Raw genomic sequence first — 57,671 nt, 5'->3', positions numbered from 1 at the left:
GCTTCGGGCACTGGCGCGGTGTGGGCGAGGAGGGTTCCGCCGAGGAAGGCGACGGCTGGCCATCCGGCAACGAGGATGCGCAGCCAGTCCGGTACGTCGGCCAGGTCGAGCAACCCGGCGGTGGCGACGTTCGCCCCGAGCGACGCGGCCAGGGCGACAACGAACCAGCACCATCCCGCCGCCTTGGACGCCCCCGACCGGAGCCGCTTCCAGGCAGCCACAAGCAACAGGTCGACGGAGACCGGGTAGGCCCACGCCTTCCACCCGTCCTGTCCGGCTGCCGAGGCCAGGTCATGCAGGTGGGCGAAGGACAACGCGGCCGCGATGACCGCTTGCACGAGCACCGCGTCAACCCGCGCCAGGTAAGCGCGCATGGGTGGGAACTCCTTCCGGTCCAGTCAGCCGTCTGCGGTGAGTTCGTCGGCACGGGCGCGAGCAGCGGCGGCGACCTCAGCGGCCTCAACGTCATCGGGCTGGGCAGCGGCGATGCGCTCCAACAGTTCCGCTTTGCGGTTCATCAGCTCGGCCCTGCTCCCGGCGCCGCGTGTGCGGAAGTCGGCCAAGTCGGCGAGGAGCGCGGAGACTTCGGAGATGGTGGGACGGGACACAGGGACTGCCTCTCGGTTTCAGGCATGGCGGGGGTAGGGACACGGCGCGATGCGGTCGCGCCAGCCGTCAGACGGGGTGGATTACTCGGCAGCCGGAAGCGGCTTGAGCAGGGACGCCGGAGCGCTCACCGGTACGGCCGGCACGTCCGGCCGGAACGGCTCCAGCGCGGGCAGGTCCGGCACGAGATAGGCATGGTCGCGGCAGATGGCCGCAGCATCGGCGAGCGAAAGATGGGGCGGACGGATGCGGGACCAGCCGCCGGACGTGTCCCCCGCGACCGCAAGACCGGGCCGTTCCGGGGCGATGGCGCAGGCAGCGCCGACCGCTTCGGGGGCGATGTCGCCCAGCGCCATCTTGGCGGAGGCTTCATCGTTCACGCGGTGGCAGACCCGGCCGGTCAGCTGAGCCCGCAGCATCGTGGCGCCCTTGCCCAGCTCGGCGCCGAACCGCTGCCCGCACACCTCCAGGTAGATGCCCGCTGCGCGGCCGAGTTGGGCGAGCCGGATGAGCTGGGTGACCATCTCGTCCCGCCGTTCCTCGTCCTTCCGCGTGGCGACGAGGAACAGTTCGGCCACCTCGTCCACGAGCAGCACCACCGGCACCGGCCGCTCATTCTCCGGAAGCCCCCAGACATCAGAAGTGATCTCCTCATCCGGGGTACTGGGAGCGATGCCCTGCCGGGCCTTGATCAGGTCGTACCGGTCCTCCATCAACCCGACCAGCACAGGCAGCAGCTCCGCCGCCTGCACAGGATCAGTCGCCAGGGCCGAGAGCCGTGAAGCGAACGGTGCCAGCTCCACACCCCGCTTGCAGTCGATCCCCACCAGCGCTACCCGTTGCCGGGCGAGCCCGGCGATGAGGTGCCGCAGGAACATCGACTTGCCCGACAGCGTGGCGCCCAGGGTGAGCTGGTGCGGGATGGCCCGGTAGTCCCGGACGAACGGCGTCGCGTCCTCCCGCAGCGCCACCGGCACCTTCAGGAAGCCGCCACCGGTCTTGCGCGGCATCCGCACCTTCCGAAGCACGTCGAAGCCGATCAGCCGCAGCTCGACCACACCCGGCTTGACCTCCTCCACATACGCGCCGTGAACGCCCCAGGCATGCCGCAGCCGCTCAGCCGAGGCCGCCACATCCGCCGGTTCCTGCCCTGGCGCCAGCCGCAGCCGAACCCGCAGCCCAGTCGACGTCGGACGAATCAGCCCCCGACGCGGAGGCACCGGCCGGACCTCCCGATGGGTGAGCGTCTGGACCGCCCAGGCCCGCAGCCGCGATGGCGGCACCGTCAGCCCGCACGCGTCCATCACCGACCCGTACGACCCCAGCAGCCGGGCCGTCGAGATGGGCATCCCGATCGTGGACCAGTAGGCGGCCGGGTGCCGGGCCCGGAGGTAGGCGGCCCCGCCAACCGTCGCGGCGACCGGACCACCCACCTCCATCAGCGTCATCACGTCAGCCATCAGGCTCAGGCCCCCGCACCGACCGATATGGCGGCCGGGGCGATGGCCTCGGCCCGGAAGGCGATCCCGTGACGCTGCTGCCCGTTGAACACGGTGTCCCAGGGCCGGGCGATCAGCCCGATCAGCGTGACTGGGGAACCGAGGGCCAACCCCTCCGTCACGCCGCTCTCCGGCACGGTGACCTGAAGCAGCGAGGACTCCCCGCCGTCGATGTAGACGACGCCGAGCCGCATCAGCGTCTCGCCGCTCTGCGCGTCCTTGGCGATCTCGCCGGTCTGCCGGTCCTTCACCTTCGGCTCCGGCGCCTCGGTCAGCAGGACCGTGGCACCGGAGGTCTCAACTCGGATGGAACGCAACTACTTCTCCTCATCTCGCATTCAACCCACCTACTTATGTAGATGAGTTGCGACCCTCGAACCCGAACGGGCGGGAACGGGGACCACCATGCCACACAGCTTGCCCACTCGTCTATACGAGTATGCGTCTTCGTGCGTACGAGGCAGAAGAAGCAGCCCGGGGCCACCATGCCCCTGCCATGCATCAGTTGGCAGGAAGCTGGTAAGCGAGGACGTACGCGTCGGCGGCCATCACGGTGTCACAAACCTCCACCGCCCGCCCCTCGCTGTCGTAGGCAGTCCGGACCAGGTGGATCACTGGCACCCCGGAGGCGAGCTGAAGCGTGCGCACCTCGGCAGGCGAGGGCATCCGGGCCCGGATCTCCTCATCGAAGTGATCCAGGCGGTGCCCCATCTCCTCCAGCCGGGCATAGATGCCACCGGGGCCGGGGTTGGGCTGCGCGATCGGAGTGTTCCGCGCCAGGTCCAACGGCAGATACGAGGTGGCGAACTCCACCGGCCGCCCATCCAACAGATACCGCCGCCGCCGGGCCAGCACCTTACGAGGCGAGCCCAGTCGGGCCGAGATGTCCTGCGACGGCCGCTCCTCCTTCACCTCCAGGCTGTCCACCTCCGGACGACTCCCCGCCGCCTCGGCCTCCACGGTGAAGGCAGCCTTCCCCTGATCCCGATGCCGCCGCGCGAAGCGATCCGAAGCCAGCCGCCGCACAGGCGGCCGGGGCCGCACGAAGACCCCCTTGCCATGCTCGGACACAGCCAGCCCCTCTTGCTGGAGCAGCGACAGAGCGTTGCGCACCGTCATCCGCGAGACACCGAAGTGGTCGACCAGCTCAGTCTCGGAAGGCAGCTTGTCGCCCTCCCGGAAGCGGCCCTTGTCGATCGCTTCCCGCAGCGCATCGGCGATCTGCCGGAACACCGCCCGGTCGCTCGTCGGGTCCAATACACCCAGAACAGAGGTCAGAGAAGGCATTCGCACATACTCCTTTAGGTATCTAGACGAGCGGCTGACCGGGATTGCTACGGTGGAGAGCCTAGCCAGCCGAGAGGGCCGAGGAACGTGAGCACTGAGCGCCCGCACTCCGTGAGCGTCGCCGGAGTCATCGTCGACGACGCTGGCCGTGCGCTGCTGATCAAGCGACGCGATAACGGTAAGTGGGAACCGCCCGGCGGCGTGCTCGAACGCGAGGAAACCATCCCCGACGCCTTGCAACGGGAAGTCCTCGAAGAGACCGGCATCAAGATCGCGCTTCCCGCGACCCTCACCGGCGTCTACAAGAACATGACCGGCCTGATCGTCTCCTTGGTCTTCCGCTGCGAAGCGCTCGACGGCGCCCCGACCACCGGAGCGGAAACCCGCGCCCTGCGCTGGGCCACCCGCGACGAGGTCACCGAGCTGGCCGACGAGGCATACGCGATCCGCGTCCTGGACGCGCTCGACAACACCAGCCCGCCGGCCATCCGCGCCCACGACGGCGTACGACTCATCTAGCACGCACCCACGACCCATAGCCTCTACCAGCACGAAGGAACTTGTATGGACGAGTATATGAGTGCTCCGCGAGTTTGGGGCCTGATGTGCCCAGGATCCCGAGAAGAAGTCACCCGCGCCCGCCGCTGGACCCGCGACATCCTCAGCAACCACCCCTGCGCCGACGACGCCGAGCTGATCGTCAGCGAACTCGGCAGCAACGCCCTTACCCACACCGCCAGCGGCACCCCCTACGGCACCTTCCAACTCACGCTGTCGCTCTCACTCCGCACCGTCGCGATCTCCGTGACCGACGAGGGAGGCCACCCCGAAGAACCCCACTCCACGGAGGCCGATCCGGACGACACCCACGGCCGCGGATTAACCATCGTCATGGCACTCGCCCGCCGCCTGGACATCACCGGCGGCCAGTACGGCCGCACCGTCACCGCCCAGCTCGTAGCACCCGAGGCAGGAGCCACCACATGCTGAGGCCCCTACTGCGACCCGGCTACTGGTGCGAATGCTGGACCCGCTCACCAGCCACAGGCCCCCGCTCCATCCTGCTCGCCTCCATCGAAACCGACAGCCCGAGCGAAGCCACCCGATGGATCCGCGTCACCGTGCGAACCATCGCCTCAGCACTCGACCGCGAAACAGCCCACAAGGCATGGGACTGGATCACCTACGGCCACAAGGAGGCCGAAAGCGCTCTGGCCAACGGAGAAGCGGCCACGTTCGCCCTCGCCCAGCAAGACACGCACATCGAATGGAACCTCCGGCCGGTCATCTTCCTACCCCTCGCCCACCGCGAATCCCGACGCCTTCCGGCATGCGCCGAACAGTTCAGCTGCCCCACCACACACAAGATCGCCCGACACCAGGCCAACAGCTACTGAGTTACAACCTTCTCTACGGGTTCAAGGCGGCTCGCTCCGCTCACCGCGCGCGGCCCGGCCCCCGGCCGGGCCTGCGCTCCTGTCTCCGCCCCGCTCCAGCCCGGCCGCCGCCCGTGCCGCGCACACAGCGATCAGCCGCCTGATGTCAGAGAAGGGGTACGTCGTGGCTGGGGCGGTCGGCTCCACGGCTTTAGGCAGCCACTTTGGGGCGAGCCTCTAAGATCATGGCCCCAACGTCGTGCTTTAGCGGGCAGGTCCACAGACTGCCCGACGCGCCGCAAGCTTACGGGGCCATGATCACTCGCCCCAAAGCAGCTCCAGCCCAAACCCGCTCCGCCGACCTCACTCCTACTCGCAGACCAGCGTCAGCCGTGCCAGCTTCCCCTGGTTACCACCCGTCAATCAGAGCATGCTTCTGCAAGACTCGAGACGCAGGCGCTCATCGTCTGCGAAAATGCTTCCTCACTCTGGCTGCACGTAGCACATGGGGGCGGGGACCGGTGTCTCGCACTAGCAAGTGGCTGATCATCATCAGCGTGGCCGTAGGCGTCCTAGCAGTATGTGTAGGTGCTGCATACCTGTTTCTCCCTGGAGAAGCGTCAGACCGGATTGCCATAGGTACCGCAGTCGGAAGCGTTGTCGGGGGCCTTATCGGCGCCTGGGCCCCGTCAGTGGTCGATCAATCATCCAGAACAGACGACCCCTCCGATGACGCACGGAACGCTGACACTGGTGGATCCACACAACAGAGCGTTGGAGGTTCCGGTTTCAATTTCTCAGCAGGAAATGGCGGAGTCAATTTCCAGGGAGCTACATTCACTTTCGGCCCTCCAGGAAGTTCATCCTCGCAGAACATGGAACCCAATAATGAGACGGGGGCGATGCCCCCAAAAGTAATCAGGCTGGGAGAGATTCCGCGTGAACCTCCTGGTTATCAACAGCGAACCAACCTACTGCAGAATCTTCGACAAGTAGCCATCAAAAACTCGCCAACCGCCGTACATGCCTTGACCGGCCTGCGCGGAGTTGGCAAAACTCATCTAGCTGCCGCATACGCCCGTGAATGCATTAACGACGAATGGCCAGTGGTGGCGTGGCTGAACGGTGAGAATCCTGAACAGCTAGTTTCCAGTCTTGCGAGTCTAGCCGAACTGCTCGGCGTCCGCTCTCCGAATCAGGACTCCACTGCGGCGGCACGCGCAGCCCGGAATTTCCTGGAGACCACCACCGAGCGTGCGCTTGTCGTTATTGATAATGCCGAGAATCCGGAGAAAATTCTTGCATGGATTCCGGCAACTGGTGGAACACACGTCGTAATCACTACGAGCCATCACGCTTTCTATAACGCGGCGCAGACCATTGACGTGTCAGTCTACACACCTGAACAGGCTAAAGACTATCTTGTTTCACGCACAAACCTTGATGACCCAAACGGTGCTGCCCAGGTAGCAGAGGAGCTTGGATATCTTCCTCTCGCTCTAGCACAAGCTGCGTGGCTAATTACTATCCGCGGCTACACGTACCGCGAATACCTGAATCAGGTGCGGTCAGCACCAATTTTTCACACCTTGAGCGCGGCACGCGGAGATTCCTACCCTCTCAGCACGGCACAAACCATTCTTTTGTCTGTTGAACAGGCTGAAAGCAGCGAGTCAATCGAGGCAATTCACTCCGTTCTCCAGGTTCTCTCCTTCCTATCCTCCGCTGGCGTCCAAAGGCCCCTCTTGCGGAAACTTCTTGATGACATCACTCCCGTTGACTTGGATAGGGCCCTCGGAAGTCTCGCCGAAGCATCCCTGATCACATATAGCGTGGATCACGGCAGTGTAATGATGCACCGACTCGTGCAGCGAGTCCTACGGGACAGGGAGGAAGAAAAAGAGACAATTGACGAGACCATCGCTCGACTTGTCTCACGATTGCGGGGATGCACTTTTCCCGGCGGCAACGCCTGGCAGCGACGGGGCAGTGGCCTACACCTCTGCGAGCAGGTTATCGCGCTGACTGCCCACTCAGCGCGCCAAGACGGGGAAATAAGATCGTGGGAAGTTGACCTGCTTCACGTCCGCTCATGGGTTCATAAGTTCCTCGCGGACGTCCTAGAGAATGCTCGGTCTATCTCCATAGCGGCGGCTTTGGCAATCGATAGCGAACGAATCCTTGGTCGCGACGATCCGTTCACCCTCTCAGCTCTTCACAACACTGCACATGCTTTGAGCGCAGCTGGTCAACTCGATGAAGCGCTAGAGTTACACCGAATGGTTCTATCTGAACATGAGCGAGTTTACGGCACAGACGATTTGCGAACCCTAACGAATCGGAATTGCCTCGCCAACATATACAACCGCGTGGGGCGTACGACGGAAGCGCTGGCGATTCACGAATCTGTTTTAGTTGATCGCGAACGCATTTTGGGTCCAGACCACCCAAGTGCACTCACCTCGCGCCACAACCTCGCACACGCCTACGAATCCTCGGGGCACCACGCAAAGGCGATTGATCTTCATCGAGCTGTCCTTTCAGATCGCCAGAGGCTATTTGGCCCAAGTGATCCCCGGACATTGGAGGCCCGCCATTGCCTGGCATCGGCTTACGAGGCGTCGAAGCGACTCGACGAGGCGATTGCTCTATACAAAGAAGTTAGCGCTGACCGCGAGCGTGTACTAGGCGTTGACGATCCGAAGACCCTCCAAACTCGCCAGGAACTTGCCTCGGCATACGAGGCGTCAGGGCGTCTAGAAGAGGCGATTGAAATCCACCAGGCCCTGGTGCGCCAACGTGAGCGGCTTCTCGGCAGTGAGCACTCCGGCACTCTGGTCCTGCGGCATAGTCTGGCTCGTGCTTATACGGCAGCCGGGCGTCATAGCGAGGCAGTGTCTGTCCTGGAATCGATCTTGGCAGCAGCAGAACGCTCTACAGGCCCTGATCACCGCTCCGCCATAGACTTTCGCCACAGTTTGGCCCACGCATACCAGGAAGCAGGTCGAATCCATGACTCTCTACCTCTTCACCAAGCCGTCCTAGCGGATCGCGAAAAATATCTAGGGGGGGATCACCCACAAACATTGACTGCTCGGCAATGCCTTGCTCGCGCATACTCTAAGGCGACGCGCAAAGAAGACGCATTGCCTCTCTATGAGGCCGTTCTGGAGGGCCGTATGCGTGTCCTGGGCCCGGATGACCAACACACCTTGGCAGCTCGCCATGGCCTCGCTCACGCTTATGAGGACGCTGGCCGCATCGATGAATCTTTGAGATTTCACCAGGAAGTTTTGGATGACCGGAATCGAGTCTTTGGGCCTGACCACCCCGCCACGTTAGAATCACGCACTTGCTTGGCGCGAGCCTATCGCGCAGCCAATCGGTTCGACGACGCCATCACCCTCCACCAAGCCGTCGCAGCCGACCGCGAACGCATCCTCGGCCCCAACCACCCCGACACCCTCAGCAGCCGATACAGCCTGGCCATCACCTATCGCGCAGCCGATCGGCTCGACGACGCCATCACCCTCCACCAAGCCGTCGCAGCCGACCGCGAACGCAATCTCAGCCCCAACCACCCCGACACCCTCAGGAGCCGATACAGCCTGGCCATCACCTATCGCGCAGCCGATCGGCTCGACGACGCCATCACCCTCCACCAAGCCGTCGCAGCCGACCGCGAACGCATCCTCGGCCCCAACCACCCCGACACCCTCAGCAGCCGCCGCAGCGTCGAGGAAGCGCAGCGTGCCGCACAGCGCCAGGGCAGGAGACGTTCTTTGCCCTGGCTAGGCCATCGACAAAAGCCCTTGCGGTGAGCTGGCGGAGGGCGTCATCGCTCTGTCACTAAAACCTGGCTACCTTCCCAACCAATCGTGCGAGGCCGTTGGCCGTGCCATATGTGTGCCAGAACGGGCGGGGAACCACGGCCACCAGCGGTCACCTCAAGCCCGTCGTCCTGACAAGGCCACAGGCGTATTGCCAGGTCAGCACGCTCCTGGATGTCAACCGCCCGGTGCTTCCCAAGCTCATGGCCTGCGGAAACGGTCGGCCTCTCGCGCAAGTCCCCTCCGCCCAACGTCGCGCAATCGCTGAGGTGTCCACAGCCTCCGTGCGCGTCAGCTCCAGTCCTCAACTCCCTCCCGTTTCACCGTTCGTACATTGATCAGTCCGGTTATAGATGAAGATGTCTGGCATGACGTTCATCGATCCGGCCGCCGGTCGCAACCAGATCTCGTTGAAGGAGCTGCGGGAGCTCCCGGCTGTGTGGGACACATACGACTCCACTAAGCATGGGCCCCTGCCCATGAGCCCGTTCTATCCCGTGGTCCGGCATGAGAACTGGTGGGGGTGTGGCGTCTCGCTGTCCGATCTACGGGCCTTGGCCAGTTCGCATGGGATCCCGGTGGCTTGGGTGCCGTCGGCAGACGTGCTCCGAAGGTTGGCCACGATGAGCCACAGCCACGAGGAGAAGCTCCAAGTCCTGATCGACGCCCGCGCGGAGATCATCGCGCTGTGTCGGGAGAAGCTCGACGAGTGCACGGACGATTGGCTCGGCGACACAGCCGTAGTAGCGGAGAAGGCCCTTGCAGCCCTGGCCGACGGACACCATGAGGCGGCCGCGTGCCTCGCCCTCCTCGGCTCCGAGGATCTGATCTATGAGATGTCGCATCTGACCCGTCGGGCGAAGTACAAGGACCTGACGGACGTGGCCAAGCAAGACCCAGGGGGGCTGTTCGCACACTCCCACTATGTGCTGGCGCCTCTTGTGACGCTCTACACCGATTGGTGGGCTAAGAATGACGATCCGGTGCCCACAGCACTGTCGCGACACGCTGTGGTGCACCGCTTGCCGCTGGAGCACCTCAGCGAAGGGCACTGCCTGATCGCAGTGATGCTGTTGGTGTCGATGGTCCGGGAGGCGCAGCAACGCTACGAGCAGATCCGGGACGACATGATGGACCACAACACAGCGTGACGGGTCAACGGTCGCCGCCTCCGTGCCCCCTCGACCTCGGCATGCGTCGCTTGACGCCAGCCGTGACGCCAACGGCCGCATACGCCGACGCCAGCAGCGGACACCAGCGGACCGCCCACCCAGGCGAAGCGGGCCCAGGCAGCCACCGCACCCCGCCTGAAAAGCGGAAGGTCGCCGGTTCGACCCCGGCCCCAGCCACCGCAGCCCTCATCAGGGCAAAGCCCCCTCCCGGGTCATCCGGAGGGGGCTTCTTCGTTGCGGTGGTCGCCGCGTCGCCGTGGTTCCGCCGCGTCGCGTGTCGATCAGACGTAGGCGCAGATGACGAAGAGCTGATGCCCACGTTGTCGGTGGTGGTCTGGCGGCCCAGGCCGATCCAGCCCCTGCCGTCGTCGGTGGGGAAGCTGCCGACGAGGATGGCGTCGTTGCCGCGGGCCTCGGCGCCGCCGCCGATGGCCTTCTTGCCCTCGGGGCAGTACACGGTGCGCTGCTGCAAGTTCGGGACGTTCTCATTGGGCAGGGTGACCAGCTCGTATCCGGGCGCCCCCTCGTCGGTCCGGGGGTCTTCACGGGAGACTGACGCCTCGGGGCGGTGGGGACCGGTCGTCTGGTCGTCGCCGTCCTGTGCTGCCCACGCTGCGCCTGGCGTCAGAGCCATGGTCAGGGCGGCGGCAGCGATGACGAGCCTTCCACGCGTGTGTGTCCACGTTCCGTCGTGGGCCCCTGGACGGGACCGACACCGTGAAGAGCGTGACCAGGCGAAGCGGAACGCAAGACCGGTGAGTACGAAAATCGCACGCACGAGGGAAGCGTGAGGGGCGTACGGGTGCAGCGCGTCTGAAGGGCGGCGGGTCGCCGGTTCCCGCCCGCGTCCCGGTGAGCGGAACGTCGCCATTCCCGCCACAAGAACCAGCGGCGAACAATCCCCGAACACAACCGAGCCGCAGGTCTTGATCCCATCCGAAGCGGCCATTGGAGAGCCGATATGGCAGACGTGAAGGGCACCCCGAGCGAAGTACGCAAGGCAGCGATCGCAAGTTTGTTCGGTAGCGCATTGGAGTGGTACGACTTCTTCCTCTACGGCACGGCCGCCGCGCTCGTGTTCAACACCCTGTTCTTCCCGACCTTCAATCCGCTGGTGGGGACGATCGCCGCCTTCGGTACCAACGCGGTGGGGTTCCTCGCCCGGCCGTTGGGCGGCGTCATCTTCGGGCACTTCGGGGACCGGATCGGCCGAAAGTCGATGCTGGTGACCACCCTGGTGATCATGGGCGTCGCGACCTGTCTGATCGGCCTGCTGCCCACCTACGCCACCGTCGGGGTCTGGGCGCCGGTGCTGCTGGTGACGCTGCGGGTCGTGCAGGGCATCGCGGTCGGCGGCGAGTGGGGCGGCGGGGTGCTGATCGTCAGCGAACACGCGCCGAGCCACCGCCGCGGCTTCTACTCGGCCTGGAGCCAGACCGGCGTGGGGCTCGGGTTCGTCCTCTCCGCCGCCGCCTACGCGCTGGCCCAGGAGGTGACCACCAAGGAGTCCTTCCTCGCCTGGGGATGGCGCATCCCGTTCGTGGTCGGCATCCTGCTGACCGCCGTCGGACTGCTGATCCGGCTCCGGATCATGGAGACGCCCGCGTTCCAGGAGAAGGAGTCGGAACCGAAGAAGTCCGCCCCACCGCTTCTCGACGTCATCCGCACCCACCCCAAGTCCATCCTGATCGCCTTCGGCGCGCGGGTCGCCGAAACCGGTGCGAGTTACCTCTTCCTCACCTTCAGCCTCTCCTACGCGTCCGAGATCGGGGTGGACAAGGGCGTGGTGCTGGCCGCGCTCGTGGTGGGGATGCTGTTCGAGTCGTTCGCGATGCCCATGTTCGGGGCGCTCTCCGACCGCGTCGGACGCCGACCGGTGTATATCGGGGGCGCGATCGCGGTGATCGTCTGGGCGTATCCGTTCTTCGCGCTGTTCGACTCGCGCAATCCGGTGCTGATCTTCGTGGCGATCTTCGTGGCGGTCGTGATCGGCCACGGGGCGATGATCGGCACCCAGCCGGCGTTCTTCACCGAACTCTTCGCCAGCCGGGTGGCCTACAGCGGGCTCGCCCTGGGGCATGAGCTCGCGTCGATGATCGTCGGCGGGTTCTCCCCCATCGTCGCCACCGCGCTGCTCGCCTGGTCGGGCGCGTCCTGGCCGATCGCGCTGTTCCTCATCGGCATGGGCCTGGTCACCGTCTTCGCCGTGGCGGCCGCCCCCGAGACCAACCCGAACGTCCTCGGGGACGGCAAGGCCCGGCAGGAGGCCGAGGCGGAAGAGAAAACCAAGCCGTCCGATTCCTCGCCGATTCATTCCTGACCGGCCGCGCCCTGCCCCGCCCGCCGCCGGTGAGGCCCGCCCGCCGCCGGTGAGGTCGGTGCGGCCGGGGCGGGGCGACGGCTGGGCGGGGCGCGCCCGAAGTACGACGGTATCGGCCGTTCCGGCCGTACGCTGGGCTGATGACACGGCTGATCGTGGCGGGGGGAGGTGGCGGGGACGCCGTTGCCGCCGCGGTGATCGACCGGGCTCTGTACGGGCCCGGGACGGCCGACGACCGGGCGGTGGTCCTGACCTACGCCTGGGACCGGCTGCTCGTCGACCCCGTCCCCGGGCCCCGGGGAGCGGCCGACTTCACCGGTCTGCGGGCGCTCACGCCGAGCGTCTACGCCGTGCCCAAGGACGCGCGGCCGGTGGCGCCGGCCGGGTCCACACTGCCCCGGCTGGCCGCCGAGTTGCCGCACACCTTCGCGCTGCTCGACCCCCACCATGGGGTGGAGGGCATGGTCCGGCAGTTGGAAGAGCTGATCGAGCACCTGGCCCCGGCCTCGATCGACCTGTTGGACGTGGGCGGCGACATCCTCGCGCGAGGCGATGAGCCGACGCTGCGCAGCCCGCTCGGGGACGCGCTGTCACTTGCCGCGTGTGCGCAGGTGACCGCGGAGATCCGGCTGCTGGTCGCCGGGCCGGGGCTGGACGGCGAGATCCCGGCGGAGGTGCTGCGCGAACGGCTGGGGCCGGTGGTCCATACGCTCACCGCCGAGGACGTCGCGCCCATCGGCCCCGTCATGGAGTGGCATCCGTCGGAGGCCACCGGCATGCTCACGGCCACGGCGCGCGGGGTGCGCGGGCTGTGCGAGGTCCGGGACGCGGGGCTCACCATTCCCCTGACGGACGACGGGCCCGTGGTCCATCAGGCGGATCTCGACGCCGCGTTCCGCCGCAATGGGCTCGCCGGGGCCCTCGCCGATACGGCCGGTCTCGCCGAGGCCGAGCGGCACTGCCGGGACCTCTGCGGATACTCGGAGATCGACTACGAGCGGGAGAAGGCCGCGCGGTTCGGGGCGGCGGCCGAGGGCCCGTTCCGGCCCAGGGCCGTACTGGCCGGGGTCGCCCGCTTCGCGGAGGAGGCCGGCGCCCGCGGGGTCAGCCACACCACCTTCCGCCGCCTCACCGAGGCCCTGGGCCTGAGCGGTGTCCAACGCGCGGATCTGCGGGCCCTGCTGATCGGAACTCAGCCCGAGCGGTACGACGCCCCGCTGTGGCGGCTGTGATCGCCCGGATGGGCTATAGTTGATCTCGCAACGCCGCCCCAACGGGGCGGGAGTTGATGCGTCGGTCGTCTAAGGAAAGATACTCGTCTCCAAACGAGGGATGTAGGTGCAAGGCCTGCTCGGCGCTCCTTGGAGAAGTCCCTCCCCTGATCTTCGGGGGAGGGACTTTTTTATGCGCCCGCACCCCACCGCATCGCCCCCACTGCACCGCTCCCGCCGCACCCCCCCTCAGCACCGCGTCGGCGTCGCCCTCGGCGGCCGCCCGCCCGGGTGGCGGTGGCGCCAGGTCCAGAAGACCACGGCGGACACCACACACCAGCCGCCCAGCACCAGGAAGGGGAAGGGGTGCTGGTGGTGGGGGAAGTAGATCGCGGTGTGCTGGGCGTTGACCGAGGCACCCGGCGGGAGCCAGCGGCCGATGGTGCCCAGGAGTGAGGGGAGCAGGGGCCAGGAGACGGCGCCGCCGGAGGACGGGTTGCCGAGGATCACCATCACGCCCCAGGTGGGCAGGAGCGCCCAGCGCCCGAAGAGGACGTTGAACATGGAGAAGACCAGCCCCGAGGTGAACATCGTCAACGCCAGGATCGCCCACGACTCCGCGAAGGGGAGCCGGAGCGCCCGCAGCCCCCAGTCGACGATCGCCGCGATAGAGAAGGCGCCGAGCACGGCGTACGCGAGGTTGAAGCCGATCCGCTCGGCCGGATTGAGCCCGGCGGCGTTGACGCTGAGCTGGATGGCGCCGAGGAAGCCGATGATCGTGGCGGCCAGGGAGATGTAGAAGACCGCGAGTCCGCGCGGGTCGCCGGGCTGCAGCGGCTTCAGATCCCTGACCGTGACGGGCACCCCGGAGGCCCGGCCCACCTTGCCACCGGCCTGGCTGAGCACCTGGGCCACGGTCGCCCCCGCCGCGCCCGCGACATCCAGCTCGACGCCATGGTCGCGCGCCCGCAGGATCGCGAAGACCCGCTGCTCCTCCAGGGACCAGCGGGCCTTCGCATAGCTGGGGTAGGGGTGCAGTTTGAGGGACGCGTTCAGGGCCTTCTCCATCCCGGTGAGGAACTGGTTCCGCACGGCGGAGTCGTCATCGGTGATCACGATGGCGGTGGGGATGTTCCGGGGGTGGGATTGGCGAAGGCGAAGGTATACGAGCCCGCGAAGAGCCCCGCGCCCGCGGAGATGAGCAGCACGATGACGGTCGCGGGGAAGAAGGGGGTGTGCTTGAAACGGGCCCACGGGGAGAGCCGGTCCGCCCCGCCCTTGCCCGCGTCCGCCCTGCCCCTACCCCTCCCCGCGTCGGGCGCGCCCCTGTCCTCGCTCGCGTCGCCCTTGCCCCCGCCCTTGCCCTCATTCGCGTCGCCCCTGCCCCCGCCCGCGTCGCCCCCGCCCGCGTCTTCGCCGCTTTCGTCGTCCGCCATACACCCACGCTAGAACGGACAATCCCGGCATACCGCACGACGTGGCCCGGACAACACCCGGCGGAAATGGTTCGCCAGTCGTTTTGCCGAGGTGAGATCCTGGGATCCGTATGTCCACCACGCCTGCCCCCGCCCTGCCCGCCCTTCTGGAGCGGCTGCCCGAGCTGATGCTGCGCGACCAGCAGCGGCTGGGACGCCGGCTCGACGGTGCGCGCCGGATCCGTAAACCCGAGGCCCGAGCGGCCGTGCTCGGTGAGATCACCGAGGAGATCACGCGTGCCGAGCTGCGGGTCGCGGAGCGCCGCGCCGCCGTGCCGGCCATCACCTATCCGCAAGAGCTGCCGGTCAGCCAGAAGAAGGACGCGATCCTCGAGGCCGTCCGGGATCACCAGGTGGTGATCGTCGCAGGTGAGACCGGCTCCGGGAAGACCACCCAGATTCCGAAGATCTGTCTGGAGCTGGGGCGCGGCGTCAAGGGACTTATTGGCCATACGCAGCCGCGCCGTATCGCCGCCCGCACCGTGGCCGAGCGCATCGCCGAGGAGCTGCGGTCGCCGCTGGGCGAGTCCGTCGGCTGGAAGGTCCGCTTCACCGATCAGGTGGGCCAGGACACCCACGTCAAGCTGATGACCGACGGCATTCTGCTCGCCGAGATCCAGACCGACCGCGAGCTGCGCCAGTACGACACGATCATCATCGACGAGGCCCATGAGCGCAGCCTCAACATCGACTTCCTGCTGGGCTATCTGGCCCAGCTGCTGCCCCGCCGCCCCGACCTCAAGGTCGTGATCACCTCCGCCACCATCGACCCGGAGCGCTTTTCCCGCCATTTCGGCGACGCGCCGATCGTCGAGGTCAGCGGGCGTACGTATCCGGTCGAGGTGCGCTACCGCCCGCTGCTCGAGGAGGGCGGCGAGGACAGCGACCGCGACCAGATCACCGCGATCTGCGACGCGGTCGACGAGCTCCAGGCCGAGGGACCCGGCGACATCCTGGTCTTCCTCTCAGGTGAGCGGGAGATCCGCGACACCGCCGACGCGCTGAACAAGAAGAAGCTCCCGGTCACCGAGGTCCTTCCGCTGTACGCCCGGCTGTCGCACGCCGAGCAGCACCGGGTCTTCCAGAGACACACCGGCCGCCGGATCGTGCTGGCGACCAACGTCGCCGAGACCTCGCTGACCGTCCCCGGTATCCGCTATGTGGTCGACCCGGGCGCCGCCCGGATCTCCCGCTACAGCCATCGCACCAAGGTCCAGCGGCTGCCCATCGAGCCGATCTCCCAGGCCAGCGCCAATCAGCGCAAGGGCCGCTGCGGCCGGACCAGCGACGGCATCTGCATCCGTCTTTACTCCGAGGACGACTTCCTCACCCGTCCGGAGTTCACCGACGCCGAGATCCTCCGGACCAATCTGGCCTCCGTGATCCTCCAGATGACCGCCGCCGGCCTCGGCGACATCGAGAAGTTCCCCTTCATCGACCCGCCGGACCGCCGCAACGTCAAGGACGGCGTCCAGCTCCTGGAGGAGCTGCACGCCCTGGACAGCAAGCAGAAGGACCCGCGCAAGCGGCTCACCCAGGTCGGCCGGAAGCTGGCCCAGCTCCCGGTGGACCCGCGGCTGGCCCGGATGGTGCTGGAGGCGGATCGCAACGGCTGTGTCCGCGAGGTCATGGTGATCGCGGCGGCGCTGTCCATCCAGGACCCGCGCGAGCGCCCCTCGGACAAGCAGCAGCAGGCGGATCAGCAGCACGCCCGGTTCAAGGACGAGTCCAGCGATTTCCTGGCCTTCCTCAATCTGTGGAAGTACATCCGGGAGCGGCAGAAGGAGCTGTCCTCCTCCGCGTTCCGCCGGATGTGCCGCAATGAGTTCCTCAACTACCTGCGCATACGCGAATGGCAGGACATCTACAGCCAGCTGCGCACGGTCGCCAAGACCATGGACATCCATATGTCCGAGCAGGACGCGGCGCCCGACCATGTGCACACCTCACTGCTGGCGGGGTTGCTGTCCCATGTGGGTCTCAAAGACACCGACAAGAACGAGTACGTGGGCGCGCGCAGCGCCAAGTTCGCGGTGTTCCCCGGCTCGGCGCTGTTCAAGAAGCCGCCGCGCTGGGTGATGTCGGCGGAGCTGGTGGAGACGTCCCGGCTGTGGGCGCGGGTCAACGCGAAGATCGAGCCGGAGTGGATCGAGCCGCTCGCCCAGCACCTGGTCAAACGCACCTACAGCGAGCCGCACTGGGAGCAGAAGCAGGCCGCGGTGATGGCGTATGAGCGGGTCACGCTCTACGGGGTGCCGATCGTCGCCCAGCGGAAGGTCAACTACGGCCGGATCGACCCGGAGACCAGCCGCGATCTGTTCATCCGCAACGCCCTGGTGGAGGGCGACTGGCGCACCCACCACCAGTTCTTCCACGACAACCGCAAGTTGCTGGGCGAGGTCGAGGAGCTGGAGCACCGGGCCCGGCGCCGCGACATCCTGGTGGATGACGAGACGCTCTTCGACTTCTACGACCAGCGGATCCCCGAGCATGTGGTCTCCGGCGCCCATTTCGACTCCTGGTGGAAGCACAAGTGTCGCGAAGGAGGGGCCGCGCCGGAGCTTCTCAACTTCGAGAAGTCGATGCTCATCAACGAGCGGGCGCAAGACATCACCAAGGACGCCTATCCGGACTCCTGGCGCCAGGGGAAGCTCAAGTTCAAGGTGACCTATCAATTCGAGCCGGGGGCGGACGCGGACGGTGTGACCGTCCACATCCCGCTGCAGGTGCTCAACCAGGTCACCGCGGACGGATTCGACTGGCAGATTCCGGGGCTGCGGGAGGATTTGGTCACCGAGCTGATCCGCTCGCTGCCCAAACCGGTGCGCCGTCACTACGTCCCGGCGCCGAACTATGCCAAGCGCTTCCTGGAAAGCGCTGTCCCCCTCCAGGAGCCGCTGACCGCGGCGCTGGGGCGTGAGCTCCAGCGGATGGTGGGCGTACGGATCGAGCCGGAGGACTGGGACCTGACGAAGGTCCCCGACCACCTCAAGGTCACCTTCCGGGTGGTGGACGAGCGGCGCCGCAAGCTGGCCGAGGACAAGGACCTGGAGGTGCTGCGGCAGCGGCTGCGGCCGAAGACGCGGGCCGCGATCTCCAAGGCGTTCGAGTCCTCCAAGGAGGGCGTGGGGATCGAGCAGCGCGGCGGGCTGACCCGGTGGACGGTCGGGACGCTGCCGCGCACCTTCGAGACGCGCCGCGGCGGCCAGCCGGTCAAGGCGTATCCGGCGCTCGTCGACGAGGGCGCCTCGGTGGCCGTACGGCTCTTCGACACCGAGGCCGAGCAGCAGGAGGCGATGTGGCGGGGGACGCGCCGGCTGATCCTGCTCCAGCTCCCGTCCAGCCCCGTCAAGTTCGTCCAGGGCAAGCTCTCCAACCAGGCCAAGCTGGCGCTCTCCAGCAGCCCGCACGGCGGTGTGCAGGCGCTCTTCGAGGACTGCGTGGCCGCGGCGGCCGACCGGCTGATCGCGGCCCGTGGCGGCCCGGCCTGGGACGAGGAGTCGTTCCGCAAGCTCTTCGACGCGGTGCGCAGCGACATCACGGACGCCACGCTGGACACCGTGCGCAAGGTCCAGGAGGTGCTGGCGGCCTGGCAGGCGTGCGAGCGGCGGCTCAAGGACACCAGGAGCCCGGTGCTGCTGCCGTCCCTCACGGACATCAGGGAGCAGCTCTCGGAGCTCATCACACCGGGCTTCGTGACCGCGCACGGCGTACGGCGGCTTCCGGACCTCATGCGCTATCTGGTGGCCGTGGACCGGCGGCTGCAGCAGCTTCCGGGCAACGCCGACCGGGACCGCGCCCGGATGGCGAAGGTGCGGGAGATGCGGGACGAGTACGCCTGGCTGCTGGAGCAGTTCCCGCCGGGGCGCTCGGTGCCCCAGGAGGCGCTGGAGATCCGCTGGATGATCGAGGAGTTGCGGGTCAGCTACTTCGCGCACGCCCTCGGCACGGCCTATCCGGTGTCCGACAAGCGCATCGTGAAGGCCATCGACGCGGCCGCGCCGTAAGGGTGTCCCAGGGGCTCCGGCGGCCCGCCGGAGCCCCGCCGGGCGCGAGTTCGACCGCACCCCCTGACCTGCTGTAGAGTCTGCATCGCAGCGCACACCGGCGCGGCGCGGGGCGACGAAGTCGCAGGCGTCACTGTTGGTCCTGTGGAGCAGTTTGGAGTGCTCGCCACCCTGTCAAGGTGGAGGCCGCGGGTTCAAATCCCGTCAGGACCGCTTACCCGGAAGGCCCGGATCCGTATATGGATCCGGGCCTTCGGCGTCTTGACGGCACGCCACACCCAGAGGTACTCAAGCTAAAAGGCGCGGGGGTGCGCGGGAGGTGCGGCGTATGACGACGTCCGCGAGGCATGAGACCAGGGCGCTGCTGCGCGCCCATCTGGCGGCCGCCGCGGGCTACCGCCACTTCACCCGGCACTGCCCGATCTGCCATCGCCTGCTGCGGCTGGCGATGGAGCCCTCGGCGGCCGACGAGGCGGGTGACAGCGCCGGCGACGGGGCCGGCAAGGGAGCTGGGGACGAGGCCGGCGACGGGGTCGGACAGGAGGCGACGGCCGCCGCTCCACCGCCAACTCGGTAAGCCCTTACCGCAGTTGCCCTTTAGCGCAATCAGTGGACACAGGGCAATGGTTGGGCAGTGTGACGGGAGTCACCGAATGAGTTTCCGGAGTGAGGGAACTTACACCCCGCTCGCCATGGGTCAATTTAATATGTGCAATTGCACCGTCTGTCCGCGCCTCCCCAACGCTCCCCGAACACCCCCCGGGGGACTCCCCGAGAGCCTCCGGGAGACACCGCGGGACACCCCCGGGCAAGCCGAACGATTGCCCCTCCAGGGCCACTTGCGACCCCTCAGGAGGCACCCTCCGGAAGGCCGTTCCCGGGCATAAAAAGATCGCGCCGGACCCGGCGGAGTCCAGCGCGATCAACGACGCACCCATGTCGAGCGGTGGCGGGCCTGTTGGGGCAGGCACCCGTCGTGTGGAGCTATACAGGCGAAAACCGGGCTGGGGGCCCGGAAATGCCCGGTTATGCGGTTGTTCAGGCCTCGCTGCGCTGCTGCGGGATGCCCGCAAGAAGTGCACGGACCTCCGCTTCGCGGTAGCGCCGATGCCCTCCGAGCGTGCGGATGGACGTGAGTTTGCCTGCCTTCGCCCAGCGAGTGACCGTCTTCGGGTCCACGCGGAACATCGTGGCAACCTCAGCCGGGGTCAGCAGCGGCTCGGCATCAGGGGTGCGAGCGGTCATGAGCGGCCTCCTCGGGAGAACCGAACCATCACGGTTCTTTCCTCTAAATTCTGCACCTTGACCCACGTTGCCCGAAATGGCGGACGCGGGCCGAGTCGGTTATAGGACGAACGGCTTGTCCTCGGCACTACAACTACACCATCTGTCCAGCCCCGTCGGCCAAACCGATGGAATTGCCCTCTCAGGTGTCCAACCTCAACGGAAGCCGATGGACCATGCCATAGCGGACAGTCACACGGCCGTGACGATCAGTCACAACAGGATCAGGGGTAGCCAGATCCATCAAGGAGTGCAATACCGATGAATCCGCCCATAGTTGGGCGGAAGGAGCCCCTCCCGGACTCCTTGTCCTATTTTGACACGAGGATGGGCGATTACCGCAAGGCCCGAAGTCAGTGCTTTAGGTCACGATTGAGGCAATGGCCCGGATCGGGACCTACGTCCCCGTCTGTTCCGGACGACCGTCACCCGGCCGCCCGGCGCCGCTCCGGCCGGGCTCAGCTCGCGTTCTGCCGCCCGCGGATCACGCTCCAGCGGTCGGTCAGCCGCTCGTACGCGCTGCCCGCCCGCTCCCCGTCCCCCTCGCGCAGCGCGGCGAGGCCCTCCGCCACATCCGCGGCCGAGTGGTCCTCCTCCAGCTGCCCGGCGGGCAGCGTGTGCACCAGACCGCCGTAGTCCAGCTCGACCAACGACCGGGGGTGGAACTCCTCGAGCCACCGGCCGACGTCCACCAGCCCGTCGATCAGCGGCCCCTCGCCGAGGGACTCCTTGAGCACCTTAAGGCCACGCGCAACCCGGCGCCTGGCCTGGACCATCGGGGTGCGGTAACGGAGGATGAGTCCGTCGTCACCCTTGGTGAATTCGCGCTCCTCGTCCGCGAAGAGCACGAACCAGCGCACCGGCACATGCCAGGTGGCCGAGCGGATCCACGGCCGGGCGTCCGGGTTGCGCTCCAGCCACCGCTCGAAGTCCGCCACCGCCTGCCGGCGCACCACCGGGGGCAGCGCCGCGTCCAGAAGGGGCCCGGGAAGGCGCTCCGGCAGCTCTTCCAGGGCCAGCCAGCCCCTCAGCCGCGTACGCCACGGACAGACGCATGTGACGCCGTCCACGAGCGCCACGAAGGCGTCCGCGCTCTCGTGCACCGGAACCGCCACCGGAGGGACCGGCAGGAGGTCCGCGAGCGAGCGGCGCAGCTCGTCCTGCGCACCCGGCAGGTCGTCGCGCTTGGCATACCGCGCCCAGTGCGATCGCTCCGGCTCCGGAAACGCTGCCAGTGGCTCATAGACCCGGAGATACGCCGCGTACGGGACAATCACCGAAGACGCCAAGGTCACACGCGCTCCCTCAAGGCTGAGACCACCGCCGGGGGCTCCCTTACCCCCACCTGACGGCATCGTCCCATGCCCGGTATCCGGACTCGTCGGGGACATGGCCGATCCCCTGGGGCCCCAGGGCTTACGCTCTTGCCCACGGCCCTCCCCACCAGCCAGGAGGGCGTCTACCCCGACCTATGGGAGTCACCACCGTGACCGACGTACGTCACACCGTCAGTGCCGACGGTCCGACGGAGAGTCGCGTGCCGAACCCTCTCTCACCGCTTGCGACGCTGTTCCGGTCCGATCTCGGCGGGCATGAGCAGGTCCTGCTCTGCCAGGACCGCGAGAGCGGTCTCAAGGCCGTCATCGCCCTTCACTCGACCGCCCTGGGCCCGGCCCTCGGCGGCACCCGCTTCCACGCCTACGCCTCCGAGGAGAACCCCGAAGAAGCGGCGCTCCTCGACGCCCTCAACCTCGCCCGCGGCATGTCCTACAAGAACGCGCTCGCCGGGCTCGACCACGGTGGCGGCAAGGCCGTGATCCTCGGCGATCCCGAAGAGATCAAGACCGAAAAGCTGCTGCTCGCCTACGGCCGCTTCGTGGCCTCTCTGGGTGGCCGCTACGTCACCGCCTGCGATGTGGGCACCTATGTGTCCGACATGGACGTCGTCGCCCGCGAGTGCCCCTGGACCACCGGCCGCTCCCCCGAGAACGGCGGCGCCGGCGACTCCTCGGTGCTCACCGCCTTCGGTGTCTTCCAGGGGATGCGGGCGAGCGCCCAGGCGTCCTGGGGCGCGCCCACGCTGCGCGGCCGCCGGGTCGGCATCGCGGGCGTCGGCAAGGTGGGCCACCACCTGGTCGAGCATCTGCTGGAGGACGGCGCCGAGGTCGTGGTCACGGATGTGCGCGGTGAGTCGGTGGACCGCGTGCTGGCCCGCCACCCCCGGGTGCAGGCGGTCCGGGACACCGAGGCGCTGATCCGCGCCGACCTGGACGTCTACGCCCCGTGCGCGCTCGGTGGCGCCCTGGACGACGCCACGGTGCCCGTCCTGACCGCGAAGGTGGTGTGCGGCGCGGCCAACAACCAGCTGGCCCACCCGGGGGTCGAGAAGGACCTGGCCGGCCGCGGGATCCTCTACGCGCCGGACTACGTGGTGAACGCCGGTGGTGTCATCCAGGTGGCGGATGAGCTGCACGGGTTCGACTTCGATCGGGCCAAGGCGAAGGCGACAAAGATCTTCGATACGACTTTGGCCATATTCGATCGTGCACAGACCGACGGAATCCCGCCCGCCGCGGCCGCCGACCGGCTGGCCGAGCACCGGATGGCGGAGGGCCACGACGCCTGAGCCGTGGCCCACAGGCGCCTGAGAGCGTCTGGGCGCAGCCGCGGGCAGGCCGTGCGGGGATCTTGCCGGAGGCCGCCGGAGGGGCGACATGGGAGCCCCCTGGGAGCCATCGGCGAGACATCCCTCACGGCCTGTCGGCGGGTCGGCCCGCAAGACAGGTTAAAATCGCAGCTGACCAGCGAGGAACGGGCTCCTCGCGGGTTCTGCCTCGTGGCACGTCGTGTGGGCGACGTACCGTATGGCCACAGAAGCAGGTACCGTTGAAGCCCTACGGACCGGTCTCTCTTATGAGAGTCCGCTCCGATTTATGAACGTGAACGCGTGTCAAGACTCTGGGGCCGTCGAGCCCCGTCGTTGAGGGGGTCGAGCCATGGGGCGCGGCCGGGCCAAGGCCAAGCAGACGAAGGTCGCCCGCCAGCTGAAGTACAACAGCGGTGGGACGGATCTCTCACGCCTGGCCGAGGAGCTGGGCGCATCGACACCGAGCCAGCCGCCGAATGGCGAGCAGTTCGAGGACGATGAGCTGGACGACGACCCGTACGCACAGTACGCGGATCTGTACAACGACGATGAGGACGAGGACGACGACCAGTCCGATCCGTCCCCGCAGCGTCGCCGCGCCTGAACCACCCGTTCCAGGCGCTCGGCTTATCGCCGCACACCTCCACCGGTCCGGGGCACCCGCCTCGGACCGGCTTCTGTGCTCTCCGCGCACCCGGCGCGGTCCACTCAGTCCGCATGGTCATCAGCTCGCATGATCACCGGTCAGCGTCACCGCCTCCGCGTCCGGGGCCGTGCGCTCGGTGATCTCTCCGCTGACCCAGGCGTCGACACCGCGGTCGGCGAGCGTGGTGAGCGCCACATCGACGGAGTCGGCCGGGACGATCGCCATCATGCCGACGCCCATGTTGAGGGTCTTCTCCAGCTCGAGACGCGCGACCGATCCGGCCTGACCGACCAGCTCGAAGATCGCGCCGGGGGTCCAGGTCGAGCGGTCCACGACCGCGCGCAGCCCCTCGGGGATGACCCGCGCGAGGTTGTTGGCGAGCCCGCCGCCGGTGATGTGCGAGAAGGCGTGCACCTCGGTGGTGCGGGTGAGGGCCAGGCAGTCCAGCGAGTAGATCCGCGTGGGCTCCAGCAGCTCCTCCCCCAGCGTCCGGCCGAGCTCCGGCACCTCGCGGTCCAGCGCCCAGCCGGCCCGGTCGAAGAGCACATGGCGGACGAGTGAGTACCCGTTCGAGTGAAGTCCGGACGAAGCCATGGCGATCACCGCGTCCCCCGTTCGGATGCGATCGGCGCCCAGCACCCGATCGGCCTCGACCACGCCCGTACCGGCCCCGGCGACATCGAAGTCATCGGCGCCCAGCAGCCCCGGGTGCTCGGCGGTCTCGCCGCCCACCAGGGCGCAGCCGGCGAGGGTGCAGCCCTCGGCGATGCCCTTGACGATGGCGGCGACGCGCTCCGGGTAGACCTTGCCGACGCAGATGTAGTCGGTCATGAAGAGCGGTTCGGCACCGCAGACCACCAGGTCGTCCACGACCATGCCGACCAGGTCGCGGCCGATGGTGTCGTACACGCCCATCCGCCGGGCGATGTCCACCTTGGTGCCGACCCCGTCGGTGGCGGAGGCGAGCAGCGGACGCCGGTAGCGGGCCAGGGCGGAGGCGTCGAAGAGCCCGGCGAAACCGCCGAGGCCGCCCACGACCTCGGGCCGGCTCGCCTTCTTGACCCACTCCTTCATCAGTTCGACGGCGCGGTCACCCGCCTCGATGTCGACGCCCGCGGCGGCGTAGGTGGACCCGGACTCAGGCATGACGTAGAGATCTTTCGTATCGGGGATGACAGGCGTGCGCTCAGGGACGGCGCAGTGCGTCGGCGCCGCCGACACCAGCGGTCAGCGTCGTCACGCCGTCGGCGTCGGCGCTGTTCGGGGCCTGTGTTTCGGACTCCAGGAGGTGCTTGCCCAGCAGCCCCGGATCCGGCAGCTCCATCGGGTACTCACCGTCGAAGCAGGCGCGGCACAGATTGGGCTTGGCGATCGTGGTCGCCTCGATCATGCCGTCGGTGGAGATGTACGCCAGCGAGTCGGCGCCCAGGGACTTCCCGATCTCCTCGACCGAGAGGCCGTTGGCGATCAGCTCGGCGCGGGTGGCGAAATCTATGCCGAAGAAGCACGGCCACTTGATCGGCGGGGAGGAGATCCGGATGTGGACCTCGGCGGCGCCGGCCTCGCGGAGCATCCGCACCAGGGCGCGCTGGGTGTTGCCGCGGACGATCGAGTCGTCGACGACCACCAGGCGCTTGCCCCGGATGACCTCCTTGAGGGGGTTCAGCTTGAGCCGGATGCCGAGCTGGCGGATGGTCTGCGAGGGCTGGATGAAGGTCCGGCCCACATAGCTGTTCTTGACCAGTCCGGAGCCGTACGGAATCCCGCTGGCCTCGGCGTAGCCGACGGCGGCGGGGGTGCCGGACTCGGGCGTCGCTATGACCAGGTCGGCGTCGGCCGGGGCCTCCTTGGCCAGCCGGCGGCCCATCTCGACCCGGGAAAGGTACACATTCCGGCCCGCGATGTCGGTGTCGGGACGGGCGAGGTACACGTACTCGAAGACGCAGCCCTTGGGGCGGGCCTCGGCGAAGGTGGTGGAGCGCAGCCCGTTCTCGTCGATGGCGACCATCTCGCCGGGCTCGATCTCACGGATGAAGGACGCGCCCACGATGTCCAGGGCGGCGGTCTCGGACGCCACCACCCAGCCGCGCTCGAGGCGGCCGAGGACCAGCGGGCGAATGCCCTGGGGGTCGCGCGCCGCGTACAGCGTGTGCTCGTCCATGTAGACGAGGCTGAAAGCACCCTTGACCTTGGGCAGCACGATGGGGGCCGCCTGCTCGACGGTCAGCGGCTTGCCGTCGTCGTCCACCTGGCCCGCGAGCAGGGCGGTGACCAGGTCGGTGTCATTGGTCGCCGCGACCTGGGTGGCCCGGCCGCCGTCCCGGGGCAGGGCCGCGACCAGCTCCGCCAGCTCGGCGGTGTTGACCAGGTTCCCGTTGTGGCCGAGCGCGATCGAGCCGTGGGCGGTGGCCCGGAAGGTCGGCTGCGCGTTCTCCCACACCGAGGCTCCGGTGGTGGAGTAGCGGGCGTGACCGACCGCGATATGGCCCGTGAGAGAGCCGAGGGAGGTCTCGTCGAAGACCTGGGAAACCAGGCCCATGTCCTTGAAGACGAGGATCTGGGAGCCGTTGCTCACCGCGATGCCCGCGGACTCCTGTCCACGGTGCTGCAGTGCGTACAGCCCGAAATAGGTGAGTTTGGCGACCTCTTCACCCGGTGCCCAGACTCCGAAGACGCCACAAGCGTCCTGGGGGCCCTTCTCACCGGGGAGCAGGTCGTGGCTGAGTCGTCCGTCACCACGTGGCACGTCATCGAGTCTAGGCCAGTTCGGCGGTGCCTCCGAACGAGGGACCCGTCAGGGGGGCGTAAGTCACATTCCCCGCACCGCTCCGAGCCCCCGGAACCCGGGCCCGACCTGCGCTGGCCAGGCGCTGAATTCCGTGGCCGAGGCAAGGATCACATCTCGCGCCCCGAAAAGGATCACACTGTGTGCGCTCGGCCGAGCACGGGGAGGTGCGCGGAGAGGTCGGCGCGGTCGCCGCTCGCGGTCAGCGGTGCAGAATCCAGGGCTTCGGCCCAGGTCAGGCGGCCCGTGGCGAGGCGGATCCAGGTCAGCGGGTCGGTCTCGACGACGTTCGGCGGGGTGCCGCGGGTGTGCCGGGGGCCCTCGACGCACTGGACCACGGCGAACGGCGGGATCCGGAGCTCGACCGAGCCGCCGGGCGCCTTCGCCGCGAGGGCGTCGGCGAGCACCCGGACCGCGGTGGCCAGCGCCTGCCGGTCGTGCCGTACGGGCACGCCGGTGGCGGCCGTCAGGTCGTCGGCGTGGACCACGAGCTCCACACAGCGGGTGACCAGGTAGTCCTCCAGCCGCATCGCCCCGACGCGGGTGGCCAGCAGCCGGTCACCGGGCGCGACGGAGGCCGTCTCCGCGAACCGCGCCTCGGCGCGCTCCAGCAGCTCGCCCAGGTCCTCGCCCGCCGCCGGAGTCTCCTCGTCGACCGGACCGGCGTGCGCGGCGAGCGCCGCGGCCCAGCCGGTGACGGTGACGGTGACCTGCCGTGCGGGCGGCGCGGGCCGCTCCAGGAGCCGGACGGCGGAGGTCACGGCCATCGCCAGATGCGCGACCAGCTCCCGGACCGTCCGGCCGCCGAGCCGGGTGGGGTCGTCCAGACCCGTCGCGTCCAGCTCCCCGGCCGCCTTCCGCACCATCCTGAGCTGCGCGATCACGGCGGTCCGGGTCTTGGCGGGGTCATAGCTGCGGGCACGGGCACGGGGCGGCATGGCGGAGAGCTTACGACCCCGGACAGCGGCAGGATGGAAGGAGGAAGGGTTTTCCATCGGCATGGAAGGTGTGAGATGCCATGGGCGAACATCCCGATCGCGCCTTGGTGCGCCGCGCCTGTACGGCCTTCTCCCAGGGCGATCTGGACACGGTATCGACGCTGATGACGGCGGACGCCGTCCATCATCTGCCGGGTGAGAACGCGATGTCGGGCCACCACAAGGGCCGGGACGCCTGCATGGACCTGTACCGCTCGATGTACGAGGAGACCGGCGGCACGATGCGGGTCGACGTGGAGAGGGTGATGTGCGACGGGCGCGGACACACGATGTCCGTCCACCATCTGCGCGCCGAGCGCGGCAACCGCGGCCTGGACATGAGGACCGGAAATTTCTTCACCGTCGTCGGCGGGAAGATCACCGACATCGACCAATGCGTCGAGGACATCGACGCCTGGGACGCGTTCTGGGGCCCGTGAACCCCGGCGCGCCAGGCCTACGGCCCGCTCCCTGCCGTCAGGGAGCGGGCCGTAGGTCACCCAGGACGCGGGTCCTCAGGCCAGCAGGCCCGGGATCGTCGCCTCGTACGGCTCCCGCAGCTCGGCCAGCGGGATGGAGAACTGCCCCTGGACGTCGATAGCGTCGCCGTCGATCACACCGATACGGGCCGCCGGAAGCCCCCGCGCCCCGCACATGTCCTTGAAGCGGACCTCCTCGCTGCGCGGTACGGCGACGACCGCCCGGCCCGCGGACTCGGAGAACAGCAGCACGAACGGGTCCAGACCGTCGGGGACGACGATCCGGGCGCCCTTGCCGCCGCGCAGACACGACTCGGTGAGCGCCTGGATCAGACCGCCGTCGGACAGGTCGTGGGCGGCGTCCACCATGCCGTCGCGCGAGGCCGAGATCAGGATCTCGGCGAGCAGCCGCTCCCGCTCCAGGTCCACCTTCGGCGGCAGTCCGCCCAGATGGTCGTGGATCACCTGGGACCAGGCCGAGCCGCCCAGCTCCGCCTCGGTGTCGCCCAGCAGATAGAGGAGCTGGCCCTCCTCCGCGAAGGCGATCGGGGTGCGGCGGGCCACATCGTCGATCACGCCGAGGACGGCGACGACCGGCGTCGGGTGGATGGCCACCTCGCCGGTCTGGTTGTACAGCGACACATTGCCGCCGGTGACCGGGGTGCCCAGGGTCAGGCAGCCGTCGGCGAGACCGCGGGTGGCCTCGGCGAACTGCCACATGACCGCGGGGTCCTCCGGCGAGCCGAAGTTGAGGCAGTTGGAGATCGCGAGCGGCGTGGCGCCGGACGCGGCCACATTGCGGTACGACTCGGCGAGCGCGAGCTGCGCCCCCGCGTACGGGTCCAGCTTGGCGTAGCGGCCGTTGCCGTCGGTGGCGACGGCCACGCCCAGGCCCGTCTCCTCGTCCACGCGGACCATGCCCGAGTCCTCGGGCTGGGCGAGGACCGTGTTGCCCTGGACGAAGCGGTCGTACTGATCGGTGATCCAGGACTTGGACGCCTGGTTCGGCGAGGCGACCACCTTGAGGACCTGCTCGCGCAGCTCCTCGGCGGTGGCCGGACGCGGCAGCTTGTCCGCGTCGTCGGCCTGGAGCGCGTCCTGCCACTCGGGGCGGGCGAAGGGGCGCTCGTAGACCGGGCCCTCATGGGCGACGGTGCGCGGCGGGACGTCCACGATCTGCTCGCCGTGCCAGAAGATCTCCAGCCGCTCGCCGTCGGTGACCTCACCGATGACGGTGGCGATGACGTCCCACTTCTCGCAGATCTCCAGGAAGCGGTCGACCTTCTCGGGCTTCACGATCGCGCACATGCGCTCCTGCGACTCGCTCATCAGGATCTCCTCGGGGGAGAGCGAGGAGTCGCGCAGCGGCACGGTGTCCAGCTCGACCCGCATCCCGCCGGAGCCGGCGCTGGCGAGCTCGCTGGTGGCGCAGGACAGGCCCGCGCCGCCGAGGTCCTGAATGCCCTCGACCAGGTCCTCCTTGAAGACCTCCAGGGTGCACTCGATGAGCAGCTTCTCCTGGAAGGGGTCGCCGACCTGGACGGCGGGGCGCTTGGTGGGCTTTCCCGTGCCGGAGGCACTGTCGCCGGCAGCGTCGAAGGTCTCGGAGGCCAGCACGGAGACGCCGCCGATGCCGTCGCCGCCGGTGCGGGCACCGTAGAGGATCACCTTGTTACCGGCGCCGGACGCCTTGGCGAGGTGGATGTCCTCATGCTTCATCACGCCCACGCAGAGCGCGTTGACCAGCGGGTTGCCCTGGTAGCAGGGGTCGAAGACGACCTCGCCGCCGATATTGGGCAGGCCCAGGCAGTTGCCGTAGCCGCCGATGCCCGCGACCACACCGGGCAGCACCCGCTTGGTGTCGGGGTGGTCGGCGGCGCCGAAGCGCAGCGGGTCCATCACGGCCACCGGGCGGGCGCCCATGGCGAGGATGTCGCGGACGATGCCGCCGACGCCGGTGGCCGCGCCCTGGTAGGGCTCGATGTACGAGGGGTGGTTGTGCGACTCGACCTTGAAGGTGACCGCGTAGCCCTGGCCGACGTCGACCACACCCGCGTTCTCACCGATGCCGACGAGCAGGGCGTCGCTCTCGGGGGCCTTCTCACCGAACTGCCGCAGATGGACCTTGCTCGACTTGTACGAGCAGTGCTCGGACCACATGACGGAGTACATCGCGAGCTCGGCGCCGGTGGGGCGGCGGCCCAGGATGGCGCGGATGCGCTCGTACTCGTCCTGCTTCAGACCGAGCTCGGCCCAGGGCTGCCCGTCGTCCGGGGTCTGCGCCGCGTGCTTGGTGGTGTCCAGGGTCATGCGCTGACCAGCCTCTTGAGGATCGAGGTGAAGAATCCGAGACCGTCGGTGCGACCGGTGCCGATCAGCGGTTCGACGGCGTGCTCGGGGTGGGGCATGAGGCCGACGACATTGCCCGCCGCATTGGAGATTCCGGCGATGTCGCGGAGCGAGCCGTTGGGGTTGAGCTCCTCATAGCGGAAGACGACGCGTCCCTCGGCCTCGAGTTCATCGAGGACGCGCTCATCGGCGACATAGCGTCCGTCGATGTTCTTCAGCGGGATGTTGATCTCCTGACCCTGCTCGTATGAGCGCGTCCAGGCGGTCTCCGCGTTTTCCACTCGCAACTTCTGATCGCGGCAGATGAAGTGCAGATGGTTGTTCCGCAGCATCGCACCGGGGAGGAGATGGGTCTCGGTGAGAACCTGGAAGCCATTGCAGATGCCAAGCACCGGCATACCGGCCTTCGCCTGGTCGATCACCGACTCCATTACCGGAGAGAACCGGGAGATCGCGCCGGCCCGCAGATAGTCGCCATAGGAGAAGCCGCCCGGCAGGATCACCGCGTCGACCTGCTTGAGGTCCTTGTCGCGGTGCCACAGCGGTACGGCTTCGAGGCCGGCGGTGCGCACCGCGCGCTGGGTGTCGCGGTCGTCGAGCGTGCCGGGGAAAGTGATGACTCCGATGCGTGCGGTCACGATTCGGCCTTCACGGCGCTGGTGTCGGCACCTTCGCCGACCTCGACCTTCACGGAAAAGTCCTCGATCACGGTGTTCGCCAGGAAGGTCTCGGCGATCTCATGGATACGGGCGAGGGCGGCATCGTCGACCGGGCCCTCCACCTCGAGTTCAAAGCGCTTGCCCTGACGGACATCGGCGATCCCCTCGAAACCGAGGCGGGGCAGTGCTCGCTGCACCGCCTGGCCCTGGGGGTCGAGGATCTCCGGCTTGAGCATGACGTCGACTACGACGCGTGCCACTGGCACTCCCGGTGGTGTGGTGCTGGTGCGTAAGGCGGTGGCCCAAGCCTACCCCGGCGAAAATTCTACGCGAGTAGATATGCAAGGGTTCGGTCACGTTTAAGCATCGTCGGTGGCAACTGACGGGGAAAGGTCGGGGAAAAACGTATGGTCCCGATCGCGGCGTGACACGCGGATGGAATTACCGGGGTTCACAATGCAATGCCAGTCGCTGTACAAATGAAAAAGCATTGTTGGACACAACTGGACAGCTGACATCTTTGCACGTCAACGCATCGATGCAGCCCGAAAGGACCGATATCCGTGGCGCAGCGCGTAGTAGTCACGCTCTCCGACGACCTCGAGGGCGGCCAAGCGGAAGAGACGGTCACGTTCGGACTCGACGGCAAGTTGTACGAGATCGACCTCAACTCTGCCAATGCGTCGAAACTGCGCGACGCGCTCGCGCCGTACGTGGAGGCCGGCCGCAAGCGGGCCCGCTCCGGCAAGACGTACCGCCGCACCGATGTCGCCCCGGACCCGGCCGCGGTGCGCGCCTGGGCCAGGTCGCACGGCATGGAGGTGCCTCCGCGCGGCCGGATCCCCAAGAAGGTCTACGAAGCCTTCAACGAGTCGGCCTGACTGACCCGTTCAGCCGAGTTGCACACCACCCCGGGTGATCCGCTAAAGTCTGGAGCACGCCGAGGGGCGAGGCCGAAAGGCCGAAACCCCGAGGAAGACACCATGCGGGTGTAGCTCAGTAGTAGAGCGCCCCCTTTCCAAGGGGGAGGCGCAGTGTGCGATCCCTGTCACCCGCTCTCATCGTCTACCGCTCTCTTGCGAAGAGGATCAGGTAGAGTGATGCACGCGCCGATCGGTGAAAGCTGGTCGGAGGCATGCGGACGTGGCTCAGTTGGTAGAGCATCACCTTGCCAAGGTGAGGGTCGCGAGTTCGAATCTCGTCGTCCGCTCCAGATCTGAGGCGCCGGTCGAATCGACCGGCGCCTCAGGCGTTTTCGGCCCCGGAATCCATGGTGGGGGCCGGGGCGGAGCGAACGGCGGTGCCGCCGAGGGAAAGTGACGGCGTGCCGGGTCCGGGTGGTCCCGCCGCACGAAGGTCCCGCTGGGAGGAGCGTGTGAACGACACCGCGGCGATCCGGGTGCTGCTGGCCGACGATGAGCATCTGATCCGGGGCGCCCTGGCCGCCCTGCTGGCGCTCGAGGACGATCTGCTGGTGGTCGCGGAGGCGGCGTCCGGGCCCGAGGCGCTGGCGATGGCACGGGCGCACCGGCCCGATGTGGCGGTGCTGGACCTCCAGATGCCGGAGGCGGACGGGGTCTCGGTGGCCGCGGCGCTCCGGTCGGAGCTGCCCGACTGCCGGACGATGATCGTGACCAGCCACGGCCGGCCGGGTCACCTCAAGCGGGCCCTGGGGCAGGGGTGCGCGCGTTCGTACCGAAGACCACCTCCGCGCAGCGGCTGGCGGAGATCATCCGCACGGTGCACGGCGGGTCCCGCTACGTCGACCCCGGCCTGGCCGCCGACGCGATCAGCGCCGGGGACTCCCCGCTGACCGCACGGGAGGCGGAGCTGCTGGAGCTGGCGGCGGACGGCGCCTCCATCGCGGAGATCGCCCAGCGCGCGGCGCTCTCCCAGGGGACGGTCCGGAACTATCTGTCGGCCGCGGCGGCGAAGCTGGGGGCGGAGAACCGGCACGCGGCGGCGCGGATCGCCCAGGAGCACGGCTGGCTCTGAGCGGCTCCCGAGCGCTCCCGAGCGGGCGGCCCGAGCGGCCTCGACACCCGGGTGGTAGTTCACCGGTCGAGGGTTTGGTTATAGTAGAGGCGCGTCGAACCGGAAAAGTCCGGCGCAGGCGGACGTAGCTCAGTTGGTAGAGCGCAACCTTGCCAAGGTTGAGGTCGCGAGTTCGAGCCTCGTCGTCCGCTCCGTGCATCAAGGGTCCCGGCCGATCGGCCGGGACCCTTGGTCGTTCCGCGGCCTACTTCCAGCCGGTGCCGGTCAGCAGCTCGTAGGCCTCCGCGTACTTCGCCCGCGTCCGCTCGACGACCTCCGCCGGGAGCGGGGGCGGCGGCTGCTCACCGGCGCGGTCCCAGCCGGAGGCCGGGGAGGTCAGCCAGTCGCGGACGTACTGCTTGTCGAAGGACGGCTGCGGGCGGCCGGGCTGCCACTGGTCGGCGGGCCAGAAGCGGGAGGAGTCCGGGGTCAGCACCTCGTCGGCGAGCACCGGCTCGGCGCCCTCCGCGCCCAGGGTCGCCTCCGCGTAGCCGAACTCGAACTTCGTGTCGGCGAGGATGATCCCGCGGGCTCGGGCGATCTCCCGGGCCCGGTTGAAGATGGCGAGGGTGGCCTGGCGCAGCTGGGCGGCGGGCTCGGCGCCGATGCGGTGGGCCACCTCCTCGTACGCCACGTTCTCGTCGTGCTCGCCGACCTCGGCCTTGGTGGCCGGGGTGAAGATCGGCGAGGGCAGCTCGGAGCCGTCGGTCAGCCCCTCGGGGAGGGCGATTCCGCACACCGTACGGGTCTCGCGGTACTCGGCCAGGCCGGAGCCGGTCAGATGGCCGCGCGCGACGCATTCGACCGGGACCATCCGCAGCGACCGGCAGATCAGGGTGCGGCCCTCCCAGTCGGCGGGGGCGCCGGGGGGCAGCTCGCTGGACAGGACGTGGTTGGGGACGAGGTCGGCGAGCAGGTCGAACCACCAGAGGGAGAGCTGGGTGAGGATCTTGCCCTTCTCGGGGATCTCGGTCGGCAGGACCCAGTCGTAGGCGGAGATCCGGTCGCTGGCGACCATGACGAGCTCACCGCGCTCGTTCCGGTAGAGGTCGCGCACCTTGCCGGTGTGCAGGTGCTGAAGGCCCGGAACCTCGACCGGTTCGGGCTTCTCGACGAATCCGGACACGCTTCCTCCTGGTGTTTTTGTCCAAGCCCCGTTGATTCTGCCGCACGAAGCGGCCGTGACCGGCGGCGGGGCGCGGACCGCGGGGCCCGGCGGTTCGGGTTCCGCTTCCGGCCGGTTCGAACACCTCGCAGGAGGAACTCGTTCGGCGGGACACGCGAAGGAGGGCTCCGGATGCGCCTGGAGGCGCCCGGATGGGAGGTGTGGCATGGCCGACGCGGCGATCGTGGGCAGCGGCCCCAACGGGCTCGCGGCCGCCGTCACGCTGGCCCGCGCCGGGCTGCGGGTGGAGGTGTACGAGGCCGCCGACAGCATCGGCGGCGGGCTGCGCAGCCAGCCGCTCTTCGACGCGGACATCACCCATGACATCTGCTCCGCGGTCCACCCCATGGCGCCCGTCTCCCGCTTCTTCCGTGCGTTCGACCTGGCCGCGCGCGGGGTGGAGCTGCTGACGCCCGAGATCTCCTACGCCCAGCCGCTGGACGGCGGCCGCGCCGCGCTCGCCCACCGCGATCTGGCGGCCACCTGTGCCGGGCTCGGCCCGGACGGGGAGCGCTGGCGGCGGCTGATGGCGCCGCTGCTGCGGCACAGCGAGGGCGTGGTCGACTTCGTCCTCTCCGGACAGCGCGCACTCCCCCGCGATCCGGTGGCACCGCTGCTGCTGGCCTCGCGGATCCTCGTCCACGGCACCCGGGTCGGCGCCGCCCGCTTCACCGGTGAGGCGGCGCCCGCCCTGCTCACCGGGGTCGCCGCCCATGCCGTGGGCGAACTGCCCAGCCTGGCCGGGGGCGCGGTGGCGGCCCTCCTCGGGCATCTGGCACACGGCCCCGGCTGGCCGCTGCCGCGCGGCGGCAGCGCCCGTATCGCCGAGGCCATGACGGACGACATCACCGCGCACGGCGGCACCTTCCACACCGGGTGCGCGATCGGCGACCTCGGCGAGCTGACCGGCGGCGCTCGTGCGGTGCTGCTCGACACCGGTGTGCCGGGGCTGCTGGACATCGCCGGGCGCCGGCTGCCCGACCGCTATGTCCGGGCGCTGCGGCGGTTCCGCTACGGCCCGGCCGCCGCCAAGGCCGACTTCCTGGTCAGCGAGCCGATCCCATGGGCCGACCCCGCCGTGGGCCGCGCCGGGACCGTGCACCTGGGCGGCGGCCACGCCGAGCTGGCCCGGCAGGAAACCCTGACGGCGCGCGGGGTGCGCAGCCGGGAGCCGTTCGTCCTGCTCGTCGACCCGGCCGTCACCGACCCCGGGCGCGCCCGGCCCGGCAGGCGCCCGGTGTGGGCCTACGCCCATGTGCCGAACGGCGACGACACCGACCCGGTCGCGCTGATCCGCTCCCGGATCGAGACCTACGCCCCCGGCTTCGGCGACACCGTGCTCGCGGCGCGCGGCCTGTCCGGGCGGGACCTGGAGGCGTACGACCCCAACAATGTGGGCGGGGACATCGGCTCGGGCGCGATGACGCTATGGCAGAGCCTCGCCCGGCCGGTGCCCCGCCTCGATCCGTACCGCACCCCGCTTCCCGGGCTCTTTCTGTGCTCGTCGGCGACCCCGCCCGGGCCGGGGGTCCATGGGATGTGCGGCTATCTGGCTGCTTTGTCGGCGCTACGGCATGTCTTCGGGGTCCGGAAGGTCCCGCCCCTGGCCCCGGTGGCGTAGGCGCCCAACGGGTCTTGCCGCCTGCGGCGGGCTGTTCCCCTCCCCGCCCCTTCCCACAACCGGGGCTCCGCCCCGGACCCCGTCACGGCGCCTCCCGATGTGCGCGAGACCCGCCCGGCCATCCGCCACGCCGACGGACCGACCGCGTACAACCCACCGGCGCAGGTGCTCACGCCCTCGCCGCCCGTACCGCGGAGCCCCTGGCTCCTGCTCAGCGGCCCGCGACCCGACCACCGCGCCGCAGGCGGCGAAATTCGTCAGCCCCGCTTGCAGATCCGATCCAGCAAATTCGCCGTCGCCCGCTGAATCCGCTCATCCGTATGCCCCGGACGATCCAGCGCGGGCGACCACGCGAACGTCCCCGACGCGAACACCAGAGCACCACTCGGGGCGCGGTAGAGCGACGTCTCCTGGTGGCGGACCACCCCCTCCGTGTCCTCGTACGGCGAGTGGGCCAGCAGGATGCGGCGGAGGTGCTCGGGCAGGACCGTGCGCGGGAAGTAGCGGTCGGCCTCGCCCGCGACGAGACCGGGGAGCTCATCGCCCTCCTCCGCGCCCGTGGCCTCCCACAGCCAGTGGCCGGCGTTGCGCACGATCAGCGGGCTCGGCTCGGGCACCCGGCCCGCGTACTGGATGCCGATCAGCTGCTGTTCGGGCGCGGTCTCCCGCCACAGCGCGGAGCGGCCGGGGCCGCGGCGCTTGCGGCAGGTCAGCAGCCGGTCCGGGCCGGAGGGCGAGGCGGTGAGCTCGACCTGCCAGTACATGGTGTTGGCGGAGAGGAAGACCAGCGAGGTGCCGCTGTCGCGGGCCGATTCCACGGTGCGGCGCATCGGCGCAGACCAGTACTCGTCGTGGCCGGGGAAGACCAGCCCCCGGTAGCGGGTGGGGTCGACCCGGCCCGCGTGCAGATCGCTCATCTCGGCGTAGGCCAGGTCGTAGCCGTAGCGCTCGGCCCAGCGGATGAAGTCGTACGCGTGGCCCACATGGAGGGGCAGCCCCGCGCCCGCGTACGGCCGGTCGAAGGAGACGGTGATCGCCGCCTCGGACTCGCCCAGCAGTTTTCCCTGCTCGTCCCAGGCGTGGTAGAGGCTGGCGCCGGTCCGGCCGTCCTCCGGGTAGAGGTTGTACGCCTGCCAGGTGAGGTCGGGGAGGACGAGGAGGAGATCGGCGGGGCGGGGGTCGCGGACGGTGAACGGGATGTGGCTGCGGTAGCCGTCCACGGTGGTCAGCACCGCGACATAGGCGCCGGGCTTCCAGTACGAGGGGATCTGCAGCCGCCAGGACAGCCACCAGTGGTGGCAGGAGACGGTGCGGTCGGCGGTGAGCGGGGGCGGCTGGACGATCCCGGACAGCCGGGGGCTGGTGGTGATCTTCAGCGCGCCGGCGCCGTCGTAGTAGCCGATGCGGTAGATGTCCACGCTGAACTGCTGGGGCGGATCCACCGTGATCCGGAAGTCGATCGCCTCGCCGGGGGCCGCCGCGGAGGCGGAGGGGAAGCCCTTGATCTGCCGGTGGACATCGTCGGCGGTGCGGGGGCCGGGGATCCTGGCGGGGCCCTTCGCACGGACCCGCCCGGCCGCCCGGTCGATGGCCCCGGAGTGCTGGACATGGTCGACGTACCACGGGACCACCCGCCCGGTGTCGTCGAAGTAGTTCTCACTGTCGCGCAGCCAGGGCAGCGGGCCCTGGCCGAAAGGATCCGTCACCGCGTGCGCGAGCGCTCCTGACTCCCAGCGCCGGATCTGGTCCGTCCCCACAATTGTTCCCCTCCCCTGCGTGCCCGGCGGCGCCTCGCCTCGCTGTCCTCGCACACCGCACCGCAGCGGATCCGGCCTTGTGGGCCGGGCTGCGGGGCCGGTCTGGCGGTCCGGGCCGGTGGGCCGGAACTCGTGGGCCGGGCGGACAGCGACCGGTCCAAGCACATCACATTACGCACCTACTCCGTCACCGATAGTCGCTAATTTGCCGGAACAGACGCCGAACGCGCGACAAGGCTGGACATAGGATCGGATCCGGCGCAGTATGCGCGCCTACGCCAGCCGGACGGGCTTTTCCGGACGAACTCCCACCTCGCCGAGCCAGGCGCGCAGCGGCCCGTCGTCCCCGTCCTCCACCAGGCTGAGCACCGGATGGGCCAGATCGGCCCGCCGCCGCCCGCCGACGAGCAGCGCGGGCCCGTCGAGCCAGTCGAGGCCGGGGGCCGCGCCCGCGGTGTCCACGGCGGCGCAGCAGACCATGGCGGTGACGTGGTCGGCGAGCAGCTCGCGGCCGGTGCGCGGCGGCTGCAGCGGGAACGCCGGGGCGAAGTCGTCGATCCACGGGTCGCCGGCGGCCCCCTCCGCACCCGCCACGGGGCCCTGGCCGTACGCCCGGGTGGCGGCGGCCTCCTCGCGGGCCACCTCGACGCTGAGCCTGGCGGCGAGCCCCGGGGCGCCGCCGTCGGGGGCGTCGGCGGGGTCGGCCGCCGTGGCGGTGAGCCGGTCCATGACCCGGGCCAGGGTGGGCGGCACGGGCGCGCTCACGGGGGTCGGTGCGCGGGCGGCACCGACGAGGTCGTGGGTGTCCTCCCGCTCGTCCAGGAGCCGGTTGAGCCGGGCGGCCTCCTGCCGCCACTTGCGGTCCACGACCTCTTCCGGATACGCGCCCCAGTCGACCGGGGACCAGTCGGGGCCCGGCTCCGGCGGGCCGCCGTGGAAGAGGCGGGCGGCCAGCAGCGAGGTGGCCTCGTCGATCGCCCCGGGCTCCTCCAGGAGGTCGCAGGCCGGGCGCTCGCTCAGCCGGGAGGTGAACCCCTCGGCGAGCCGGTCGCGGCGGGAGAGCTCGGTGAGCGCCGAGACCACGCCCGCGTCCAGCCGGGAGGGCCAGCGGCCCATTCGCCAGGCGGGCAGCGCGACCCGGGTCAGCAGCCGGTCCCAGCCCGCGTAGGCGAGGCCCACCTGCTCCTGGGCGACGATCCGCAGCCCGTAGTCGACCGACTGGGCCCGCTCGGAGGCGGCCGCGGCGACCGCGCGCTCCATCTCGGCCGCATGGTCCCGGCAGCCGCGCAGCAGCAGCCGGGCGACCCAGCCGACGAAGGCGAAGGCCGGGCGGCGCACCACCGCCACCAGGGCGGGCGCGGGGCCGGACGACGGCTCACCGCCCTGGGCCGCGACGGCCACGGCGGCGTCCAGCCCGCGCACGAAGCGGCGGGCGGAGGCTATGTCGGGATGGACGGACGGGCCGGTGCCCGCCACGACCGGGGCGAGCAGCGCGCGCAGCTCGGCGACCCGCATCCACCACAGGAACGGTGAGCCGATCACCAGCACCGGCGCCTGCGGGACGCGCCGCTCGGGGCGGTCCCCGACCCGGTCAGCGCCGCTCGCGGGGGCGGGGGCGCCCCGTGCGGAGCGGGGCTCCTCGACCGCCAGGGCGCCGCGGTCCCTATGCTCCCGGCGCTGGGCGTGCGCCGGATGCGTACGGTCCTCCAGCCAGCTGTCGCAGTCGGGGGTGAGCGCTATGGCCGAGGGCGCGGGCACCTCCAGGCGCTCGGCCAGGTCGCGCACCAGCCGGTAGAGATCGGGCGCCGTCTCCTCGGCGATGGGCACCGTCGGGGTGAGCGCGGGTCTGGCCCGGACGACCACGGCGGCCACGGCCGCCGCCAGCAGCAGGACCAGCAGAGCGCCACCGGTCACCACCCAGCGCAGGGCCGTCCAGCCCTGGTCCTGGGAACCTCCGACGCTGCCGGTGGCGCTTCCGGCCAGCAGCACGACGGCGGCCGCGGCCGGGAGGAGTGCGACCGCGAGCGCCGTACTCCGGATGCGCAGTACCGCGAGGGCGCGAGCGCGCGCCGCCAGGGCACCTGCTTCGGTACCTGCCACGGTTCTCATCACCCCCTACTGTCCGGCCGATGTTTGAACAGCGGACGACGGCGGCGTTGTTTTCTCCCACCCACTGTCGCACTGGCCGCCCACTCCGCAATGCCGGTGGGCCAGTTGCCGCACCTCGCCTGAGCGGCACACTAGTTGGGGGCCGGGCGTGCGTCAGCAGGATGCGGAAGCGCTCACCCGATGGAATGGCCTTGGGTAAAACCGGGAACTTCGCGACGACGATGCCTGGCCCCGTGTGAACAGGCGGAAGCGGCCTCCGGGGCCGATCATGTGCCCGCCCGGGACACCGCTTGAGACTCTTCTTACAGCCTGACTCGCAGCCTGTCCTTACGAGGCCGCGTCGGCCGCCGCCTTCGCGGCGATGTCGGAGCGGTGGTGCGAGCCCTCCAGCCCGATCCGGCCCACCGCGCGGTAGGCCCGCTCGCGCGCCTTCGCCAGGTCGGAGCCGGTCGCGGTGATGGAGAGCACCCTGCCGCCCGCGCTCACCACCTCACCGGACGCGCCGTCCCGCTTGGTGCCCGCGTGCAGGACGTACGCCTTGGGGCCGTCCTGCTCGGCCACCGCGTCCAGCCCGGTGATCGGGTCACCGGTGCGGGGGGTGTCCGGATAGTTGTGCGAGGCGACGACCACGGTCACGGCGGCGCCGTCGCTCCAGCGCAGCGGCGGTTCGGCCTCCAGACGGCCGGTGGCGGCGGCGAGCAGCACCGCGGCCAGCGGGGTCTTCAGCCGGGCCAGGACCACCTGGGTCTCCGGGTCGCCGAAGCGGGCGTTGAACTCGATCACCCGCACCCCGCGCGAGGTGATCGCCAGGCCCGCGTACAGCAGCCCGGAGAAGGGCGTGCCGCGGCGGCGCAGCTCATCGACGGTGGGCTGGCAGATCGTGGTCACGACCTCGTCCACCAGCTCGGGGTCGGCCCAGGGCAGCGGGGAGTACGCGCCCATGCCGCCCGTGTTCGGGCCCTCGTCGCCGTCGTGGGCGCGCTTGAAGTCCTGGGCGGGCTGGAGCGGGATCACGGTCTCGCCGTCGGTGATCGCGAAGAGGGAGACCTCCGGGCCGTCCAGGAACTCCTCGATCACCACCCGGCCGCAGGCCAGCGCGTGTGCGCGGGCGGCCTCGACGTCCTCGGTCACCACGACGCCCTTGCCCGCGGCCAGGCCGTCGTCCTTGACGACGTACGGCGCGCCGAACGCGTCCAGCGCCTCGTCGATCTCGGCGGGCGTGGTGCACACATAGGCGCGGGCGGTGGGCACGCCCGCCGCCGCCATCACATCCTTGGCGAACGCCTTGGAACCCTCCAGCTGCGCCGCCTCGGCGGACGGCCCGAAGGCCGGGATCCCGCGCTCGCGCACGGCGTCGGCCACCCCCGCCACGAGCGGGGCCTCCGGCCCCACGACCACGAGGCCCACCCCCAGGGAGGCGGCGAGGTCGGCGACGGCGGCGCCGTCGAGCGCGTCGACCGCGTGCAGCTCGGCCACCTCGGCGATGCCGGCGTTGCCGGGGGCGCAGTGCAGTGCGGTGACGTCGGGGTCGAGGGAGAGAGCGCGGCACAGGGCATGTTCGCGGGCGCCGCCGCCGATGACGAGGACCTTCACGGTATGCAGCCTATTGCCTCGGGCACGGGCCGCTGTGCGGTGGGGGCTGCCACCCTGTCCGCGCCGGAGCTGCGGCCCTACTGCGCTGGGGGCCGCGGGTGGCGTCTCGCGCCTTCGGCGCATGGACGCGGCCCCCGGCCGGGCCGACCAGCCCCCCGGATCCGGTGCGCGGGCCACTCTTTTGGGTGAGGAGTGGGCGGTCCTATACCCGATGGGGCAGCTCTTACGGGCTGAAAACCCGTGATCGGGTCTTCGTGGCCAACCGTTCGGCGGTAGGAATGGTGGTCGCGCATCAGCCGCGCGCCAGGAGAAACGCCGCCGCAGAGGGAGTTGCACGGTGAGTCAGCCGGAGATGCAGCCCGAGGGGCTCCCTCGGCCGGAGGGTGCGAGAGCCCAGGGCGACCTGCTCGGTCGGCCCTTCCCGCACGGCGACTGGGGGGAGCCGGCGGAGCGGCTCGACGAGTTGTACCGGTGGGTCGAGGAGGGTGCCCTGGAGGTCGCGGGGTGGTACCTCGCCGAACGGGTGTGGAAGCGGAGGACCGCCCGGGTGCTGCGGGTGGGCGCCGCGGTGGCGGCGGTCGTGGCGGGCGTGCTGCCGCTGCTCGATCTGAACGGGACGCTGGACGGCGGCGCGGGCTGGGGCGCGCTGGCGCTGCTGCTGGCCGCCGCCTGCGTCGGCGGCGACCGGTTCTTCGGGCTGACGTCCGGCTGGATGCGGGACGTGGCCACGGCGCAGGCGGTGCACCGGCGGCTGGAGGCGCTGCAGTTCGACTGGGCGTCGGAGAGCGTGCGGGAGGTGCTGGGCCCGACCGAGGGCACCGCCAGCGAGGCCGTGGAGCGGTGTCTTTCGGTGCTGCGGCGGTTCTGCGAGGACGTGTCGGAGCTGGTACGGGCCGAGACGGCGGGCTGGATGGTGGACTTCGGGTCCGGTTCGGCCCCGCTGGTCACACAGGCGCTGATGGCCCAGGGCTCCCGTCCGGACAGCGGGAGCCCCACGAGCCGCTTTCCGCTGCCGCCGGGCCCCGCCCGGCCCAATATGCCGCGGCAGCGTCCTCCCGAGCCGCCCCGCTGAGGCCGGACAGCAACGCCTGTCGGAGCGATCAGCCAATGGAACGGTCAGCCGAAGGAGCGGTCAGCTGAAGACGATCATCGAGCCCTGGCCCAGGCTGCGCGTCGCCGCCGCGTGCAGACCCAGCCAGACATGGCGCTCCCGTGCGAAGGGGCTGTCCTCGTACGGGACCGACGCCGCCGGCTCCTCCAGGCTCGTGGGGCGAGCCGGGGGCGCGGGGGCGGCCGGGGGGTTGGACGGGTCGATGCCGAGCGCCGGGGCGACCGCCTCCAGCTCGCGCAGCAGGCCGTGGCTGGATCCCAACGGGCCGCCGCCCTCGAGGAGTTCGTCGTTGGACAGCGGGCTCTGGAAGTCGACGGGGACATACGCCCCCGCGTGGTCGTAGTGCCACACCAGATGCGACTGCTGGGCCGTGGGCTCGAACATCTCCAGCAACTGTTCGTAATCCCCGCCCAGTTCGTCCACGGGCGTCACCGCGAGTCCGCACAGTTGCAGCAGATAGGCACGGCGGAGAAAGTGCAGCGCGTCGTAGTCGAAACCGGCCACCGGGGCGACATCCCCGGACAGTCCCGGCATATAGCTGAAGACGGGTACGGGCGGCAAACCGGCATCACTGAGCGCCTTGTCGTACGCGGCGATCTCTTCGGCGAAGGGGTTGTCGGGGCTGTGGCACAGCACATCGACGAGGGGGACCAGCCAGAGGTCACATGCCACGCGATCTCACTCTCGTATCCGTACGGTCGATGGTCGGCCCAGCGTAATGCCCCGCGTACGCCTCGCGAAGAGTGCCGGAGGCCAACCCTGGCGGGCCGTTTCGCCTGCCGCCGCTCCGGCCTCCCCGGCCTCCGGTTCGGTGACCGTCCGGGGGAACCGCTGCGGGGCCGGGCGGAGTTCGAGAAGAGTTCAGGAGGAGATCAGGGGGAGTTGACCTCCGACGTCCGGTTCCGCGCGCGCGACTCCTCCTGCTCCACCAACCGCTCGATCAGCGCACGGAAATGCGCGTTGTACGCCCCTATCAACCGCTCCGAGTCATGCGGGTCCCCGCGGGTGACCGCCGCGGTGAGCTCGGAGTGCCCCGTCCAGAGCTGACCGCGCAGATCGGGGACGCGACGCAGATACGGCACCGTGAAGACCCAGGTCTGCACGCGCAGCCGCTGCAGAAAGTCCGACACATACGGATTGCCGACCAGCCCGCAGATCTCGCGCCAGAAGCGCAGGTCATAGCCGATGAGGATGTCCAGGTCACCGGAGCGGGCGGCCCGCTCGGCCTCCTCGGCCCGCCGCCTTACCGAGGCCAGCGCCTGCGGGGTCATGGTTTTCAGCGTCTGCTCGACATAGTGCCGGAAGACGCCCTCGACCACCATCGTGCGGGCGTCGACCATGTGCCGGAAGTCGTCGATGGTGAAGTCGTGGACCTTGAAGCCCCGGTGCTCCTCGACATCGAGCAGCCCTTGGGAGCACAGGTCCAGCAGTGCCTCCCGGACGGGGGTCGCGGAGACGCCGTACTGCTGGGCGATCTCCTTGACGGTGAACTGGCGCCCCGCAGGGAGCCGGCCCGCGAGCACCTCGTCACAGAGCGCGTCGGCGATCTGCTGCCGCAGGGTGTTCCGCTTGACCGGGCTGGCGCCGGGCACGGGCATCGAGGACCGTCTCCTTCCACGGCCGTCGGATCAAAAAGCGGACGGCCCTCGCATCACGATATGCGAGGGCCGTTGCGCGGAACACGCAGAGTGCGGCGGTGGTCTGCACCGGGCAGCGCTCGGGCGGCGACCGGAGGGCAAACGGGCAGAGCCCCGGTGCGCCTACGCCGTATGCGCGTCGGCCGCGCCCAGCGCCTCGTCCAGGATGGCGAGCCCCTCCTTGGCCTCGGCCTCGGTGACAGTGCACGGCGGCACCACATGGGTGCGGTTCATGTTCACGAAGGGCCACAGACCGCCGCGCTTGCAGGCCGCGGCGAAGTCGGCCATCGGCTGGTTGGCCGGTCCGCTCGCGTTGTACGGGACGAGCGGTTCGCGGGTCTCCTTGTCCTTGACCAGGTCCAGCGCCCAGAAGACGCCGAGGCCGCGCACCTCGCCGACCGAGGGGTGGCGGTCGGCGATCTCCCGCAGCCCCGGGCCGATCACGTTCTCCCCGATCGCGGCGGCGTTCTCCACGATCCCCTCCTCCGCCATCGCGTTGATCGTCGCGACGGCCGAGGCGCAGGCCAGCGGGTGGCCGGAGTAGGTGAGACCACCCGGGTAGGGGCGCTGGTCGAAGGTCGCGGCGATCTCGGCGGAGATCGCGACGCCACCGAGCGGCACATAGCCGGAGTTGACGCCCTTGGCGAAGGTCAGCAGGTCCGGGGTGACGCCGAAGTGGTCGGCCGCGAACCAGTGGCCGGTGCGGCCGAAGCCGGCCATGACCTCGTCCAGGATGAAGACGATGCCGTAGCGGTCGCAGATCTCCCGGACCCCGGCCAGATAGCCGGGCGGCGGGACCATGATCCCGGCGGTGCCGGGGATGGTCTCCAGGATGATCGCGGCGATGGTCTGCGGGCCCTCGAAGGCGATGGTGTCCTCGAGGTGGCGCAGCGCGCGCTCGGACTCCTGCGCCTCGCTGTCGGAGTGGAAGGGCGAGCGGTAGAGGAACGGCGCCCAGAAGTGCACCACACCGGCCGAGGCGCTGTCGGAGGCCCAGCGGCGGGGGTCGCCGGTGAGGTTGATCGCGGTGGCGGTGGCCCCGTGGTACGAGCGGTAGGCGGAGAGCAGCTTGGGACGGCCGGTGTGCAGCCGGGCCATCCGGACCGCGTTCTCCACGGCCTCGGCGCCGCCGTTGGTGAAGAAGATCTTGTCGAGGTCGCCGGGGGTGCGCTCGGCGACCAGCCGCGCCGCCTCGGACCGTACGTCCACGGCGAAGCCCGGGGCGATGGTGCACAGCTTGGCGGCCTGTTCCTGGATCGCGGCGACGACCTTGGGGTGCTGGTGGCCGATGTTGGTGTTCACCAGCTGGCAGGAGAAGTCGAGGTAGCGGTTGCCGTCGTAGTCCCAGAAGTACGAGCCTTCGGCGCCCGCGACGGCGAGGGGGTCGATCAGGCCCTGTGCGGACCAGGAGTGGAACACATGCGCACGGTCGGCGGCCTTGACGGCGGCGCCGGCCGCGAGGTCGGGGCTGGGCTGCACGGACACGTTCGGTACCTCGCATCGCTCGCGGGTCGGGGTGGAACCAGCGTACGGACCGTATCCCCGGGCCTGGCACCGACAGGCTGTCAGGGTTTCGGGCCGTCCACCGACACCTTGCCGGGCCACGGCGCTCTTGTCGTCACCGCCGGTGATCGGGGCGCGGCGTCCGGATTTCGCTCTCCGGCCCGGGAGTGACACAGGACGGATACGGAACCGATAACGGATGGTCCGCGTCGTCCACTTCGCTCTCAGCCGCCTTTATTCTCTCCAAGGGGCTGATCAGGGGGATTCACGGGGAAGGGGCGATCGACGCATGGAAGACCTGGGGGCCGAGGACCCTCGATGGATCGGTGAGTACCGGCTGCTCCGGCGCCTTGGCGCGGGTGGCATGGGCCGGGTGTTCCTGGCCCATTCTTCGCGCGGCCGTACGGTGGCGGTGAAGCTCGTCCAGACCGAGCTCGCCCAACAGGCCGAATTCCGGCGGCGGTTCAAACAGGAGGTGCGGGCCGCGCAGCGGGTCGGGGGCGCATGGACCGCGCCGGTGCTGGACGCCGACACCGAGGCCGCCACCCCATGGGTCGCCACCGGCTATATCGCCGGTCCCTCCCTGCACGCGATCGTCTCCGAGTCGGGCCGCCTGCCCGAGCGGACCGTCCGCATCCTGGCCCACGGCCTCACACAGGCCCTGCGCGACATCCACGACGCCGGTCTGGTCCACCGCGACCTCAAACCCTCCAACGTCCTGGTCACCATCGACGGTCCGCGCGTCATCGACTTCGGCATCGCGCGAGCGCTGGAGACCGTCACCGACGGCATCCTCACGCGCAGCGGCGCCGTCGTCGGGTCGCCCGGTTTCATGTCGCCCGAGCAGGTGCGCGGCGAGCGGGTCACCCCGGCCAGCGATGTCTTCTGCCTCGGCTCGGTGCTCGCCTACGCGGCGACCGGCCGTCAGCCGTTCGGCACGGCCAACAGCGGGGTGCACGCGGTCATGTACCGCATCGCACAGGAGGAAGCGGACCTGGAGGGGCTGCCGGAGGGGCTGCGCGAGCTGGTCACCGACTGCCTGAAGAAGGCCCCGGACGACCGGCCCTCGTTGGAGGAGCTGCTGGACCGTACGGCCGGTGCGGACGACGACGGCGAACCGTGGCTGCCGGGCGGGCTCGTCGCCCAGCTCGGACGGCATGCGGTGCAGCTCCTGGAGGTGGAGACGCCCGCGGGGCCGGGGGTGCCCGCCCTGCCGGGGATGCCCGCGCGGCCTGCCGTACCGCCCGTGGCCGGGGCGGCGGGACCCGCAACTCCCGTGGCCGGAGCGGCGGGTCCGGCCGTCCCGCCGCCGCCCTCCGCGCCGCCGTCGGCCACGTCGTACCCGTTGGCTCCGGCGGAGCCCCCCACGCCCCCGCCGCCCACTACGCCGCCACCCACCACACCGCCGCTCCCGTCGGCCGCGCCCCAGGCGGGCGCGCCCCAGGCGGGCGCGCCGCTCCCCCCGGCTCCGTCCGCGCCTCCTTCGGCGGGCGCGGGGCAGGGCGGCACGGCCCAGCCGGGCGGGCAGGCCGCCGGACCGTACGGCGCCACACCGCAGGCGGGCGGGGACCGGGGCAGCTCGGACCCGGCCGCCGGGCAGCAGGCCGCCTCGTCGTCGGCCGACGCGCCATCGGACGACGGCGCGCAAGCCGGTTCGGGCCACGGCGGGCCGGGGCAGGCTGCCGCGCACCAGGACACCCCGGGCCCGACGGCTGGGGCGGCGGGGGGATCCGCCGCGTCGCCCAGCACGCCCGGTGGTGCCGCGCCGGGCCACGACGCCCCGCACGCCGCCGCCTCCGGAGCACCCGGCCAACGGCCAGCCGCACCACAGGCAGGCGCACCACAGCCAGACCCACGGCAGGCGGACGCGTCCCCGGCCGGTGCAAGCCAGGGCTCCGCGACTGCCGGGACGCCGGGCGGGCCCCAGGAGGGCGCGCCCTCCTCCGCCGGAGCACAGGCAGGCGAAGGCCAGTGCGCACCCGGACACTCCACACCACCGCACGCCGGAACGGGCGACGCGGCAGCCGCGTCGCCCAACTCGCCCGGCGGCGCCGGACCACAGAGCGCCGCGCCGTACACGGCGCCGCAGGGAAGCGGCGCGCAGGGCACCCCCGGAAACCCCGCCCCGCCCCCCGTCGGAGCGGCTCCCGCCGCGCCCGACTCGCCCGGTTCCGCCTCCCACTACGCCGCCCCGGCGTACGGCTACCCGCCGCACGCCACACCGCCGCAGCCCGGCGCGGACGGCGAACCGCGGACGCCGCCGCATGCCTTCGGGCCGCCCGCCGTCACCTCGTTCGGGCCCGCCCCGTCCCCAGGCCAGGCGGCCGCCACGCCCTCCGTCGGCTTCGGCCCGAGCGGTCCGAACGGTCCGAACACACCGGCCGCGCCAGGCGGACCGGGCGGACCAGGCAGGCAAGGCGGCCCCGGCGGCGGCTCGCCGCAGCCGCCGCAGCCCAAGCGCCGCCGTAAGACGCTCATCGTCGTCTCGGCCGCCGTCGCCACACTGCTCATCGCCGGGATCGCCGCCCTCGCCGTGGTCAAGGGGAACGACGACAAGGGCGACAAGGCCAAGACCGACTACGACAAGATGACCCACACCCCGCCCAACAGCCCCGGTGGCGCCAACTCCAAGGCGCCCACCGGTGGTTCCGGCGCGCCCGATCCGTCCGCGACCAAGCTGGACACGACCGGCGACGTGCCCACCGAGTATCTGGGCGCCTGGGAGGGCGAGATCAAGGAGAGCGGCTCGTCCACCGGCAAGATCCGCCGGATCGTCCTCTCCCAGGGGCCGGTCGGCGCGTTCGTCGCCGAGACCCTGACCTCCGACTCGGACTCGTTCTGCCAGGACTCGGCCAAGCTCAAGTCGGCCGACAGCCTGCTCCTCATCGAGGACGACGAGGTCACCACCAGCATCCCCGAGGAGAGTTGCAGCACGGTCGGCGAGCAGACCCTGCGGATAGGCAACGACGGCACCCTCGCCTGGAGCACCACGGACGGCTCCTACGAGGCGACGCTGCGCCCCTCGAAGAGCGGCGGCAAGCCGATCCCCTCCTCGTACGAGGGCACTTGGCTGGCGAAGGACGCGTTCGGGAAGCAGGACGCCACTCTGAAGATCACCATCAAGCAGGGCGCGATCGGCACGGCGGTGGCCCAGGAAGTCGCGGACAGTAAGAAGTACCACTGCGAGGGTGACCGGGTCCTGGCCTCGGTGGCGAAGGGTCTCGTCCTCAGCCCGTCGAAGTTCACCGGGGGTACCCCCAAGAATCTCTGTGGGCCCGGCACGTCACTGACGTTCACCTCTTCCGGACATGACAAGCTGCGTGTCGAGTATGACGACCCGGACGATTACAGCGATGAGACGATGACACAGACGTTCACCCGCCTCGACTGATCGGCCGATCGGCGCAGGGACTATCGGCACAGGGACAGGAGCCACACCGCGATGGAGAACCTCGGGGCCCAGGACCCGCGGTGGATCGGCGAGTACCGGCTGCTCGGCAAGCTGGGCGAGGGCGGAATGGGCCGGGTCTATCTCGCCCGCTCCGCCCGCGGCCGCACCGTCGCAGTGAAGCTCGTACAGGCCGAACTCGCACGACAGCCCGACTTCCGCGGCCGCTTCAAGCGGGAGGTGGAGGCGGCCACACGGGTCGGCGGCCAGTGGACCGCCCCCGTGCTCGACGCCGACACCGACGCCGAGGTGCCCTGGGTGGCCACCGGCTACATCGGCGGTCCGTCCCTGCACAGCGTCGTCGCCGAGGACTTCGGGGCACTGCCCGAGCGCTCGCTGCGGATCCTGGCGAACGGACTGGCCCTCGCGCTGCGCGACATCCACGGCGCCGGGCTGGTCCACCGCGACCTCAAGCCGTCCAACATCCTCATCACCATCGACGGTCCGCGCGTCATCGACTTCGGCATCGCGCGCGCCCTGGATGCCGTGGGCTCCACCACGGGCGGCAATCTGACGATGACCGGCGCGGTCGTCGGCTCGCCCGGTTTCATGTCGCCCGAGCAGGTGCGCGGCGAGCCGGTCACCGCCGCGAGCGATGTCTTCTGCCTCGGCTCGGTGCTCGCCTTCGCCGCCACCGGACGTCAGCCCTTCGGCAACGTGGACAGCGGGATCCACGCCCTGATGTACCGAATAGCCCAGGAGGAGCCCGATCTGGTGGGGCTCCCCGAGGGGGCGCGCGGGCTGGTCACCGCGTGCCTGAACAAGGACCCGGCCCAGCGGCCGTCGGTGGACGAGCTGATCGCCGCCACCCAGCCGGTGACCGACGACGGCGAGCCCTGGCTGCCGGGCGGGCTGCTCGCCCGGCTCGGACGGGACGCGCTGCAGCTGCTGGAGGTGGAGGCCGAGAACGCTCAGCCGGACTCCATGGCGCCGCAGCAGGGCCCGTCGGCGTACGGCCACCCCCAGACCGGCCACCCCCAGGCCGGCCCGCACACCCCGCCCGGCCCCTCCGCGTATGGCTCGCCGTCGGCGTACGCGACACCTCACGCGCATGCGACCGGGGGGCCCGCGTACCAGGTGCCTCCGCCCACTCAGCCCTGGCAGGGCGGCTATCAGACGCCGGTGGGCTATCCCGCCCAGGGCACCAGGCTGAAGCCGATACGGGGTCTGGCCACCGCGTTGATGAGCATGTTCGGCATCTGGCTGGTGCTGACGCTGCTCGATATGGCGCTGAACATCGCGCTGCTCGACACGTACTTCTCGCTCGACTCCGGCACGGTCACCGACGACATGCTCTACAGCAAGAAGAGCGACGTCGAAGCGATGGACAGCGGCACGGGTGTCGCCGCGCTCGTGCTCGTCGTGCTGTGGCTGGTCTGGTTCCGGACCGCCTACATCAACTCCACGGTGCTCAACCCCGGCCGGCAGCGGTTCGGCAGCGGCTACGCGGTGGGCGCCTGGTTCATCCCGATCGCCCAGCTCTGGCTCCCCAAGCAGATCGCCAACGACGTCTGGACCTCGAGCACTCCTGCGGGGCCCGGCCGTCGCGGACGCGGGGTGCTGCACTGGTGGTGGACGTTCTTCGTGATCATGTTCCTGATGTTCCCGGTGAACGGGATCAGCGAGATCGTCGGCGACAACATCCGGGAACAGCGGCCCAGGGTCGCCGTCAGCATCGCCGACGACGTCATCGGCATCCTGACGGCGCTGCTGGCCATCGCGGTGGTGCGGCGGATCACCAAGATGCAGGAGCAGCGGGCCACGGCTCCCGTCGGTCAGGCGCAGCAGCCCGCCGGAGTGTTCGGCCCGCCCGCGGCGTAGTGACGACGACGGCCCGCCCGCGGCGTGATGACGCCGACGCGCGGGCCGCTCTCCCGTCGAGGGTCCCGTGGAGGGTCAGAGGAACGAGTTGATCTGGATGGTCTCGTCGCGGCCCGGTCCGACGCCGATCGCCGAGATCGGGGCGCCCGACATCTCCTCCAGCGCCTGGACGTACTTCTGCGCGTTCTTCGGCAGCTCGTCGAAGGTCTTGGCCTGGGTGATGTCCTCCGACCAGCCCGGCAGGGCCTCGTAGATCGGCTTGGCGTGGTGGAAGTCGGTCTGGCTGTACGGCAGCTCCTCGACCCGCTTGCCGTCGATCTCGTAGGCGACGCACACCGGGATCCGCTCCCAGCCGGTGAGCACGTCCAGCTTGGTGAGGAAGAAGTCGGTCAGGCCGTTGACCCGGGTCGCATAGCGCGCGATGACCGCGTCGAACCAGCCGCAGCGCCGGTCGCGCCCGGTGGTCACGCCACGCTCGCCGCCGATGGTGCGCAGCTTCTCGCCGTCGTCGTCGAGGAGCTCGGTGGGGAACGGACCCGCGCCGACGCGGGTGGTGTACGCCTTCAGGATGCCGATCACGCGGTTGATCTTCGTCGGGCCCACTCCGGTGCCGGTGCAGGCGCCGCCCGCGGTCGGGTTGGAGGAGGTGACGAAGGGATACGTGCCGTGGTCGACGTCGAGCAGCGTGCCCTGGCCGCCCTCGAAGAGGACCACCTGGCCCTGGTCGATGGCGTTGTTGAGGAGCAGGGTGGTGTCGGCGACATAGCCGCTGAGCGGGTCCGCGTAGCCCAGCAGCTCCTCGACGACCTGGTCGACCGCGATGGCACGGCGGTTGTAGAGCTTGGCCAGCACCTGGTTCTTGTTGTCCAGGGCCGCCTCTACCTTCTGCCGCAGGATCGACTCGTCGAAGAGGTCCTGGACCCGGATGCCCACACGGTTGATCTTGTCCGCGTAGGCCGGGCCGATGCCGCGTCCGGTGGTGCCGATCTTCCGCTTGCCGAGGAAGCGTTCCGACACCTTGTCGAGGGTCGTGTGATACGGCGTGATCAGATGGGCGTTACCGCTGATCAGCAGCTTGGATGTGTCGACGCCGCGCTCATCCAGTCCGCTCAGCTCGGAGAGCAGGACCGAAGGGTCCACGACGACACCGTTGCCGATGACCGGGGTGCACCCGGGCGACAGGATTCCGGACGGGAGGAGGTGCAGCGCGTACTTCTGGTCGCCCACCACCACGGTGTGGCCGGCGTTGTTACCGCCCTGGTAGCGCACTACATAATCCACGGAGCCGCCGAGCAGATCGGTGGCCTTTCCCTTGCCCTCGTCACCCCACTGAGCACCGAGCAGCACAAGTGCGGGCACAGGCGTACACCCCTTCCGGGCGGGGCATGTCCAACGTGCATGGTGACGTGCGCCACCACAAGAGCCGTCGAACCGGTGCCCCGGATAGACGAAGCCCCTGGCGCAACAGCGACAGGGGCTCTTGCACCGAGAGATTACCTGAGGAAGGACCGAGGTGTCGGCTCCAGATCCCCGGCCCCCTGCGCCGGACACCGTCCGGGGGCGCCCGCTGCTCATGGTCATCGACCCCAACGCCCGGCGAACGGACGGGGAGTCGGTGCGGATCGCGAAGGATGTGCTGTGTGCGGGCGCGCAGACGAAAATCTGCCTGCCGGACGGCCCGGAGGAAGTCGAGCGGGCTCTGGCCCGCCGCGGCGCCCGCCGGCCGGTGCTGGTGGGCGACGACCGCGCGCTGCTGCGGATGGTGGAGCTGTTGCACCGACGGCGGGAGCTGGCGGACGCGACGCTGTCGGTGGTCCCGGTCGGCGGCTCCGCGACGGTCGCCCTGGCCCATTCGCTCGGCGTACCGACGGACGCGGTCGCCGCGGCCCGTACGGTCCTCGACGGGACGGCGCGCCCACGTGATCTGCTGGTGGACGAGAGCGGCGGGGTGGTCCTCGGCGGCCTGCGGATCCCCTCCGGACGCGCTCCTTACGGTGCGCACGGGACGCCGGGCGGCGGATGCGGCGCGGCGGCCGGGCCGGATGGGCACGACCCGGGGCCGTTCGGCGGCGGGTCGAGGGGCCGGGACTGCCGCTGCGATCCCTGCGACCGCGACCGCCGCCGCCGGGCCGAGGAAGACGGGGAGAACGGCGGGGACGGCGGGGACGGCGGGGCCGGCGGGCACGGCGGAGGCTCGCCCGGCGACGTTCCGGACGGCGACGGCAACCGGCCGTGGTGGACCCCGGCGGCCCGCACCGCCCGCACCGCGCTGACGCTGCTCTCGCTCCCCGTGATCGGGCTGGCCGGCGGCGCCCGGCGACCGGCACATCCGCCGCCGCAGCGGCTGCGGATCGAGGCGGACGGCGTGCTGCTGACCGATCTGGACCGGCCGGTGGAGCGGGTCTCGGTCTCGACGGCCGCACCGGGCGGCGGGCTGGCCGAGGTCGTCGTCCATCCCCACGCGGCGGACGGCCCGCTGCGCACCCGGGCGCGGGCCGTCACCGTCTCCGGCCCGGACTTCCGCTATCACGCGGACGCGCTGATCCGGGGCCCGGTGCGAAGCCGCACCTGGACGGTCCTGGCGGAGGCGTGGTCTCTGATGCTGCCCCACCGCCCTTGAGCCCCACTCGCGCCACCACGGGGCGGACGGCGCGATACCCGTGCGGGGCGGAACACGAGGGCCACCGACACCGGGCCGGACACGAGGGCCACCGGCACCGGGCCGCACGCGACGGACCCCGACGCCGGGCCGTATGCGACCGCCACTGGCGCGCGGCCGAAGGGGACCGCATCCGGAGCCGGGCGGGACCGTACGGCGAACCGCCCCCGGGGCCGGCACCCCCGGCCCCGGCGGCTACGGGGCCGGAGGCACCGGGCCCGGTGCGCCGCCCCGACCGCTAGCCCGCCTCCACCTCGCGCGCTGCGCGCGCCTCGGCGGCGCGGTCCGCGGCCTGGTGGGCGCGCCAGCGCTCCAGCATCCGGGGCAGCTCCTGCTGGACGAATTCGAAGAAGTCGGCGGTCTCGGTGATCCGCAGCCCCGCCGGGGTGCCGGGGCCGAGCACCTTCGCGCCGTCCCGCATGGTGCTTTCCCAGCGGGCCAGTATCTGGTCGCGGCGGGTCAGGGTCTCGTACCAGACCTCGCTGTAGAGCCGGTATCGATCGCGGCGGGAGCCCGGCTCGCGCTCGCGCACCACCATGTCCACCTGGGACAGATACCGGACCGCGCCCGAGACCGCCGCCGGGCTGATCCGCAGCTGCTCGGCGAGCTCGGCGGAGGTGAGGGCCCCGGCGTCGGAGACGAGAAGCGCCGCGAAGACCCGCGCCGCCATGCGCTGCATACCGGCCTCGGCAAGATCGGCCGCGAACCGCTCGACGAACCTGGACACCGCCGCTTCGTCCCGCGCATCACCGGGCGCGTCCTCCGGTTCGATCGTCTCCCTCACCGCTTCATCATCTCCTCTCTTCGTCACATCATCATAAGTTTATATGGTTCCTTAACTTCACAATTTTGTGAAACTAGCGTAGCTTCGAAATCATGAAAACGGCAATCTCCGTGTCCGGCCTCCACAAGTCCTTCGGCCGGACCCACGCGTTGGACGGCCTCGACCTCGAAGTCGAGGCAGGTGAGGTCCATGGCTTCCTCGGGCCCAACGGCGCCGGGAAGTCCACCACCATCCGGGTCCTCCTCGGTCTGCTCCGCGCCGACTCCGGTGCGGTGCAGATGCTCGGCAAGGACCCCTGGCACGACGCGGTCGACCTCCACCGCCACATCGCCTACGTCCCCGGGGACGTCACCCTGTGGCGCAACCTGAGCGGCGGAGAGGTCATCGACCTGTACGGACGGCTGCGCGGCGGGCTGGACTCCGCACGCCGCGCCGAGCTCCTGGAGCGGTTCGAGCTCGACCCCACCAAGAAGGGCCGTACGTACTCCAAGGGCAATCGGCAGAAGGTCGCCCTGGTCGCCGCGTTCGCATCCGAAGTGGAGCTGCTGATCCTCGACGAGCCGACCTCCGGGCTCGACCCCCTCATGGAGGAGGTCTTCCGCGAGTGCGTCGCCGAGGAGCGCGACCGTGGTCGTACGGTGCTGCTCTCCAGCCACATCCTCAGCGAGGTCGAGGCGCTCTGCCGGAGGGTGAGCATCATCCGTAAGGGCAAGCGGGTGGAGTCCGGCTCGCTCACCGAGCTGCGCCATCTGACCCGTACGTCGGTGACCGCCGAGCTCGCCGGAGAGCCGAACGGCCTGTCCGGCCTCCCCGGTGTGCACAACGTGGACATTCAGGGCCGCCAGGTCAAGCTCCAGGTCGACACCGACAAGATGGACGCCGTGCTGCGGCAGCTCACCCAGGCCGGGGTGCGCAGCCTCATCTCCACCCCGCCCACCCTGGAAGAGCTCTTCCTGCGCCACTACCAGGACGACATCTCGCACACGGAAGCCGAGGCGATCACCCGATGACCGCCGTAGCCGACGCCCGGGTCTCCCCCCGCGCCCGCGGATCGGCCCGCGATCTGGCCGGCACGGGCACGCTGTTGCGGCTCGCCCTGCGGCGCGACCGGATCATGATGCCGGTGTGGGTGCTGTGCCTGGGGCTCACGGCCAGCAGCACCGTCGGCCGTCTGAAGAGCGCCTACGACACCCCCGCCCGGCGCGCCGATCTCGTCCAGGACATGAACGGGAACGGCTCGACCCGGGCCCTGTTCGGCGCCGCCTTCGACGACTCGCTCGGCGCGCTCACCGTGTGGCGCGTGGGTGCCTTCCTTACGGTGTTCGCCGCGATCATGAGCCTGCTCATCGTGATCCGGCACACCCGTGAGGAGGAGGAGACCGGCCGTCAGGAGGCGCTCTCCGCCGGCATGGTCGGCCGCCGCGCCGGTCTCACCTCGGCGCTGCTCGCCGTGGGCATCGCCAACGGCGCGGTGACCCTGCTCATCGCGGGCAGCCTCGCGAGCCAGGGCGGCACCGGCGCGCTCGCGCTCGGCCTCGCCGTCGGCCTGTCCGGTATGGCCTTCGGCGGTCTGGCCGCCGTCGCCGCCCAGCTCACGGAGAACGCACGGCTGGCCCGGGGCCTGAGCTCCGCCGCGGTCGGCGTCGCCTTCGTGCTGCGCATGGCGGGTGACGCCGCCGAGGACGGCACCAAGGGCTCCGGCCACGTCCTGGTCTGGCTCTCGCCGCTGGGCTGGGCCGAGTACGCCCGGCCGTACGGGGGCGAGCGCTGGTGGCCGCTGCTGCTGATCGCCGTGCTCGCCGCGGCCTCGATCAGCCTCGCGTACTCCCTCGCGGGCCGTCGCGACGTGGGCGCCAGCTTCTACGCCAGCCGTCCCGGCCCGCCGACCGCGGGCCCGCTGCTGACCGGGGTCTACGGCCTGGGCTGGCGGCTGCAGCGCGGTGCCCTGCTCGGCTGGGCCGCGGGCTTCGTCTTCGCGGGCGCCATCTTCGGATCCATCTCCGACGGTGCCGACGACTTCCTCGGCGACAGCGACCAGACCCGCGACATCATCCAGCGGATGGGCGGCGCCCAGGGTCTCAATGACGCGTTCCTGGCCGCCATGGTCGGCGTCCTCGGCACCATCCTCGCCGTCTACACCGCCAGCTCCGTGCTGCGGCTGCGCAGCGAGGAGACCGACCAGCGCGCCGAGCCCCTGCTGTCCAACGCCGTGGGCCGGCTGCGCTGGGCCGGGAGCCATCTGGTCATCGCCTACCTCGGCCCGGTCGTCATCCTCGCCATCGGCGGTCTGGCGCTCGGCCTGGGCTACGGCATCGCGGCGGGCGATCTGGCCGACCAGCTCGGCCGCTGTATGGGCGCCGCCCTCGCCCAACTCCCGGCGCTGTGGGTGCTCACCAGCGTGACGCTCTTCCTCGTGGGCGTGTTGCCGAAGTACTCGGCCGCGGCCTGGGCCTTCGTCGGCTGGGTGGTCGCCCTGGGCTGGATGGGCCCGGCGCTGGAGCTGTCCGATTCCGTCATGAACACCTCGCCCTTCAGCCATCTGCCGAAGCTGCCGGGCGACGAGGTGACGGCCGCACCCTTCCTGTGGCTGCTGCTTCTCTCGGTCGTTCTCGCCGCCGGAGGACTGGTGGGTCTGCGCCGCCGTGACATCGGCGGCTGACCCCCGTCGGCCCACCACACCCCGGCAACCGCCCCCCGTTGTCCACAGCCTGTGGACAACGGGGGGCCCTTTTGTCTGCGCACTCTGCGGGGTGCTGTGTCTGCCGGCTGTCTGCGTGTCCGCCGGCCGGCCGCCGTCGTTCGCTCAGAGCTCGACCAGCAGCTCCCGCAGCCCGCGGATCACGAAGTTCGCCTGCGGCTCCGGCTCCTTGACCAGCCGCATCCCGGGCGCCTTACGGAGCAGCGCGCCGAAGGAGGCGGCGAGCTCCAGACGGGCCAGCGGGGCGCCGAGGCAGTAGTGGATCCCGGCGCCGAAGCTGACATGGGGGTTGTCGGCGCGGGAGAGATCGAGGGTGTCGGGGCGCTCGAAGCGGGCCGGGTCGCGGTTGGCCGAGCCGAAGAGCAGGGCGACCTCGCTGCCGCGCGGGATGATCGTGCCGTCGATCTCGATGTCCTCCAGCACCCAGCGCTCGAAGAGCTGCAGCGGGGTGTCGAAGCGCAGGAGTTCGTCCACGGCGGTGGGCAGCAGCGCGTCCGGGTCGGCGCGGAGCCGGGCGAGCTGCTCGGGGTGGCGGAACAGCGCCCACCAGCCGTTGCCCGTGGTGTTGACCGTGGCCTCGTGGCCCGCGTTGAGCAGCAGCACACAGGTGGAGATCATCTCCTGCTCGGTGAGCCGGTCGCCCTCGTCGTGCGCGGCGATGAGCCCGCTGATCAGATCGTCTCCCGGGGTCTTACGGCGCGCTTCGATCAACTCGCGCAGATAGCCGGAGAATTCGAGGGACGCGCGCACCGCCCGGCGCGCCGTCTCCTCGCTCGGGCCCAGCTCGTACATCCCGCAGATGTCCGCCGACCAGGGCCGCAGCGCGGGGCGGTCGGCCCGCGGAATGCCGAGCATCTCGGCGATGACGGCCACCGGCAGCGGTTCGGCGACCGCCGCGATGAGATCGCCGCCGCCCGAGGCGACGAGGGAGTCGACGAGTTCGTCCGCGAACCGCCGGATCGTCGGCACCAGCGCCTCGACGGTCCGCGGGGTGAACGCCTTGGAGACGAGCCGCCGCAGCCGGGTGTGGTCCGGCGGTTCGAGATCGAGCATGCCGTGGTCGTTGAGGGTGTGGAACGGCTCGTGCTCGGGCGGCGGCGCGGTGCGGCCGAACTCCTCATG

The 57,671-nt window shown here is 70.1% G+C and carries 43 protein-coding genes, 4 tRNA genes and 3 pseudogenes (2 of these 50 only partly in view); 25 read left to right on the top strand and 25 right to left on the bottom strand.

Annotated elements, in window-relative coordinates:
* The 5 genes from BLV72_RS18305 to BLV72_RS18285 all read right to left on the bottom strand — a co-directional run.
* Positions 1-374, bottom strand: partial view of a DUF2637 domain-containing protein gene (locus tag BLV72_RS18305; RefSeq protein ID WP_093463512.1) — the 5' portion only. It extends 223 nt beyond the left edge of the window; only the first 374 of its 597 coding nucleotides appear in the window; the start codon lies at positions 372-374; its stop codon lies off the left edge, out of view.
* Between the two features lie 24 nt (positions 375-398).
* Positions 399-608, bottom strand: coding sequence for a hypothetical protein (locus BLV72_RS18300; RefSeq protein WP_093463511.1), 210 nt, complete (start codon positions 606-608; stop codon positions 399-401).
* Between the two features lie 81 nt (positions 609-689).
* Positions 690-2,066: an FtsK/SpoIIIE domain-containing protein gene (locus BLV72_RS18295; RefSeq protein ID WP_093463509.1), complete on the bottom strand. Its 1,377-nt coding sequence runs from the start codon at positions 2,064-2,066 to the stop codon at positions 690-692.
* Between the two features lie 5 nt (positions 2,067-2,071).
* A complete protein-coding gene (locus tag BLV72_RS18290) occupies positions 2,072-2,422 on the bottom strand; it encodes an SCO3933 family regulatory protein (protein WP_030836282.1) in 351 nt (116 codons plus the stop codon).
* 184 nt (positions 2,423-2,606) lie between these two features.
* The gene (locus BLV72_RS18285) at positions 2,607-3,392 is read right to left on the bottom strand and encodes a GntR family transcriptional regulator (protein ID WP_093463508.1); all 786 of its coding nucleotides are present in this window, start codon (positions 3,390-3,392) and stop codon (positions 2,607-2,609) included.
* A gap of 111 nt (positions 3,393-3,503) precedes the next feature.
* On the opposite strand from BLV72_RS18285, the gene BLV72_RS18280 reads away from it, so the two are divergent.
* The 5 genes from BLV72_RS18280 to BLV72_RS18250 all read left to right on the top strand — a co-directional run bounded on the left by BLV72_RS18280 (position 3,504) and on the right by BLV72_RS18250 (position 9,749).
* Entirely contained in the window at positions 3,504-3,911 is a 408-nt protein-coding gene (locus tag BLV72_RS18280) for an NUDIX hydrolase (RefSeq protein ID WP_093463506.1), read from the top strand.
* Positions 3,912-3,956: 45 nt separating this feature from the next.
* Positions 3,957-4,382 (top strand): ATP-binding protein, encoded by a 426-nt coding sequence (locus tag BLV72_RS18275; RefSeq protein ID WP_093463505.1) that lies wholly within the window; start codon positions 3,957-3,959, stop codon positions 4,380-4,382.
* The gene (locus BLV72_RS18270; protein WP_093463503.1) at positions 4,376-4,789 is read left to right on the top strand and encodes a hypothetical protein; all 414 of its coding nucleotides are present in this window, start codon (positions 4,376-4,378) and stop codon (positions 4,787-4,789) included. The genes BLV72_RS18275 and BLV72_RS18270 overlap by 7 nt, the downstream gene beginning before the upstream one ends.
* Positions 4,790-5,643: 854 nt before the next feature.
* Positions 5,644-8,589 (top strand): tetratricopeptide repeat protein, encoded by a 2,946-nt coding sequence (locus tag BLV72_RS47345; protein ID WP_167746374.1) that lies wholly within the window; start codon positions 5,644-5,646, stop codon positions 8,587-8,589.
* 377 nt (positions 8,590-8,966) lie between these two features.
* On the top strand, positions 8,967-9,749 hold the full coding sequence (locus BLV72_RS18250) for a hypothetical protein (protein ID WP_093470418.1): 783 nt from the start codon (positions 8,967-8,969) through the stop codon (positions 9,747-9,749).
* 4 nt (positions 9,750-9,753) lie between these two features.
* Here BLV72_RS18250 and BLV72_RS49950 read toward each other — a convergent pair whose 3' ends face one another.
* On the bottom strand, positions 9,754-10,404 hold the full coding sequence (locus tag BLV72_RS49950; RefSeq protein WP_244320833.1) for a hypothetical protein: 651 nt from the start codon (positions 10,402-10,404) through the stop codon (positions 9,754-9,756).
* 327 nt (positions 10,405-10,731) lie between these two features.
* On the opposite strand from BLV72_RS49950, the gene BLV72_RS18240 reads away from it, so the two are divergent.
* Positions 10,732-12,090: an MFS transporter gene (locus BLV72_RS18240; RefSeq protein ID WP_093463502.1), complete on the top strand. Its 1,359-nt coding sequence runs from the start codon at positions 10,732-10,734 to the stop codon at positions 12,088-12,090.
* A 140-nt stretch (positions 12,091-12,230) separates the two neighbouring features.
* Positions 12,231-13,322, top strand: coding sequence for a DUF1152 domain-containing protein (locus BLV72_RS18235; protein ID WP_093463500.1), 1,092 nt, complete (start codon positions 12,231-12,233; stop codon positions 13,320-13,322).
* Between the two features lie 228 nt (positions 13,323-13,550).
* Here the strand turns inward: BLV72_RS18235 and BLV72_RS18230 are convergent.
* Positions 13,551-14,737: pseudogene (locus BLV72_RS18230) on the bottom strand (ABC-2 transporter permease).
* Positions 14,738-14,847: 110 nt separating this feature from the next.
* Between BLV72_RS18230 and hrpA the strand changes: the two are divergent.
* The 3 genes from hrpA (at position 14,848) to BLV72_RS18215 (ending at position 19,360) form a co-directional block, all read left to right on the top strand.
* Complete coding sequence (hrpA, locus tag BLV72_RS18225; protein WP_093463499.1) at positions 14,848-18,783, top strand: ATP-dependent RNA helicase HrpA; 3,936 nt, start codon at positions 14,848-14,850, stop codon at positions 18,781-18,783.
* 138 nt (positions 18,784-18,921) lie between these two features.
* A tRNA-Asp gene (locus BLV72_RS18220) sits at positions 18,922-18,996 on the top strand.
* Positions 18,997-19,111: 115 nt separating this feature from the next.
* Positions 19,112-19,360, top strand: coding sequence for a DUF6274 family protein (locus BLV72_RS18215; RefSeq protein ID WP_093463497.1), 249 nt, complete (start codon positions 19,112-19,114; stop codon positions 19,358-19,360).
* A gap of 461 nt (positions 19,361-19,821) precedes the next feature.
* On the opposite strand, the gene bldC is transcribed toward BLV72_RS18215, so the two are convergent.
* Positions 19,822-20,028, bottom strand: a complete 207-nt coding sequence (gene bldC / locus BLV72_RS18210; RefSeq protein ID WP_003949541.1) for a developmental transcriptional regulator BldC — start codon at positions 20,026-20,028, stop codon at positions 19,822-19,824.
* 497 nt (positions 20,029-20,525) lie between these two features.
* Positions 20,526-21,362: a DUF8083 family protein gene (locus BLV72_RS18205; RefSeq protein ID WP_093463496.1), complete on the bottom strand. Its 837-nt coding sequence runs from the start codon at positions 21,360-21,362 to the stop codon at positions 20,526-20,528.
* Positions 21,363-21,538: 176 nt separating this feature from the next.
* Here BLV72_RS18205 and BLV72_RS18200 point away from each other — a divergent pair, with 176 nt between their 5' ends.
* A complete protein-coding gene (locus BLV72_RS18200; protein ID WP_244320832.1) occupies positions 21,539-22,693 on the top strand; it encodes a Leu/Phe/Val dehydrogenase in 1,155 nt (384 codons plus the stop codon).
* Positions 22,694-23,063: 370 nt separating this feature from the next.
* Entirely contained in the window at positions 23,064-23,318 is a 255-nt protein-coding gene (locus BLV72_RS18195; RefSeq protein ID WP_059146544.1) for a DUF3073 domain-containing protein, read from the top strand.
* Positions 23,319-23,438: 120 nt separating this feature from the next.
* On the opposite strand, the gene purM is transcribed toward BLV72_RS18195, so the two are convergent.
* The 3 genes from purM to BLV72_RS18180 all read right to left on the bottom strand — a co-directional run bounded on the left by purM (position 23,439) and on the right by BLV72_RS18180 (position 27,083).
* Positions 23,439-24,506, bottom strand: coding sequence for a phosphoribosylformylglycinamidine cyclo-ligase (gene purM / locus BLV72_RS18190; protein ID WP_093463494.1), 1,068 nt, complete (start codon positions 24,504-24,506; stop codon positions 23,439-23,441).
* 40 nt (positions 24,507-24,546) lie between these two features.
* Complete coding sequence (gene purF, locus BLV72_RS18185) at positions 24,547-26,106, bottom strand: amidophosphoribosyltransferase (RefSeq protein ID WP_093463493.1); 1,560 nt, start codon at positions 26,104-26,106, stop codon at positions 24,547-24,549.
* Between the two features lie 173 nt (positions 26,107-26,279).
* The gene (locus tag BLV72_RS18180) at positions 26,280-27,083 is read right to left on the bottom strand and encodes a sterol carrier family protein (RefSeq protein WP_093463491.1); all 804 of its coding nucleotides are present in this window, start codon (positions 27,081-27,083) and stop codon (positions 26,280-26,282) included.
* An 80-nt stretch (positions 27,084-27,163) separates the two neighbouring features.
* Between BLV72_RS18180 and BLV72_RS18175 the strand changes: the two genes are divergently transcribed.
* Entirely contained in the window at positions 27,164-27,562 is a 399-nt protein-coding gene (locus BLV72_RS18175; RefSeq protein ID WP_093463490.1) for a nuclear transport factor 2 family protein, read from the top strand.
* 75 nt (positions 27,563-27,637) lie between these two features.
* Here BLV72_RS18175 and purL read toward each other — a convergent pair whose 3' ends face one another.
* The 3 genes from purL to purS are packed head-to-tail and all read right to left on the bottom strand — an operon-like array spanning position 27,638 to position 30,869.
* Positions 27,638-29,911, bottom strand: a complete 2,274-nt coding sequence (gene purL / locus BLV72_RS18170) for a phosphoribosylformylglycinamidine synthase subunit PurL (RefSeq protein WP_093463488.1) — start codon at positions 29,909-29,911, stop codon at positions 27,638-27,640.
* A complete protein-coding gene (purQ, locus tag BLV72_RS18165) occupies positions 29,908-30,588 on the bottom strand; it encodes a phosphoribosylformylglycinamidine synthase subunit PurQ (RefSeq protein ID WP_093463487.1) in 681 nt (226 codons plus the stop codon). The genes purL and purQ overlap by 4 nt, the downstream gene beginning before the upstream one ends.
* Positions 30,585-30,869: a phosphoribosylformylglycinamidine synthase subunit PurS gene (purS, locus tag BLV72_RS18160; protein WP_093463485.1), complete on the bottom strand. Its 285-nt coding sequence runs from the start codon at positions 30,867-30,869 to the stop codon at positions 30,585-30,587. Before purS ends, purQ begins: the two co-directional genes overlap by 4 nt.
* A gap of 303 nt (positions 30,870-31,172) precedes the next feature.
* Between purS and BLV72_RS18155 the strand changes: the two genes are divergently transcribed.
* The 5 genes and pseudogenes from BLV72_RS18155 to BLV72_RS18135 all read left to right on the top strand — a co-directional run bounded on the left by BLV72_RS18155 (position 31,173) and on the right by BLV72_RS18135 (position 32,795).
* A complete protein-coding gene (locus BLV72_RS18155) occupies positions 31,173-31,490 on the top strand; it encodes a histone-like nucleoid-structuring protein Lsr2 (RefSeq protein ID WP_059146536.1) in 318 nt (105 codons plus the stop codon).
* 104 nt (positions 31,491-31,594) lie between these two features.
* Positions 31,595-31,666 (top strand) — tRNA-Gly (locus BLV72_RS18150).
* A gap of 80 nt (positions 31,667-31,746) precedes the next feature.
* Positions 31,747-31,822, top strand: a tRNA-Gly gene (locus tag BLV72_RS18145).
* 162 nt (positions 31,823-31,984) lie between these two features.
* A pseudogene (locus tag BLV72_RS18140) lies at positions 31,985-32,604 on the top strand (response regulator).
* A gap of 118 nt (positions 32,605-32,722) precedes the next feature.
* Positions 32,723-32,795, top strand: a tRNA-Gly gene (locus BLV72_RS18135).
* A 53-nt stretch (positions 32,796-32,848) separates the two neighbouring features.
* On the opposite strand, the gene BLV72_RS18130 is transcribed toward BLV72_RS18135, so the two are convergent.
* The gene (locus tag BLV72_RS18130) at positions 32,849-33,769 is read right to left on the bottom strand and encodes a phosphoribosylaminoimidazolesuccinocarboxamide synthase (protein ID WP_093463484.1); all 921 of its coding nucleotides are present in this window, start codon (positions 33,767-33,769) and stop codon (positions 32,849-32,851) included.
* A 205-nt stretch (positions 33,770-33,974) separates the two neighbouring features.
* On the opposite strand from BLV72_RS18130, the gene BLV72_RS18125 reads away from it, so the two are divergent.
* Positions 33,975-35,429 (top strand): phytoene desaturase family protein, encoded by a 1,455-nt coding sequence (locus BLV72_RS18125; protein WP_093463482.1) that lies wholly within the window; start codon positions 33,975-33,977, stop codon positions 35,427-35,429.
* Positions 35,430-35,686: 257 nt separating this feature from the next.
* Here the strand turns inward: BLV72_RS18125 and BLV72_RS18120 are convergent, their stop codons facing one another.
* From BLV72_RS18120 to purD, 3 genes are all read right to left on the bottom strand, one after another.
* Positions 35,687-37,186, bottom strand: a complete 1,500-nt coding sequence (locus BLV72_RS18120) for a N,N-dimethylformamidase beta subunit family domain-containing protein (RefSeq protein WP_093463481.1) — start codon at positions 37,184-37,186, stop codon at positions 35,687-35,689.
* 273 nt (positions 37,187-37,459) lie between these two features.
* Positions 37,460-39,295 (bottom strand): hypothetical protein, encoded by a 1,836-nt coding sequence (locus BLV72_RS18115; protein ID WP_093463479.1) that lies wholly within the window; start codon positions 39,293-39,295, stop codon positions 37,460-37,462.
* Between the two features lie 327 nt (positions 39,296-39,622).
* A complete protein-coding gene (purD, locus tag BLV72_RS18110; protein WP_093463477.1) occupies positions 39,623-40,888 on the bottom strand; it encodes a phosphoribosylamine--glycine ligase in 1,266 nt (421 codons plus the stop codon).
* Between the two features lie 337 nt (positions 40,889-41,225).
* On the opposite strand from purD, the gene BLV72_RS18105 reads away from it, so the two are divergent.
* Positions 41,226-41,960 carry an SLATT domain-containing protein gene (locus BLV72_RS18105; protein ID WP_093463476.1) on the top strand — a complete coding sequence of 245 codons (735 nt, stop codon included), beginning with the start codon at positions 41,226-41,228 and terminating at the stop codon, positions 41,958-41,960.
* A 60-nt stretch (positions 41,961-42,020) separates the two neighbouring features.
* On the opposite strand, the gene BLV72_RS18100 is transcribed toward BLV72_RS18105, so the two are convergent.
* From BLV72_RS18100 to BLV72_RS18090, 3 genes are all read right to left on the bottom strand, one after another.
* Positions 42,021-42,671, bottom strand: a complete 651-nt coding sequence (locus tag BLV72_RS18100; RefSeq protein ID WP_014053817.1) for a hypothetical protein — start codon at positions 42,669-42,671, stop codon at positions 42,021-42,023.
* A gap of 200 nt (positions 42,672-42,871) precedes the next feature.
* Positions 42,872-43,597 (bottom strand): GntR family transcriptional regulator, encoded by a 726-nt coding sequence (locus BLV72_RS18095; protein ID WP_093463474.1) that lies wholly within the window; start codon positions 43,595-43,597, stop codon positions 42,872-42,874.
* A 162-nt stretch (positions 43,598-43,759) separates the two neighbouring features.
* Positions 43,760-45,121 (bottom strand): aspartate aminotransferase family protein, encoded by a 1,362-nt coding sequence (locus BLV72_RS18090; RefSeq protein WP_093463472.1) that lies wholly within the window; start codon positions 45,119-45,121, stop codon positions 43,760-43,762.
* A 307-nt stretch (positions 45,122-45,428) separates the two neighbouring features.
* Between BLV72_RS18090 and BLV72_RS49945 the strand changes: the two are divergent.
* Together BLV72_RS49945 and BLV72_RS18080 are read left to right on the top strand one after the other, a co-directional pair.
* A pseudogene (locus tag BLV72_RS49945) lies at positions 45,429-46,562 on the top strand (serine/threonine-protein kinase); the annotation flags it as partial.
* Positions 46,563-48,581: 2,019 nt separating this feature from the next.
* Positions 48,582-50,408, top strand: a complete 1,827-nt coding sequence (locus BLV72_RS18080; protein WP_093463470.1) for a protein kinase domain-containing protein — start codon at positions 48,582-48,584, stop codon at positions 50,406-50,408.
* A gap of 75 nt (positions 50,409-50,483) precedes the next feature.
* Here BLV72_RS18080 and BLV72_RS18075 read toward each other — a convergent pair whose 3' ends face one another.
* Entirely contained in the window at positions 50,484-51,767 is a 1,284-nt protein-coding gene (locus BLV72_RS18075) for an adenylosuccinate synthase (RefSeq protein WP_093463468.1), read from the bottom strand.
* A gap of 214 nt (positions 51,768-51,981) precedes the next feature.
* Here BLV72_RS18075 and BLV72_RS18070 point away from each other — a divergent pair, with 214 nt between their 5' ends.
* The gene (locus BLV72_RS18070) at positions 51,982-53,028 is read left to right on the top strand and encodes a hypothetical protein (protein ID WP_093463467.1); all 1,047 of its coding nucleotides are present in this window, start codon (positions 51,982-51,984) and stop codon (positions 53,026-53,028) included.
* A gap of 277 nt (positions 53,029-53,305) precedes the next feature.
* Here the strand turns inward: BLV72_RS18070 and BLV72_RS18065 are convergent, their stop codons facing one another.
* Positions 53,306-53,851, bottom strand: coding sequence for a GbsR/MarR family transcriptional regulator (locus BLV72_RS18065; RefSeq protein WP_093463465.1), 546 nt, complete (start codon positions 53,849-53,851; stop codon positions 53,306-53,308).
* A 92-nt stretch (positions 53,852-53,943) separates the two neighbouring features.
* Between BLV72_RS18065 and BLV72_RS18060 the strand changes: the two genes are divergently transcribed.
* The gene (locus BLV72_RS18060; RefSeq protein ID WP_093463463.1) at positions 53,944-54,861 is read left to right on the top strand and encodes an ABC transporter ATP-binding protein; all 918 of its coding nucleotides are present in this window, start codon (positions 53,944-53,946) and stop codon (positions 54,859-54,861) included.
* A complete protein-coding gene (locus BLV72_RS18055) occupies positions 54,858-56,510 on the top strand; it encodes an ABC transporter permease (RefSeq protein ID WP_093463462.1) in 1,653 nt (550 codons plus the stop codon). The genes BLV72_RS18060 and BLV72_RS18055 overlap by 4 nt, the downstream gene beginning before the upstream one ends.
* A 144-nt stretch (positions 56,511-56,654) precedes the next feature.
* On the opposite strand, the gene BLV72_RS18050 is transcribed toward BLV72_RS18055, so the two are convergent.
* On the bottom strand, positions 56,655-57,671 hold the 3' portion of the coding sequence (locus tag BLV72_RS18050; RefSeq protein WP_093463460.1) for a cytochrome P450. The gene runs 210 nt beyond the window's last position; only the last 1,017 of its 1,227 coding nucleotides appear in the window; its start codon lies off the right edge, out of view — the gene reads right to left on this strand; its stop codon occupies positions 56,655-56,657.

Origin of the sequence: Streptomyces melanosporofaciens, assembly GCF_900105695.1 — a bacterium.
GTDB lineage: Bacteria > Actinomycetota > Actinomycetes > Streptomycetales > Streptomycetaceae > Streptomyces > Streptomyces antimycoticus.
Note: the sequence above shows the minus strand (reverse complement) of the source record. Positions and strands in the feature narration are given on the sequence as shown.

Bases quoted from the DNA above. Each gene is read 5' to 3' on its own strand.
- BLV72_RS18295 (WP_093463509.1), bottom strand. From the start codon at position 2,066: ATGGCTGACGTGATGACGCTGATGGAGGTGGGTGGTCCGGTCGCCGCG.
- BLV72_RS18285 (WP_093463508.1), bottom strand. From the start codon at position 3,392: ATGCCTTCTCTGACCTCTGTTCTGGGTGTATTGGACCCGACGAGCGAC.
- BLV72_RS18275 (WP_093463505.1), top strand. From the start codon at position 3,957: ATGGACGAGTATATGAGTGCTCCGCGAGTTTGGGGCCTGATGTGCCCA.
- BLV72_RS18270 (WP_093463503.1), top strand. From the start codon at position 4,376: ATGCTGAGGCCCCTACTGCGACCCGGCTACTGGTGCGAATGCTGGACC.
- BLV72_RS47345 (WP_167746374.1), top strand. From the start codon at position 5,644: ATGGAACCCAATAATGAGACGGGGGCGATGCCCCCAAAAGTAATCAGG.
- BLV72_RS18250 (WP_093470418.1), top strand. From the start codon at position 8,967: ATGACGTTCATCGATCCGGCCGCCGGTCGCAACCAGATCTCGTTGAAG.
- BLV72_RS49950 (WP_244320833.1), bottom strand. From the start codon at position 10,404: ATGGCTCTGACGCCAGGCGCAGCGTGGGCAGCACAGGACGGCGACGAC.
- BLV72_RS18240 (WP_093463502.1), top strand. From the start codon at position 10,732: ATGGCAGACGTGAAGGGCACCCCGAGCGAAGTACGCAAGGCAGCGATC.
- BLV72_RS18235 (WP_093463500.1), top strand. From the start codon at position 12,231: ATGACACGGCTGATCGTGGCGGGGGGAGGTGGCGGGGACGCCGTTGCC.
- hrpA (WP_093463499.1), top strand. From the start codon at position 14,848: ATGTCCACCACGCCTGCCCCCGCCCTGCCCGCCCTTCTGGAGCGGCTG.
- BLV72_RS18215 (WP_093463497.1), top strand. From the start codon at position 19,112: ATGACGACGTCCGCGAGGCATGAGACCAGGGCGCTGCTGCGCGCCCAT.
- bldC (WP_003949541.1), bottom strand. From the start codon at position 20,028: ATGACCGCTCGCACCCCTGATGCCGAGCCGCTGCTGACCCCGGCTGAG.
- BLV72_RS18200 (WP_244320832.1), top strand. From the start codon at position 21,539: ATGGGAGTCACCACCGTGACCGACGTACGTCACACCGTCAGTGCCGAC.
- BLV72_RS18195 (WP_059146544.1), top strand. From the start codon at position 23,064: ATGGGGCGCGGCCGGGCCAAGGCCAAGCAGACGAAGGTCGCCCGCCAG.
- purM (WP_093463494.1), bottom strand. From the start codon at position 24,506: ATGCCTGAGTCCGGGTCCACCTACGCCGCCGCGGGCGTCGACATCGAG.
- BLV72_RS18180 (WP_093463491.1), bottom strand. From the start codon at position 27,083: ATGCCGCCCCGTGCCCGTGCCCGCAGCTATGACCCCGCCAAGACCCGG.
- BLV72_RS18175 (WP_093463490.1), top strand. From the start codon at position 27,164: ATGGGCGAACATCCCGATCGCGCCTTGGTGCGCCGCGCCTGTACGGCC.
- purL (WP_093463488.1), bottom strand. From the start codon at position 29,911: ATGACCCTGGACACCACCAAGCACGCGGCGCAGACCCCGGACGACGGG.
- BLV72_RS18125 (WP_093463482.1), top strand. From the start codon at position 33,975: ATGGCCGACGCGGCGATCGTGGGCAGCGGCCCCAACGGGCTCGCGGCC.
- BLV72_RS18115 (WP_093463479.1), bottom strand. From the start codon at position 39,295: ATGAGAACCGTGGCAGGTACCGAAGCAGGTGCCCTGGCGGCGCGCGCT.
- BLV72_RS18095 (WP_093463474.1), bottom strand. From the start codon at position 43,597: ATGCCCGTGCCCGGCGCCAGCCCGGTCAAGCGGAACACCCTGCGGCAG.
- BLV72_RS18080 (WP_093463470.1), top strand. From the start codon at position 48,582: ATGGAGAACCTCGGGGCCCAGGACCCGCGGTGGATCGGCGAGTACCGG.
- BLV72_RS18070 (WP_093463467.1), top strand. From the start codon at position 51,982: ATGGTCATCGACCCCAACGCCCGGCGAACGGACGGGGAGTCGGTGCGG.
- BLV72_RS18060 (WP_093463463.1), top strand. From the start codon at position 53,944: ATGAAAACGGCAATCTCCGTGTCCGGCCTCCACAAGTCCTTCGGCCGG.
- BLV72_RS18055 (WP_093463462.1), top strand. From the start codon at position 54,858: ATGACCGCCGTAGCCGACGCCCGGGTCTCCCCCCGCGCCCGCGGATCG.